This window comes from Myxococcus sp. MH1, assembly GCF_059738865.1.
Genome location: NZ_AP026947.1, coordinates 10,370,187 through 10,425,300 on the forward strand (window position 1 = coordinate 10,370,187; position 55,114 = coordinate 10,425,300).

Below are 55,114 nucleotides of genomic sequence, written 5' to 3' on the forward strand. Positions count from 1 at the left end.
AGCCGCGGCGCGGGGCCCCGAGCCCGAGGCACTCTCGGCCTGGGGCGGGAGCACCGAGGTGTTGCCCGAGAAGCGGGGGCCGGAGCCGGACGCCTTCTCGGCCCGGGGACCAGAGGCCGACGCCTCGGCGCCGGCAGGGCGCGGCGTGCTCCCCGTCGCCCCGTCGAAGACGGCCGTCCTCGCCGTGGCGGCGCCGGGGTCCGAGCCGGAGCGCAGGGTGGTGGCGTCGGTGGCCATCGACTCGCCGTGACCGGGCACGTCCGGGCGGGCCATGCCGGCCACCTGCTTCTCCCCCGACGGCGCGTCCTGCTTGCGCATCAGGGTCGGCTCGAAGCCCGCGGGCTCCACCTCCTGAGGCCCCGTGCCGTACGCGCCCGTGCCGCCGGCGACCAGGGGGATGGGCGCGGGGGTTCGGCGGTGGCTGGAGGACGAGGTCACCTTGGAGATGAGCTGCCGCTGCGCCGCGAAGGCCTCCGGGCACAGCGCGCGGACGAAGTGGCCCACCTCCTCCGCGCCCACCGCCGCGCCGGAGCGCACCAGCTCGCCGTTGAGCGCGCGCGCCAGCTCGTCCGAGCGCGAGTAGCGCTCATCCGGCTTCGTCGCCAGCGCGCGGCGCACCACCGCGTCCAGCGCCTCGTCCACGTCCCCGCGCAGCCCCGTCAGCGGCGGCACCGTGGGATGGGACATGGCCGCCATCATCTCCCCCACCGTCCCGTGGGGGATGAGCGAGCGGCCGGCGAGCATCTCCCAGAGCACCACGCCGCAGGAGTAGATGTCGCTGCGGTGGTCCAGCGCCTCGGCGCGCACCTGCTCCGGCGACATGTAGCCCAGCTTGCCCATCACCGTGGCGGGCAGCGTGTACTTGCTGCGCGCGGCGGACTTGGCCAGGCCGAAGTCGATGACCTTGACCTCGCCCTCGTACGACACCATGACGTTGTGGGGCGACACGTCGCGGTGGACGATGCCCAGCGGCACCCCGTCCGGCCCCACCTTGCGGTGCGCGTAGCCCAGGCCCTCCGCCATGCGCTGCCCCAGGAACAGCGCCACCGGCACGGGCACCTGCGCGCCCTGCACCCGCGCCTGCTCCAGGAGGTACGCCAGGTCCACGCCGGCCACGTACTCCAGCGCCATGTAGTACGTCCCGTCCGTCTCCCCCATGTCGTAGACCTGGGCGATGGACGAGTGCACCAGGTGCACCAGCACCTTGGCCTCATGGTGGAAGCGGTCCAGGAACTGCCGGTCCTTCAGCAGCGCCGGGAGGATGGTCTTCACGATGCACGGCTTCTCGAAGCCCGCCGCGCCGCTGATCTTCGCCAGGAACACCTCGCCCATGCCGCCCTGGCCCAGGGGGTGGACGAGCTCGTAGCGCCCGAGGAAACGGGAGGACTCTGTAGGTTCGGTGCTCATGGCTTCACGTGGCAGCGAAGCACCCGGACACACACGGAAGCAAGCTCCGGGGGCTCCCTCGCCTCTGTCGGACACCGCACGGGCCCGAAACAGAAAGCCGGCCGCTCCCCCTCCCGGTGTCAGACCGGTGGGGCAGAAAGGAGCGTGACGGCGCCCTCTGCCCCCGCCCCGGGGCTTGCGTCCGCCCGGCGCCACGGGGGTCCTCCCCTCCGCGTGGAGGTGGGCAAGGAGGGCGGGTTTCGGGACAGCCGCTCCCAGGGGCGGTCGGGGTCGGACGCCAGTTTGAGACACGCGGCGCGGTCCGGATGTGAACCCACGCACCTCCCGTCGGCGGCGGGCTTCGAGCGCCGTTGCCGCCCGGGGGAGGGATGCACTCCCTGGGGGCTGGTGGGGTCGTCCGGCTGGAAGCCCTCCGGCCGGGCCCCGCGAGGTCGCCTGGGATGGCGACGGAAGGAAGTGGCTCATGAAGCGCTGGGGATTCATCGGGCTGATGGTGCTGGCGGGGTGCATGCCGGACGACTCGGAGCAGCGGGACGCCCTGCGCAATGTCTGCCCCGGCATCAATGCCGGAGCGCTGCCCCAGGAGCCCCGGACGACCCAGAAGGTCGCCTCGGAGGACGACGGGCGGGAGCCGGTCATCATCCGCTACCGCCAGGCCCGGAGCGTGACGGCGGCGCGGGTGCACCAGCTGGGAGGCCGGGTGACGGCGAGCTTCCGCCACGCGCCCGCGCTGGCCGCGCGCGTGACGCCCGAGGAGCGGCTGGCGCTGGCTTTGGACCCGTCGGTGGAGAGCATCGAGCCGGACGCGGAGCTGCGCGCGACGGGGCTCGGCGCGCTGCCGCTGGGGGCGTTGACGCGCGTCGGGCTCGGCGCGAGCGGCACCGGCGACTACACCGGGAAGCTGCAGCGGGTGCAGGCGCTCGAGGTGTGGGACCGGGACGGGGACGGGGTACCGGACCCGGGCGCGGTGACGGGCGCGGGCGTGCGCGTGTGCGTCATCGACAGCGGCATGGACATGAACCACCCGGAGCTGCGCGACGCGGTGGTGGCGGCGCGGGACTTCCTGGACGGTGACGACGACGCGACGGACGGCGAGGAGGCCCGCTGGGGCACCGGCCACGGCACGCACGTGGCGGGCATCATCGCGGCCCGGGCGGGCATGGGGGGCCAGGGTGGACCGGTGCTCACCGAGAGCGGGCTGATGGGCGTGGCGCCGGGGGCCCAGCTGCTCGTGGCGCGGGTGCTGGACCTGAACGGCCGCACGAACATGAGCGTGGTGCTCGAGGCCGTCGAGTGGTGCATGAGCCAGGGCGCCCGGGTCGCCTCGCTGTCGCTGGCCGGAGGCCTGGCCACCTTCACGTCCGAGGACATCTTCAAGGCCGCGCTCGACGGCGGGATGCTGGTGGTGGCGGCGGCGGGCAACGAGGGCCAGTTCCTGGTGTCCTATCCGGCGTCGGACCCGTCCGTGCTCGCGGTGGGCGCGGTGGATGACCTGGACCGGCGCGTGTACTTCTCCTCCCATGGCGAGCGGCTGGCGCTGATGGCGCCGGGCGTGGACGTGCTGTCCACCTTCCCCCGGGGCCTGGGCTCGTTCGCGCAGCTGGAGCTGGGACGGGCCCGGCCCGCGTCGCGCTCCCTCTTGTACGCACCCACCGGGAACACCTGGGGCGCGCTGGTGGACTGCGGGCACGGCGGGACGCTGGACTCGTGCGGCGAGGACAGCAGCTGTGACGGCTTCATCGCCTATTTGCACCCGCACCCCTACGTGAGGCCGGAGCGGGCCATGGTCAACGTGATGAAGCAGGGCGCGCGCGCGGTCATCTTCGCCAGCGAGCTGGCGGAGGGCGGGGCGGAGATACTCTCCGTCCCGCAGCACGGCGCGTGGGTGCCCGCTGTCACCATCACCCAGGCGGCGAGCACGGTGATGGGCCGGCAGCTGGGCGCCACCACGCGGCTGACGCTGCGCCCGGTGGACTACGCGTACATGTCCGGCACCTCCATGGCCACGCCGTACGTCAGCGGCATCGCCGCGCTGCTGTTCAGCGCCCGCCCCGGCGCGACGCCCGCCCAGGTGCGCGCCGCGCTCCAGTCCAGCGCGAAGGACCTGGGCGCGCCGGGGTATGACACGGAGCACGGCCACGGCCTGGTGCAGGCGCGCGGCGCGATGGAGGCGCTCATCGGCGCCATGCCCTGAGGCGACGAGCCCGCCCGCCCCGCCCGCCCGGGTGGGACGCGGGGACGGCCGACGCGCCCGCCCTCCGCCCGCGCCTCCCCACGGGACCATGCCGGGGAGGAATGAGGACGTCACGTTGCCTTCCGGACGCTTGGAAAGGAGTCCGACATGAAGACCTTCGTGCGTATCGCGGGATGTGTGGGGGCGCTGTGGGGATGCGCCGTGGCGGCCCAGGAGGACTTCCGCCCCAGCGCGGAGCGGGCCCAGGGCTATGTGGAGCCTTCGCGGGAGGACGAGCCGCGCCGGCAGAAGGAGTCCCGGCGCGCCGACACCGGGCTGTACGCGCAGCTGGGCGGCGGCGCGGAGGGCTACACCGGGCAGCTGGCGCCCCGCATGGAGGCGGGGTTCGCCTACGGGGCCGCGGTGGGCTACCGGCCCATTCCCTTCATGGCGGTGGAGCTCGGCTACAACGGCAGCGTCAATGACGTGGACATCGACGGCAACGGCCGCGGCGGCAGCCTGGGCAGCGGCCCGGACGTGGTGCGCAGCGGAGGCCAGGCGCTCGTCGTCGGCAACTTCACCGAAACCCGGCTGCAGCCCTACGCGGTGACGGGCCTGGGCATCGACGACTACAACATCCGCCACGACGCGCAGGGCCGCCTCTTCGGCTTCGAGGACGACACCAGCGGCTACGTGCCCGCGGGCCTGGGCCTGCGCTACCAGGTCAACAAGCTCATCACCGCCGACGCGCGCGTCAGCTACAACTTCCTCTTCGACCAGGGCTTCGCCCCCACCTCCGCGACGCCCAACGCCCTGGACGGCCGCTACATGGGGACGCTGCAGATTGGCGGCACCTATTAGGGGACGCGCGCGAGGCGTCCGGGCCGCGAGGGTCCGGACGCCTCGGGGGGAGCACGAGCCCCGCCCCGTCAGTCCTCGCTCACGAGGGCCGGTCGATGCCCAGCTTCGCCGCGGCCCACGTGCCCTGGAGCCACCGGGGGAGCTGGCCCTCGACCTTGCCCGCCTCCTGCTCGGTGAGCTGGGCCCGCAGCGCCGCGAAGACGCCGTGCAGCACCAGCCTCACGTTCTCCGGCTCGGCGTTCAGGTGGTTGGCCACCTGCAGGTAGAAGTCATCCCGGTCCACCTTGCCGCCCTCCCGCGCATGACGCGGGCACGCATCCAGCATTCCCCGCACGTCCTCCGGGAGCTGCTCGCGCAGCTGCCGCATCAGCCCGTCGGACAAGAGCTCCGACAGGCCACAGAACACCGCCTCCGCCGCGCGCTCGGCCTCGAAGTCCGGCAGCTGCGCGGACACCGCCGCCAGGAAGGACTTCCGGTCCGTCCCCACGCCCAGCCCCGACCACGACTGCGTCGTCTCCTGCTTCTGCATCGACATGCGCGTCTCCTCTCTCGCGCCTTGAACCGTGGGGGCGCGAGCGCTGTCCGGCAGCAGACAAAGGGACTGCGTCCCGGCCGCACGCTCCGCGCGGGGCACGAGCGTTCGTGCATTCCCAAACATGGGAATCCTGTCCGCTCCTGGGACGTCCAACCATCCCAGGGACGGGTACCATGTCTGTCTTTGATTCGAGCGATGAAGAAGACTCATCGAACCGCACGCCCGGTCGCACCGCCCGTCGACGCCGCGTCCAGAACCGCACGGACTTCCGCGCGATTTGGAGAAAACCCGGCACCTCGCGTGCGAGCGAAATGGATGGAATGAAATGTCGTCGCAATTGTAATGGGCGCGCGACGTAGGTCGTCTGTGCGGCGACCGAGCCGCCTTCTCCTTCCCCCATGAATTGAGGAAAAAATGTATCGCATCGCCGTTGCCGCCTTGATGCTCGCCGCCACTGGTTGTGCCACCACGGGAGGCGGCGGGAGCCGCGAGGGCAACGCCAACGTCGCCGGGGTCATCAAGCTGCCGGAGACCGGGCTGGCCCAGGCGGGCAACCCGTGTGACCAGCTGCGCGTGGTGGTCGCTCACGCGAGCACGCCCACCGACGGCCTGGGTCACGGCATGGTGAAGTCCAGCCGCGGAAACCGCTGCTCCTTCACGGTGTCCGGCATCCCCAGCAACACCGAGCTGCAGATCAGCGCGGTGGCCGAGTCGGGCCTGAAGTGCGACAACGGCTCCGCGCCCAGCATCTCCCCGGAGCCGTCCGGGCTGAAGCTGAGCAACTACGCCACCGGCACGCGCGACTTCACCGTGAGCTGCGGCTCCTGAGCTCACCGTCGTTCGCCGTCCCCTGCCCTCTCCGCCCCGGTGTCGGGAGCGGAGCGGGCAGGTAGGCTCCAGGTCGTCCAGGAATTCCGGATTGATTCGCGCACCGAGGGGCGCGAAGCTTCCGGCAGACCGCCCGTGGAGCGGCGCGAGGTACCGGACCAGGCCGGGCCGCGACGGATGGTGAAGAAGGACGACCCGGTGATGATTTCGAGAAGCTGGCGCACCGCCCTGCTCGCCCTGAGCCTGGGTGGGATGGGGCTGGCGTGTGAGTCCGAGGAACCCTTCCCCACGCTGGACGAGCTGGACCAGCTGCGCAGCCTGCACTCGCTGTCGAGCCACCCGCGCCTGGACGCCACCAACCGCGTGGACGGGCTGGAGGCGGCGCGCACGCTGGGCAACGAGCTGTTCCGGGACCCGGGGCTGTCGCGCTGCGGCTCGGTGTCGTGCGAGAGCTGTCACACCGGCGAGGGCCGCACGGTGGAGACGCCGACGGCGGAGGGCTGCGGCGGCCAGCGCACGGAGCGAAACCCGCCCACCGTGCTGAACGTGCGGCACAACCGCTGGTTCATGTGGGACGGCCGGGCGGACTCGCTCTGGTCGCAGGCGATTCTGCCGCTGACGAACCCGGTGGAGATGGACTCGGACGCGGAGGTGGTGCGCGCCCGGCTGCAGGCCCAGGACTCGTACCGCTCGCGCTACGTGGAGCTGTTCGGCGCGGACCCGGGCGCGGAGCCCGGCCCGGAGCTGCTGGCCAACGTGGGCAAGGTGCTGGCGGCGTACGAGCGGGACCTGATGCGGGTGGAGGCGCCCTTCGACGTGGACGTGCGGCGCTTCCTGGCGGCGGTGGACGCGGGCACGGCGCAGAGCGACCCGGCGTACCTGGGCCTGAAGACCTTCGTGCGCAAGGGCCAGTGCATCGTGTGCCACAAGGGCCCGTCACTGACGGACGAGCTGTTCCACAACGTGGGCCTTCAGGACAAGGGGCCGGGCGCGGGGGGACAGTGGGCGGTGCTGCAGTCGCTGCTGGACTGGGAGTTCAACGCGGCGGGGCGCTACAGCGATGACCGCAGCGGCGCGGACGCGCGGCGGCTCGCCACGCTGCGCACGCAGGCGAAGCAGGAGGAGTTGGAGGGCGCGTTCCGCACGCCGTCGCTGCGCAACGTGGCGCTGACGGCGCCGTACATGCACACCGGCGCGCAGGCCACGCTGGAGGAGGTCGTCGACTTCTACAACGAGGGCGGCGACCCGGACGGCACCTTCACGGGCAAGCGCACGGTGTCCATCGTCGCGCTGGACCTGACGGACGAGGAGAAGCGCGCGCTGGTGGAGCTGCTCAAGTCGCTGACCGGCACGCCGCGCTGAAGAAGCCAGGGCTCTCGCGCGCGCGGTTCGCACGAGAGCCCGCCCCGGTGACGCGGGCCTTCAGCGCACCAGGTGGAAGTCCGTCTGACGCTTCCAGGCCCAGTGCACGCGGCCCTCGGCGTCGATGGTGATGTCCTCTTCCTGGGCGGAGCGCACGCGCTGGCCGTTCCACTCGGGGACGGCGCTCGTGGCCTGCAGCTCGATGGAGTACCACATGTTCGGCATGACCTTGTGGTCACCGTTGCCGGGCACGCCCTCCTGACGGTCCCACAGGCCCACCATCGCGCCGGCGCCGTGGCCGTGCAGACCGATGGGGTGCGAGTAGATGGTGCCGTCGATGCCCTCGCTCGTCATGCGCTGCCGGGCGCGCTGGAGGACCTCGTTGCCGGTGCGGCCGGGGACCAGCTCCTCGAAGACGATGTCCTGCAGGCGGTTGGACGTCTTGAGCGCGGCCTTGAGGCCCTGGGGCACGTCCGTCTCGCCCTCGCGCAGCACGTAGCCCATGTGCTGGGTGTCGGTGTTGAGGCGTAGGGCGGTGACGCCGTAGTCGCAGTGGAGCACGTCGCCGCGCTGGATGACGGGGTCATCGCCCAGCTGCTCGTCGGTGACGCCCTGGCGCTGCACGTCCACGGAGGGCTGGAACCAGGTCTCCAGGCCCAGGTCGGCCAGGCGCTGGCGCATCCACCACTCCACGTCCTTCACGCGGGTGGTGCCGGGGGTGATGACCTGGTTGGAGAAGGCGGTCTCGATGATGTTCCAGGCGAGCTTCGTCTGGTCCTCGTAGAAGCGCGCCTCGTCGGGGATGCGCCAGGCGAGCAGGTCCACGGGCAGGCCGCCGGCGGGCTTGAAGCGCTGGACCCAGTCGGGGCCGAGCGCCTCGGCCATGCCCTCGTACTCGCCATGGGAGAGGCCGTCCGCGAAGGCGAAGGTGCGCGAGATGTCGAGCGCGATGCTCTTGGGTTGCCGCTCCTCGAGCACCTGCTTGAGGACGAGCCACTGGTCGGGGCCCCACAGCTCCGCCTGGCGCAGGCCCTGGCCACCGTGGCTGACCTGCTGCTGCGCGCGGCGCGGCACGTAGACACCGCCCTGGGGTCCACCGCCGAGCGCCAGGCGCTCCACGCCCTTCTCGGGGCCGCGGTCATGGAACACGTAGATGGTGCGGCGGCGGGCGGCGAACGTCGTGGGGGACACGAGCGCCTTGAAGACGGGGTCCTCGTTGTACTCGCGCATGGGGACGACCCACATCTCGACGCCGTACTTGCGCATGAGCTGGGGCAGGGCCGTGTCCATGCGCTCGCGCAGCCAGGCCTGTTGCCGCTCGGCCTGCTCGCGCAGCGTGCCGAAGGGGCGCTCGGGCGTGGAGGGCTTCACCGTCGCGGCGGGGGCATCCGGGGACTGAGAGGAGACGGAGGCGCATGCGGTGGAGAGCATGAGCGGTGCGAGGAGGCGGAGGCGGGTTCGCATGGGCGCGCAGTGTGGCACGCACGGCCGGGGCCGTCTCGCGTCGGCGCGTCCAGGGCTTCGTGGGTTGCGAGGCTTTCCGTGCGGGAGTGCTCACGCAGTCGCACGCGGGCGCGGCTCAGGGTGTGAGCGATGGCGCACCGAGGCAGGCTTGACGCTCGGCGCCACAGGCCGCGTCGATGCGCGCGGTGTCGGGCGGGCGCTGGCAGTCGCTGTCGAGCGTGGCGGTGAGCTCCTCGGTGCGGATGCGCATGCACTGGACGCAGCCGGACCTGGCGCCCTCGGCGCCCTCCAGCGTGGGCTCCACTTGCTGGTAGCTGTCGAGGACCTGGGCGACACAGGGCTCCTGCTCCAGCGTGGAGCCCGCGCAGGTGCGCGCGTGGGAGCACTGCGCGGTGGCCGAACGTTCGGCCCACTCGTCGTAGGTGAGCGTGGGGACGCCGTCACCACCGCAGCCGAGCAGTCCCAGTCCCACGACGATTCCGACGAGCCACCCGCGCATGCGGCGCATTCCAGCCGGAATCGTCCACGGCTGTCATCTGCGCTCGCCCCGTGAGCACGCGGGACACGTCCGTGCCACCGTCCGTCACCGCCGCGTGAGGCCCTCCGCGTGACACGGAGGCGCGTCACAGCGGTCCACGAAGCAAGGCGCGCACTGCAGCTCCCCACCGCAGCCATCCGGCACCGCGCCACACGCGCCCACGCGCGCCTCACACGTCACCGGCACGCAGCCCCCGGGCAGATATCGCTCGCCCGAGCCGAGCATGCCCGTCATCTCGTTCGCGCCCCCCACGAGCAACACCGCGCCGTCCGACAGCAGCAGCGCGTGCGAGAACCGCCGAGGCTCATCGAGCGCCGGCGCCGAGGACCACTGGCCCGTCATCGGGTTGAAGCGCTCCACGGACGTGAGCGCGCCCGTGGTGAAGTGCTCGCCGCCGAGCACCAGCACCATCCCCTCCTTCGTCACCACCGCCGCGTGGTGCTCGCGAGGCACGGACGGCGCGGCCACCAGCGTCCACAGGCCCGTCATCGGGTCATACAGCTCCGCCGTGCTCGAGGCGCGCGCCGTGGCGCCGCCGACCACGAGCACCCGTCCATCCGGCAGCGCCGTCACGGAGTGCCCCACGCGATGGGTCCCCGCCGCGCCTCCCGTCAGGCCCGCCTTCTCCCAGCGCCCCGTGGCCACGTCGTAGAGCTCCGCCTGGAGCCCGCTCGCGAAGAGCACCTTGCCCTGCCCGAGCACCACCGCCGTCCCCGCGCCTCCTCGCACGAAGCCCGGGGGCGTCGCGGGCACCCACGTGCCCGTCTCCGGCTGGAACAACTCCGCCGAGCGCAGCGGCCGACGGTCCGCGTCCGTGCCGCCCGCGACCAGCACGCGGCCATCCGGCAGCAGCACCACGGTCGGGTCATTGCGCGGCTCGGACATCGGCGCCACCACCGTCCACTGTCCCGTGGTCGGCTCGTACACCTCCGCGTCCGCCAGCGCGCTCGGCGCGGCGACCTGGGCACCGCCCACCACCAGCACCCGCCCATCCAACAGGCGCACCGCCGCGTGGTTGCGACGCGACCTGTTCAGCGCGCCCGTCGCGCGCCACAGCCCCGTCTCCGGCTCGAACACCTCGCAGCTCGCGAGCGTGCGCTGACCATCATGCCCACCCGCGGCCAGCACGCGGCCATCCGCCAGCGTGACGAACGGCAACAGCTTGCGCGGCGTCAGCAGACGCAGCGGCACGGCGACGGCGTCCCGAGCGCCCTCGTCCGGACGCGGAGCGGCGCCGCACGAGAACACCAGCGCGCACAGCGCCACGCCCAGGAAGGATGTCGGAACACGTCGCATGGAGCCCACTCGCCTCGCAGGTCGAAGAGAGCCCGTGTAGCCTGACGGTCTGACATTCCAGGGATGTCCAACCTGAGTGATTCCGGACGCTTGACCCGCCTGAAGGGTCGGGCGTCAGACCCTCGCGGAGGAGGTCCCGCGAGCCGCTCAGTGGCGCACGGAGTCGTCGTCCCCGAGGGCTGGCGTGTTCACCGGCTCGGCGTCCATGCCGCGGGAGCTTCGGGGTGGGAGCGCGCCGCCGTCGTCATCCACCTCGAGCTTCAACAGCGGATGGTCCGCGTTGGCGAGGTACACGTCGTCGGCGCTGACGTAGTCCACGTCGCGGAACTCCACGAGGTAGTCGCGGCGAGGCACGGGCACCAGGCCCTGCTCGAGCTCGAAGTGGATGTCACCGACCGCGGCGACGCGCCCCAGCTTGCGCCCATCCGCGGTCCTCACCGTCATTCCCTCACGCACTTCGCCGGACTGAATCATCGGACCTCCTCGCGGCCACACCGTGCCCTCGTCAGGGAGAACCTGCGGGCACCGGGTGGCCGATGACAGTCCGAGGGAGCAGGCGAGGAGGCGCTCGCGCCAGGGCTCACGGACCGAGGAGCGGCGAGGCGCCCCACGTCAGCCCAGGGCCTCGGGCTGCTTCGAGCACGGAAGGGCGAGCGCGCCCCTCGGACATTTCAAGGGGCGGCCAGGAGCGCAGGAGCCCCTCCCCGCGGTCTGCCCTGTCCGGGGTCATGTCGGGAGGAAGGACAGCGGCCGAGAGGTCGCCGGGGTCCGCGGCGGGCGGGCGGGCCCTGCCCGCATGAAGCGCAGGTGCCTACTTTCCGTCACGGGAGGTGCGGCATGTTACTGGAGCTCTCCGAGGTAGAGGGACGCGAGCTGAAGCAGGCATTGGACACGGCGTTGCGTGAGCTGCTCGACGAGATTTCCCGGACGGACCAGCGGGCCTACCGCGACATGCTGCGCGAGCGGCATGACCGGCTGGAGCAGTTGAACCGTCGGTTGGAGATGTCGTTGGAGGGCAATCCCGTCTACGCCTGAGCGAGTGGAGCGCCAGGGCGGCGGCTCGCGGGCCATGCGCGCGAGTGACAGCGATTGGTCGTCGTGCGCGGAGGGGCGCACCTTCCTTGGGAAGGACCGAGGGAGGCCGCGCCATGATTCCGCAGAACATCCTCCAGTACCTGGAGCGTCACCAGATTCCCTTCGAGCGAAGACCGCACCTGCGAGCCATCACCGCGCAGGCGCTCGCACAGTCGCTGCACGTCAGCGGCTTCCAGGTGGCCAAGTCGGTCATCCTCCGCTCGGAGGACTCGTTCTGGATTTGTGTCGTGGGAGCACCGGACACGGTGGACGTGGACCGCGTCGCGGAGGTGACGGGCGCGAAGGGCTTGCGGCTCGCGGACGAGTCGGAGTTCGCCCACCTCTTCCCCGACTGCGAGGTGGGCGCGGAGCCACCGTTCGGCAGGCGGTATGGGTTGCCGGTGGTGGTGGACGGGCACCTGGGCGAGGCGGAGACGCTGCTGTTCCGCGCGGGCTCGCACGATGAAGCGCTGGAGCTGCGCTTCGCGGACTTCGTGGGCGTGGAGGCGCCGTACCTCGGCGCCATCGTCCATGACCGCCCGGGAGAGGCTCGGAGGCTCCCGTTCGACAGAGAAGCGCTCCAGCCCGACTATTGAGCGAGCGCGCGGCCCGTGCGCGCATCGAAGCGGCGCAGCCTGGACGCATCGAAGCGCAGCGCGACCTCCGCGCCTGACGCCGCGCGGAAGTCACCGGGTGCACGGGCCACCAGGTGCTCACCGCCCACGTCCACGGTCACCCAGCTCTCGGCGCCCATGGGTTCCACCAGGTACACGCGGCCCGTCAGCGCGCTGTCCGTCGATGGGGACGCCATCACTTCCAGGTGTTCCGGGCGCAGGCCCAGCACCACCTCCTCTCCGGCGAGTCCCAGGGTCCGGGGCTTGAGCTGGTTGATGCGAGGCGAGCCGAAGAAGCCCGCGACGAAGAGGTTCGCGGGGGCGTCATACAGCTCGCGCGGTGGAGCCACCTGCTGCACCTCGCCCTGGCTCATCACGACGACGCGGTCGGAGAGCGTCATGGCCTCGGCCTGGTCATGGGTGACGTAGATGAAGGTGGCCTGGAGTCGCTCGTGCAGCTTCTTGATTTCGCCGCGCATCTGGGTGCGCAGGGCGGCGTCGAGGTTGGAGAGGGGCTCGTCGAACAGGAACACCTTGGGGCGGCGCACGAGGGCGCGACCCAGGGCCACGCGTTGGCGCTGTCCACCGGACAGCTCCTTCGGGCGACGCGAGAGCAGGGCCTCCAGGCCGAGCACCGAGGCGACCTCGCGCACGCGAGCATCGATGTCCGAGCGAGGAAGGCCGGCGACCTCCAGCGGGAAGGCGAGGTTCCGGGCCACATCCAGGTGGGGATAGAGGGCGTAGCTCTGGAAGACCATGGCGATGTCCCGCTCCTTGGGGGACATGCCGTTCACGACAGTGCCATCGATGCGCAGCGTTCCGGAGGACAGCTCCTCCAGCCCGGCGATGAGGTTGAGGGTGGTGGACTTTCCGCAGCCGGACGGGCCGACGAGTGACACGAACTCGCCGTCTGCGATGTGGAGCGTCACACCCTTCACGGCGGCGACGCCGCCCCGGTACACCTTGCGTACATCCTCCAGGGACACCGTCGCCACGCTGCTAGGCCTCCCCGAGGCCCGAAGCCCGGGCCCATGTCGTCCAAGTCGAAGCTGTCGTCCGAGGGTGCATGACCCCGGAGCATCGCCACGACACCCCGCACGGCAAGCGCGATGTCACAGCGCCGTGCACCTGCTGACAGCCCGCCTCCACCCGCCCACCCCATCCCACACTCCCAGTCAAAGCCTCTCCCGCCAGGGACAGGCCCCCGTGCTAGCGTCCGGGAACATCTGACGCGAGGCCCGTTCCATGGGTCCGCACGTCCTGACGCTTGGGGGAAACAGGCATGTCATCCGACACCATCACACTCATCAAGGGCCAGGGGCCCCTCGTGCTCCCGCAGAAGCCGCACCTGCGCCTGGCCAGCGGCAACTTCTGGCCCGAGGAAGTGGACGGCCGCGAGAAGCAGCTCACCGCGGGCCTCTTCATCATCGACACCCGCACCTCCCCCTCCAAGCAGGACCACGTGCGCGTCCACGCGTCCCAGGTCGTCGAGGTCGACGGAGCGAAGCTGGAGATCCTCGAGGTCCGGGGCGAGAACGGCCAGGAAGCCGCCATCCACCTCAAGGTCCGCTAGCACCCCGCACCGCAAGTGCGGGCCCCACGCAACTCGGGGCAGTGCCGTTGAGATAATCCAGACATCCACCACCGTCCTTGGGGGACGGCGGTCCCAAGTTCAAAGTCAGTCGCATCGAGGGGGAGTACGTTCATGAGCTTCAAGATTGGGAATGAAGGGTCCCGCGTCACCCAGACCACCCGCAAGGAAACCGAGGCGGTGCGTCCGGAGGTGAAGAAGCAGGAGGTCCGCGAGACGAAGCCCGAGTGGGCCAGCGGACGCAGCCAGGACGGGATGCTGCCTCCCAGCCGCCGCGAGCAGTTCGCCGCCGCGCTCGGACAGACCTTCCAGGCCAGCGGCGCCGAGACGCCGAAGACCAAGGACCCCAAGGCGCTCGACACGAACGTCACCTACGGTCAGGTCAAGAACGGCAGCGTCTTCGAGGCCGGCACCGACGGCACCAAGGCCCACTGGAACGACGTGCAGCAGGGCCAGATTGGCGACTGCTACCTGATGACCTCCATGGGCGCCATCGCCCGCGCCAACCCGGCCCTCATCGAGAACATGGTCAAGGGCCCGGACGCGTCCGGCAACTACACCGTCACCTTCCAGGACAAGGGCAAGCCGGTGAACATCACCGTCACCCCCGACCTGCCCCTCAACTCCGGTGGCAACCCGGCCTACGCCGGCACCCCGCAGGAGAACGGCAAGGCGGAGCTGTGGCCGGCCCTGGTCGAGAAGGCCTATGCCCAGTGGAAGGGCGGCTACCCCGAAATCGTCCACGGTAACAGCGCCAAGGCGATGGAGGCCATCACCGGCAAGAAGAGCAGCAGCCTGGACGTCGACAGCACCACGCTGGCCGACCTGGACGCGCGCCTCAAGGCCGGCGAGGCCCTCACCGCGGGCACGCACGACGACATCAAGTTCCTCGGCATCGACCTGCCGGACGGCACCGACGGCGCGCGCTACAAGGACGGCACGCTGGTGGCGGACCACGAGTACTTCATCACCGGCGTGGACACCAAGGCCGGCACCGTCACGCTGCGCAATCCCTGGGGCGCCGGCACGCCGGACATCGTGCTGACCGAGAAGGAGTTCCAGGAGTCCTTCCAGTACGCCAACAGCAACCCCACCAAGTGAGTCCCCGGGCGTCGCGCGGATACACCGGTCTGGCGCTGGCCCTCGGGCTGGTGCTGACCGGGTGCGCCCGCGAGACGCCCACCGTGGCGCCGTCCTCCGAGGCGGCGCCCGGCGTCATCACCCTGACGAAGAACCACGGGCCCCTCCAGGTCACGCCCCGCCTGAGCCTGGCCACGGGCAACTTCTGGCCCGAGGACACCGACGCGGGCACTCGCGAGCCCACCGCCGCGCTGTTCATCTTCGACGCGAACCTCCAGCCTCCCTCGCAGCAGCACGTGCGCGTGCGCGCGGGGCAGACGGTGGAGGCCGCGGGCTCGGTGCTGGAAATCTCCGAGGTCATCGACCGGGGAGACGACCAGCGCCTGCGGCTCAAGCTCCGCGCGCCCTGAGTCTTCCGGAGACAGCGTGAATAACCCGGGGGCCCGCGCGTCGGACGCCCACCTTCATTCCCCCGTGGAGCCCTCATGCGTCTGGTCCTCGCCCCGCTCGCCCTCGCTGGTCTGCTGCTGCCCCTGCACGCGGACGCCGCCACGCTGCGCTGTGGCAACAACCTCATCTCCGATGGGGCCACCACCACCGACGCCGTCATCAAGTGCGGCGAGCCCCTGTCCAAGCAGCGCCGCACCGAGTCCACCTCCACCAAGGAGCGGGTGCGCGAGGGCAAGGAGGAGTCCTCGACCTCGAAGACCGTCACGGTCGAGGTCGAGGAGTGGACCTACAACTTCGGACCCAACCGCCTCATGCAGGTGGTGACCTTCACCGACGGCAAGCTGACCGACGTGCGCAGCACGGTCTACGGCAAGTAGCAGACCCTCACGCTACACCGTCGCCGCCAGCGCCCTGCCCGCCGCGCGTCCCGAGAAGATGCACCCGCCCAGGAAGGTGCCCTCGAGCGCGCGGTAGCCGTGCACGCCGCCGCCGCCGAACCCGGCCACCTCGCCCGCCGCGTAGAGCCCCGGCACCAGCTTACCCTCGGCGCCGAACACGCGGCTGGACAGGTCCGTCTCGAAGCCGCCCAGCGTCTTGCGCGTGAGGATGTTCAGCTTCACGCCGATGAGCGGCGCGGCCTTCGGGTCCAGCAGCCGGTGCAGCTTCGCGGTGCGCACCAGCTGGTCTCCCCGGTAGTTGCGTGCCTGGCGAATCGCGGCGATCTGCAGGTCCTTGCCGAACGGGTTGTCCAGTTGCCTGTCCCTCGCGAGCACCTCGCGCTCCACCGTGGCGAAGTCGAGCAGCTTCGTGTCGGTCTTCTCGTTCATCTTCGCCACCAGCGTGCGCAGGTCCTCGGCGACGACGAAGTCCGCGCCGTGCTCCTTGAACGCCTCCACCGGGCCCATGGCCTTCTTGCCCACGGCGCGGTTGAGCACGCCCTTCCAGTCCTTGCCCGTGAGGTCCGGGTTCTGCTCGGAGCCGGAGAGCGCGAACTCCTTCTTCAAGATGGACTGGTTCAGCACGAACCACGAGTAGTCGTGCCCCGTCTTCAGGATGTGCTCCAGCGTCCCCAGCGTGTCGAAGCCCGGGTACAGCGGCGGCGGCAGGCGCTTGCCCGTGGCGTCCAGCCACAGCGAGCTGGGCCCCGGCAGGATGCGGATGCCGTGGCGCGGCCAGATGGGGTTCCAGTTGCGCAAGCCCTCCGTGTAGTGCCACATGCGGTCGCGGTTGATGACCCGTCCGCCCGCGGACTCGGTGATGGCAATCATCCGTCCGTCCACATGGTCGGGCACGCCCTGCACCATGAACGCGGGCGCGGGGCCCAGGCGCGACGGCCAGCTCTTGCGCACCAGCTCGTGGTTGCCGCCGATGCCGCCCGAGGTGACGACGACGGCCGACGCGCGCACCTCGAAGTCGCCCACCGTGTCGCGCGAGCTCTTCACGCCGCGCTCCACGTCCGAGGGCACCAACGTCATGCCCCGCACGCCGACGACGGCGCCGCCCTCGGTGAGCAGCTCGTCCACGCGATGGCGGAACAGGAACGTGAGCGTCCCCTTCTTGCGCGCCTCCTCGGCGCGCCGGACGAAGGGCGCGAGCACGCCGGGCCCGGTGCCCCACGTGACGTGGAAGCGCGGCACGGAGTTGCCGTGGCCCACGGCGCCGTAGCCCCCGCGCTCGGCCCAGCCGACGACGGGGAACCAGCGCAGGCCCTGGTTGTAGAGCCACGGGCGCATCTCGCCGGCGGCGAAGTCCACGAAGGCCTCGGCCCACTTGCGGGGCCAGTGGTCCTCCTCGCGGTCGAAGCCCGCGGTGCCCAGCCAGTCCTCGAGCGCGAGCGCGTGCGAGTCATGGATGCCCATGCGCCGCTGCTCGGGCGAGTCCACCAGGAACAGACCGCCGAAGGACCAGAACGCCTGTCCTCCCAGGTTCTGCTCGCCCTCCTGGTCCACGACGATGACGCGCTTGCCCGCGTCGGCGAGCTCCGTCGCGGCGACGAGCCCCGCCAGCCCCGCGCCCACGACGATGACGTCCGCTTGCTGTCCCATCCGGAGCCTCCAACCCACGAGGAAGGCCCCGGATGATAGGGGAAGCGCGCGCGTCCGTCCGCGTCGGCATCACGCCTCAGCCGTCGAATCGCACCTGGACGTGCGCGGACGGCTCGAAGTGCAGCACCACACAGTCGCCCTCGCTCCCGTCTTCCCACGCCAGCATGGCCAGCTCCGCGGGCGCATCGAGCGCGACGATGGGGTGATGCCACACACCCCGGTGATAGTTCACACCCTCACCGGGACCGCAGATGAACGCCTCCAGGCGCTCCAGGTCCGGACCGCCCGAGGGCGCCGTCGGCGCGACGCACACCAGGTAGCGCTCGCAGCGCATGGGCAGGAACACCTGGCTGGAGTACGGGTGGTGCTCCAGCAGCTTCACGGTGAACGGCAGGGAGCGCGCCACCGAGCGGAACACCGCGAGGTTGGGCCTCGCGGACTCGCGAGCGTTCTCCAGCTTCGCGGACCAGTCGAAGCGCACCGCGGTGCCCTGGTTCGCGAGCGCGCCGGGTCCGAGCCCCGCGCTGACCACGTCGCCGTAGGGCGCGAAGCCCTCGGGGGTCAGCGGCCGCGCGACCAGGACCCGGGGCACGTCTGGATGCTCACGCATGGAATGAGCATACAGGCCGCGTCGCACGCATTGCCATGGAACGGTCATGGTCAACGGGCGCCGCCCGATGCATCACGTTGTCTGTCGCACCGAGGAGCACTTCCGGCTGCCTCGACCTCGCCATGACATGGTCTCTTCACCTCGTGAGCCATCATCCCGATGACTCCGACCACACCCCCCATGCGAATCCTCCTCACCGCCCTGGTCCTGCTGAGCACGCCCGTTCTCGCCCAGCCTCCCCCCGTGTCGGCGCCGAAGACGGAGAGCTTCATCCGTCAGCTCGTGGAGACGCGCTACTTCAACAGCGGCCGGCCCTCGTCCACGAGCTTCACGCCGGACGAGCAGACGCTCCTCTTCCTGCGCACCGCGGAGGGCTCGCGAGCCACCGCGCTCCACGCCTTCGACACCGCCACGGGACAGACGCGGGAGTACCTCACCGCGGAGAGCCTCCTCCAGCGCGCACAGGAGAGCCTCACCGCCCAGGCGAAGGCGAAGCTGGAGCCCGTGCGCGCCTCGCCGCGAGGCCTGGGCTCCTATGCGCTGTCCGAGGACGGTGAGAAGCTGCTCGTGGGGATGTCGGGCAAGCAGTACGTCGTCGCGCGCGCCTCCGGGAAGGTGACGGAGTTGAAGCTGGGCGCGGGCGCGATGGACGTGCGCTTCTCGCCGGACGCGACGCAGGTGGCCTACGTGCGGGGCCACGACGTGTATCGCCTGGACCTCGCGACCAACACCGAGCGGGCGGTGACGAAGGGAGGCACGGAGGACAAGAGCCACGGGACGCCGGAGTTCATCGCCACCGCGGAGATGATGCGCTTCTCCGGCTACTGGTGGAGCCCGGACGGCAAGTCCTTGGCCTATACGGAGTCCGACTCGAGCGGCGTGGAGAAGCTGGTCGTCCCGGACGCGCTGAATCCCGAGCGGGAGGGACAGCGGCTCGCCTATCCGCGCGCGGGCAAGCCCAACGCGCGGGTGCGGCTGGGCATCCTCCCCGTCACGGGTGGCAAGACGACGTGGGTGCAGTGGGATGCACAGAAGTATCCCTACCTCGCCACGGTGCGCTGGCCGGCGAAGGGGCCGCTGACGGTGCTGGTGCAGAACCGCGCGCAGACGGAGGAGCTGCTGCTCGCGGTGGACCCGAGGACGGGGAGCACGCGCACGCTGCTGGTGGAGAAGGACGACGCCTGGCTCACATTGCATCAGACGTTCCCCCACTGGCTCGCGGATGGGAGCGGGTTTCTCTGGTACACCGAGCGCAACGGGGCGGGTGAGCTGGAGCTGCGCGATGTCACGGGCAAGCTCGTGCGCTCGCTCGTGCCGCCCGACGCGGGCTTCTACGACCTGGTGGGCTACGTGGAGCAGGACGGCACGGTGTACTTCTCCGGCGGCACCGCGTCGGAGGAGCGCTACGTGTGGCGGCTGAGCCCGGGAGGCAAGCCGACGCGGGTCACGAGCGAGCGCCCCGCGCTGGAGCAGGCGAAGCTCTCCAAGCGGGGCGGGTTCCTGGCATTGAGCGCCGAGGGGCCGCGGCGGATGAAGAACACCACGGTGCTGAAGGCGGATGGCACGCGGGTGGGAGAGCTGCCCTCGCTGGCGAAGGTGCCGGCGCTGCAGCCGCGCATCGAGGTGCGGCACGTGGGCAAGGAGCGCTATCCCACGTCGCTGGTGCGGCCTCGCGACGCGAAGCCCGGGGTGAAGCTGCCGGTCATCGTGGACATCTACGGCGGGCCCGGCATGGCGATGGTGTACCAAAGCATGATGCAGCACCTCACGGACCAGTGGCTGGCGGACCAGGGGTTCATCGTGGTGAAGCTCGACGGGCGCGGCGTGGCGCCCACGGCGGACGCGAAGCTGCGCAAGCCGAAGTACGACTGGCCTCGCCTGGTGCTCGACGAGCAGGTGGCCGCGCTGCGCGCGCTCGCGGCCGAGGTGCCGGAGATGGACCTGGGCCGTGTGGGAATCACGGGCGCGAGCAACGGCGGCTATATGTCCGCGCTGGCGGTGCTCACGCGTCCGGATGTCTTCAAGGCCGCGGTGGCCGTGTCCTCGGTGACGGACTGGCGCGACTACGACTCACATTTGACGGAGCGCTTCTTCGGCCTGCCCGACGAGCAGCCGCAGGCCTACGAGCAGGCCTCGCTGCTCACGCACGTGAAGGCGGGCAAGCCCATGGGCAAGCTGCTGGTGGTCCACGGCACGGCGGACGACAACGTCCTCTTCTTCCAGGCGCTCAAGCTGTCGGACGCGCTGTTCCGCGCGGGCCAGCCCCATGAGCTGCTGCCCCTGAGCGGCATGGGGCACATGGTGTTCGACCCCGTGCTCGCCGAACGCCTGTGGGAGGAGACGGCGCGCTACTTCCACCAGCACCTGTAGCCGTCGGGACTGCTGGCATACTCCACGAGCAGCCAGCTTCTCCCCCACGGCGCACCACATCGACCAGAACGAAACCATGCGACTCCGCGCTTGCGCCGCACTCCTGCTCTTCAGCTCCGCCTGTGCCACGTCGACACCAAACCCAGGAGCGCGTACGTCCCGGAGCCCGAAGCTGGCCAACCTCCGGCGGGCCGCGACACTACCCTGGACTGACGGAGGACGGTGCGTCGTTCGCGAGGCCGCCCACCCCTGGCCCGTGCTCGCGGAGCGGTGCTTCGCGGCGCTCGACCATGACCGGGTCCGGCTGAATGACCGGACGGGACGATGTGCTGTCGCTTCTACGGCTGCGGCGGCGCTGGGCGTCGGCCTCTGCGTCCTCGCTGCGCCCGAAATCGTCGTGGGCGCGGTGATCGTCCTGGGCGCAGTGGTGGTGGGTGTCGCCATCAAGGAAGCGTTGGATGCGTATGCGCTGAGCGGGAATCGTCCGAACGAGGACGAGGCCACTCCCCGAACGAAGTCGGCTCCGCGAGACACCTCGGCGAATCGAAAGCCCACTCCAGACCCATCGGCACAGGACGCGTTTCCTCCTGTGCCAACAGGGCCTCGCGAACACGAGCGCCGCCCTGAGTGCAGACCCATCCCGGTTCCTCACGCAGGAGAGGACGCGCCGCACAATGCGTGCGCCGACAGGTTTCCACCCAACCGGTATCCAGGCATGGACGTCCTCGTGAACGGGGTTCGCTTCGATGCGCTGCAAGTTGGCGCGCGAGTGCTCTGGGAGATCAAGACCCACCGCTTCGATACCTATAACGGCTTCATCCAGAGTCAGGAGATAGAGAAGGAGATGGAGCAACTCGGCAGGGAGCGCAGAGCAGCCACGGCCTGCGGCTATGGCTTCGTCATAGGAGTGAGCACCACGGCCCATCGGGACATGCTGGAAGCACAGGACCCCACGCTCGATATCGTCGTCACGGGGTGCTCACGATGAACAAGAGCAGAACCCTCATCGTCATCGCCTACGCCCCAGCGCTCGCGAGGCACGATGACCGCGCGCTCGCCATCGTCCATGGCATGGAACAGTCGCTCCCTGGCTTGCGCCTGCAATGGAAGCTCGCCGGGGGCGGCCGCCCCATCGCATTGCCCGACCGTGATGCGTGGCTCACGGAGAACACCTTGGACGGGGCCTTCCCCCTCCTGTGCAACGGCGACGAGAGCTACCCCATCACGGTTTCGGGGAGGGACCGGTCCGGGCTCTTCAGCCCAGGCGGTCAGGACCAGGTCGAAGTCCATGCGCGACTGCCACTGGATGAAGGCGGAATCACCGCGGCGTCGGCCCTGCTCGAGGGCATGGCAGAGGGCGCGCGCGCGTTCTGGGGCCATGCGTCCCCGGACAGCTACGGCGCAGAGGTTGCGCGACAGTTTCGCCGCTCCCCCCAGGCCCCCGAGCGCTCTCCTCGCGGGCTTCCCATGCTCGACCTCCCGGAGAAACTCTCCGCGCCAGAGACACCCTGCTTCCTCGGGTGGCTGAACCACTGGTCCAGCGCCGCCGCCAAGCGCATCGGCTTCCCTGCCCCTACCCACGACACCGGACTGCTCTCACGAGCACGGCGCACGGCCTCGGGCGGGTGGGTTGTGCAGCTCACGGACGCGCCGCTCGACTACGACAACCCCTCCCACCTGGACGCGCTTCAGCGAGCCTATGAGCGCCTTCCCGCGATAGGTCGGCGCACGGCGTGAGTCGCGCCGGTCGGCAATTCCGGAAGCGGAAGACCCACGATGGCCTTCCGCCCCCGGGCGCTTCAAATCAGCGCAGCTTCGGCGGCAGCACCTTCAGCTGCGGCTTGACCACCTTCATGTCGCCGACGATGACGATGGTCATCGCGTCCTGCGCGAGCACCTTCGCCGCCACGGCGCGCACCTGCTCCGGCGTCACCGCCATCACCCGGCTCACGTAGTCCTTCAGGTACGTCTCCGGCAGGCCGTGCAGGTCCACGTAGCGCAGCTTGTAGATGAGCCCCGTGCGCGACGAGTTCTCCAGCAGGAACGCCCCCGCCAGGTAGTTCTGCACGTCGCGCAGCTCCTCCGCGGGCGGCGGCGTCTTCCTCAGCGTGTCCACCTCCTTGAGGATCTCCTTCAGCGAATCCCCCGTGTTCGCCGTCGTCACGTCCGCGTTCTGCACCCAGTACGCGTCCTCCACGTGCTCGGAGACCGCGCTGTACGGCGAGTACGCATAGCCCTTCTTCTCACGGATGTTCGACGTGACGCGCGAGCTGAAGTACCCACCCAGCATCGTGTTCAGCACATCCTGCGTGATGGCGTCCTCGCTCGTCGGCGGCAACGCCCTCGTCGCCACCCGCACCGTGGACTGCACCGAGCCCGGCCGGTCCAGGAACTGCACCGACTTCGCCACCTGCTGCTTCGGCACGTTCTTCACCCGCGCCGGGCCCGCGCGCCAGCCACCGAACGCCTCGCGCACCACCTTCTCCACCTCCGCGGGCTCGAAGCGCCCCACCACGTACAGCCGCGAGCGCGCCGCGCCCACGTTGGCCTCGTAGTGCTTGACCACCTGCTCCCGCGTGTACCGCTTGAGCTGCGCCTCCGTCGCCAGCCGGCGCCCGTACGGATGGTCCCCGTAGAGGGCCTTCGCCATCACCTCGTTGGCCAGCACCTGCGGCATCGTGCGGAACACCGCCAGCTCGCGAATCAGGTCCCCCTTCAGCCGCTCCACCTCCGACTCGGGGAAGGCCGGGTTCTGGACCACGTCCGCCACCAGCGTCACCGCCTTCGGCGCGAACTCGGAGAGCACCTCGAGGCCCACGTAGGACTGGTCCTGCTCCGTGCCGACGTCCAGCTCCCCGCCCAGCTCGGCCGCCGTCTGGGCCACCTGCGCCGCGGAGCGCGTCGTCGTGCCCTCCTTGAGCAGCTTGCCCGCCAGGTCGAACAGCCAGGTCTCGTCCGCCGTCTCATGGATGTTGCCCGTGTCCACCACCAGCTGGATGGCCACCTTCGGCATGTCGCCATACGGCAACAACGAGACCTCCAGCCCGTTGTCGAGCTTGAAGGACGTGCGCTGGGGCACATCGAAGGGCTTGGGCGCCGCCGGCGCCGGCGGAGCATCCTTCGCGGCGGGCGCGGCCAGCACCGGCGCCGCCACCAGCCCGAACACCAACAGCGAGGACGCGACGAGACGATTGCGAATGGAATGGAAGGTCATGTTCGCGTTCCTCAGTCAGCCAGGAGCGTCTGGGGGGAAGCCGACACCGTGAGCACCGTGCGGTTCGTCGGACGCAGGTACTCGCGGGCCGTGCGCTGAATCATCTCGGGCGTCACCTTCATCAGCTCGTCCTCGAGCCGGTTGATGCGCGCCGGGTCGTCGAAGAACAGCGCGGACGAGGCCAGCAGGTCCGCGCGGCCGAAGCCGAGCATGCCCTCCACGTGCGCGTACAACCGGGAGCGCGCCTTCACCCGCGCCCGCGCCAGCGTCTCGGCGTCCACCGGCTTCTCCACCAGCTTCGCCACCACCCCGTCGATCTCCCCGGCAATCGTCTCCGGCGAGATGACCGTGTCGTGGAACAGGTACACGGTCCACAGCATGGGCCCGTTGTAGTTCCACTGGTTGCCCAGCTCGTTCACCCCGCCGCTCAGCTCGCCGGCGATGCCCTTCTTCTGCACCAGCTGCTGGTAGAGCGCGCTGTCGCTGCCCTGCAGCAGGATTTCGTCGATGAGCGCCATCGCGTAGAACTCCGGCGTGCCCACCGCCGGCATGTGATAGCCCGCCGCGAACGCCGGCCGGGTGATGCGCGCGTCCTTCTTGTCGTGCCGCTTCTCCTTCTCCTGGCGGGGCTCGGAGATGTCCGGCAACTGCGGCACCGGCGCCTTGGGCAAGGGACCGAAGTACTGCTGCACCCAGCCCTTCACCTGCTCGGGCTCGAAGTCGCCCACCACCACCAGCGCCGCGTTGCTCGGCGCGTAGTACGTCTTGAAGAACGCCCGCACGTCCTCGAGCGTGGCGGCCTCCAGGTCCTTCAGGTCGCCGTAGAAGTTGTGCGCGTTGTACCAGTTGGTGTTCGCCACCTGCGGCAGGTCCAGCCACGGGAAGCCGCCATACGGCCGGTTGAGGACGTTGACCTTCACCTCGTTGGCCACCACGCCCTGCTGGTTCTTGAGGTTCTCCTCCGTCACCTCCAGGCCGCGCATGCGGTCGGCCTCGGCCCACAGCATGGTCTCCAGCGTGTTGGACGGGACGATTTCGAAGTAGTTCGTGAAGTCGAACCGGGTGGAGCCGTTGAACATGCCGCCGTTCTTCTGGATGAGGCGCGCCAGCTCCATCTTCCCCAGGTTCGTCGAGCCCTGGAACATCATGTGCTCGAACAGGTGGGCGAAGCCCGTGCGGTTCCTCGGCTCGATGCGGAAGCCGATGTTGTAATAGACGCCGACCACCGCCTTGGGCACGGTCGTGTCGCGCGAGAGCACCACCCGCAAGCCGTTGTCGAGCTTGTAGTACTCCACCGGCACCTGGAGCTTCGGCGGCTGGGCGGCGGCCTCCACCTTCGCCGGCTCGGGCGCGGGCGGCGGGGGTGTGGGCTGTGCTGCTTCTCGTGAAGCCGCGCACCCGAGGAACGCGGCGGCGGTAACCGCTCCGAGGACTCTCTTCATCGACCCTCCCTGGAACTTGGCCATGCGTCGAAACGACGAGGCCACTACGAGCCTGCGCGGGACGTGATTGCCCCGACAGGTGAAACGAGCCGTCACGCCACCAGGAAGGTGGTCTGACAGTAGGCACACTCCAACTTGTCCCCCGGCAGCACGCTCATGGCGCCCACCGGCGCGTCACACGTGGGGCAGTTGCGAGCCACGCCATGCGCCTGGACGAAGACGCCCCGGTGCACGTACTCGCGCGTCGCCCAGAGGAAGACGAGGTCCGCCTCGTGCCGGGCGACGATGGTCGCGAGCAGCTCCCGCGCCTCGGGCTCCGACACCTTGAGCAGGTCGGCCACGTCGCTCGTGCGGATGCGTGACTGTGCGCGGATGAGTCCAAACAGCAGCTCCCTGCGCCGCGCCTCGCGGAACGGCGCCATGCCCTTCTTCCACAAGAAGCGCCCCACCCCGATGAACACCCCCGCCATCAACAGAATCAACACGCCATCCGAGGCCTTCTTCCCCTCCTCCGGCGAAAAAATCCCCACCACGCCCACCATCAACCCCAGCAGCCCGAACACGATGAGCGGCGCGCCCGCCGCCACCCCCACCGCCCCCAACAGCCTCTTCAGCCCGCCCGCGGCGCCCTCGGGACGGGGGACCACCCGCGGCACGAAGGGCATGGGGGCGGAGGACGGCGGGGCATCGGACTCGAGTGGAGCGGTCATGGCGTCTCGGAGGGCCGGAGGACCCGGCCCGCCACATCCTAGAGTCGGCACCGCCCCTGCTGGCGCACGGAAATTCCACGCCCGCCCAGGCGACCTCCTCCCTGTCCGCATTCAATGACAGACGTGCAACCGCGTTGCGCGCGGCGTCACACGCCAGGCGCTCGGCCCGCACGGACGGGAAGTATCAATCCGCCCGAGGGTCCACGCTCACCCCGTCATTTTCCAAGCGGATTTCAGCCTCGGAGGGGTGACACATCCAGGAGCCCATGGTAACCGGAACCTCCACCTCGTTGGTGGTCAAAAGGCACGTCTGACCATCGACTCACCTCTCATCCCAGGGCCGATTCCGCGGAGCCTCGCGGAGGACCCTGTCATGCAAAGCGAGGAACCGCGTGAGCGCTTCATCCAACGCGGTGCGGTCTCTGTCCGTGGGACAGCGGTACCGTGCCTTCACCCACAGGAACCTGGACGAGCTGACCACCCGGGCGGGGCTCTCCGTGGAAGAGCGGCTGGCCGTGCAGGCGGTGGCCCAGGTGCTGCCCTTCCGGGTCAACAGCTACGTCGTCGAGGAGCTCATCGACTGGTCGGCCGCGCCGGACGACCCCCTCTACCGGCTGGTGTTCCCGCAGGCGGACATGCTGCCGGCCGAGGACGTGTCGCGCCTGGTCGACCTGATGCGCGAGGGCACGGGCAGCCTGGAGCTGGCGGCGTACGTGCGCGAGGTGCGCGCGCGGCTCAATCCGCATCCGGCGGGGCAGATGGAGCTGAACGTGCCCCGGCAGGCGAACGAGGAGGCCATCCCGGGGCTCCAGCACAAGTACCAGGAGACGGTGCTGTTCTTCCCGAAGCAAGGGCAGACGTGTCACGCCTACTGCACGTACTGCTTCCGCTGGGCGCAGTTCGTGGGGGACGCGGACCTGAAGTTCGCGTCGAAGGACATCGCGCCCATGGTGGACTACGTGCGCGAGCACGAGGAGGTCACCAACGTGCTCTTCACCGGGGGCGACCCCATGGTGATGGGCGAGGCGGTGCTGTCGCGCTACATCGAGCCGCTCCTGGGCATCGAGCACCTGGAGGCCATCCGCATCGGCACCAAGTCGCTGGCGTACTGGCCGCAGCGCTTCGTGACGGACCCGGACGCGGACGACACGCTGCGCCTGTTCGAGAAGGTGGTGGCGTCCGGCAAGAGCCTGGCCTTCATGGCGCACTTCTCCCATCCGCGGGAGATGGAGCCGGACATCGTCCAGGAGGCGGTGCGCCGCATCCGCTCCACCGGCGCGGTCATCCGCACCCAGGCGCCGCTCATCCGCGGCATCAACGACGACGCGGCCACGTGGGAGCGCATGTGGCGCACGCACCTGCGCCACGGCATGGTGCCGTATTACATGTTCGTCGAGCGGGACACGGGGCCGCAGGACTACTTCGCCGTGCCGCTCGCGTCCGCGTACGACATCTTCCAGCAGGCGTACCGCCGCGTGTCGGGGCTGGCGCGCACGGTGCGCGGGCCCTCCATGTCCGCCACGCCGGGCAAGGTGTGCGTGGACGGCGTGCTCGAGCTGGGCGGTGAGAAGGTGTTCCTGCTGCACTTCATCCAGGCGCGCGACGCGGAGCTGGTGGGCAAGCCCTTCTTCGCGCGCTACGACGAGCACGCCACGTGGCTGCATGACTTGAAGCCCGCGCTGGGTGCCTCGCGCTTCCCGTGGGAAGCGGACCTGTCCCTGGGGGAGGCCGCTAACCTCCCAGGATGAGGATGGCCATGCCCAGGATGAGCACGGCAATCATCCCGGACTTCAGCGCGATGTTGGCCTCGCGGAAGAAGAGCGCCGACAGCACGAAGCCGACGATGAGGCTCGTCCTGCGCAGCACGGACAGGTGCGTGACGAGCGCCTGGGGCTCGGAGATGGCGACGAAGTAGATGAGCTCCGCCGCCACCCAAGAGCACCCCACCAGGGGGATGCCCCAGCTCCATGTGAGCCCCAGGCCCCACGCGCCCCGTCGCCACATGTACGGCACGAAGACGAGCGCGGACAGCAGGCAGCGCTGGAACGCGGAGCTGGCCTGCAGCTCCAGCACGGGCAGGGCCAGCCGCGCGACGAGGAACTTGTCGTAGACGGTGGTCGCCGCCGACAGCGCGGTGGCGGCGAGCATCCACCAGAAGGAGCGGCTCTTCGACAGCGCGAGGCCCTCCTTCCGGCCCACGATGGACAGCACGTAGTACGAACAGACGGTGAGCATCAGCCCGAGGAACTGGAGGGGCGTGAGCAGCTCGCGGAACATCAGGAACCCGCCCGCGAGCGTCCACAGCGGGCCGGACGCTCGCACCGCTCCCGCGATGGAGATGGGCAGCTCGCGCACCGCGTAGTACGCGAGAATCCAAGAGGCCGTCATCGCCACGCCCTTGGGGAGCAGCCACGCCTGCTCGCGCCATGTCAGGCCGAAGGGGTCGATGGGCACGGGCAGCGCCCCCGGAATCAGCGCGGGCACCCAGCACAGCGCGCCGAAGAGGGAGGACCACATGACGACGGGGATGACGCTGTTGCCCGTCATCGCCTTCTTCGTCCAGACGTCATACAGGCCGAGCATCACGCCCGCGCCCAGGCCATACGCAATCCACATGGTGGGGCTTTCCGAGACAAGGGTGGGCCGCCCGGGCGCTCACGTCGCCCGGGTGGGGTGCTGGCCGTGGCCTTCCGGCCGCCAGCGAACAGGGGATGCGCCGTCAGCCCTGGAGCGAGCGGATGCCAGCGTGGGTCTCACGAGCGACGCGCGCTGTCGGGTGCGACAGCAGGGAGCCCTTCCGGCGCCCCGCCAGCGAGGTTCGAGCCGTGCCGTCAGCCCTGGAGTGAGCGGAAGACGGCGTGGGTTTCGAGCAGGTGCTTCGCGGACTTGGTGCCCGTGAGCACGTAGCCGGAGAAGCGCTGCCGGAGGATGTGCTGGAGCGACTCCCTCGCGGACCGCGTGGGCTCCCGCCCCTCCTCCTGGACGAGCTGCCCCATGGCGAAGGGACGGTTGACCAGGACCTGCAGCCCGTGGCGCGCGGCCAGCTCGAACGCGGGCGCGAGCGTGGTGTTCAGCGCGTTGAACGGGAACTGGAGGAACGAATACACGCCCACGTCACACGCGGCCTCGGCCGCGGCCACGTCGCTCACGCTGACGCCCACGTGACGCACCCCGAGCGTCCCCGCGTACTCGAGCACGCGCAGCACCTCGGGCGAGCTCACGTTGGCCGCCGTGGCCTTGTGCACCTGGAGCAGGTCGATGCGCCCGAGCAGCCGCACGCTCTCGTCCAGGCTCCTGCGAAGCGCGTCGTACGAGTGGTCCGTGAACGACGCCTGCTTCCCCGCGTCCCAGTGCTCCCCCAGCTTGGTGGCGACGAAGACGGAGCTGCGCTCGGCGCCGAGCCGCGACAGGAAGGCGCCGAAGCGCTGCTCGCTCGAGCCATACGCGGGCGCGGTGTCGTAGCAGCGCACCCCCAGCTCGAACGCGGTGTCGAGCAGGTGTTGTCCATCCGCCTCGGTCGGAGGTGGCTCGGAGCGATAGCCCCACGCGCGCCCGAGCGAGAGCAGCCCGAGCCCCAGTCCCACCCCGCTCATGACTTCACCTTCGGGTGATAGAAGGCCTGCGGCTTCACGTCCTCGGCGCGGAACACGCCGTTGCCCAGGATGACCTGCCCCACCTCGAGCACGAGCCCCCGCGCCGTCCCCGAGCCCTTCAGTACCGCCGCGCGCGCGTCCGGGTCCACGTCACTGAAGGGCGCGCCCGCCGCCAGCTTGCAGCTGTCCACCGTGATGGCCCCGAGCAGCTGTGTGCCAGAGCCGAGCGAGCACTCGCCGAACACCGACGCCCCGCCGAGATAGCGGCCCCCATCGCCGATGCGGATGCACGCGCCGGGACGGTTGGCCTTCGCGGTGAATCCGCCCTCGCCGAACTGGTTCCCATCGCCCACGAGGATGGCGCCCGTCTCCGCGGCCAGCAGCGTGCCGGTGTGCAACACATTGCGATTCCCCAGCCGCAGCTCCGCCGTGGGCGCGCAGGTGAGCGTGACACACGGGTAGAGGACGTTGCCCTCGCCCAGCTTCAGGTGCCGCGAGATGAGGACGGAGAACGGGTCGTAGATGACGTTGCCGGTGTCCGCGAGCGCGAGCACCTCCGTCACCGTCAACAACCCCGCGGAGCGCCGGGGCGCATCCAGGGCCGCGAGCAGCTCAAGCCGCATGGTGGGCCTCCCGCGCGACGGAGGCGAGGCTGGCGTGGAGCACGTCACACGGCCGCTTCGCGATGAGCCCGTCCTCCAGCCGCTCGTAGAGCCGCGCCGTGAGCACGTCGGTGAGGAACGGCGCCTCGGTCATCTTCCCCGGCAGGATGCAGATGTGGCCCGGCACCGGCTCGTGGATGGCGATGTTGAGCGAGCGCGCGGACGTGGCATCCGGCGCGAAGTCCACCTTGGTGCAGGCGACGTCGCTGTACGTGCCCGCGTTCTTCCAGCCCGGCACCAGGCGCTCCAGCGCGCGGTGCAGGTTGTCGGCGCGCTCGGGCACGACGAGGTAGTCGGGGTTCGCGCACAGGAGCGCGTCCTCGTTGAGCCCCACGACGCTGTAGTCCCCGTGGTGCATCATCGCCGCCTCGTGCGGGTCCACGTAGAACAGCCCGTGGCCGCCCAGCCGAGGCACCACCACCAGGTGGCTCTTCCAGTAGCGGATGGGCAGCTCCAGCTCGAAGAACTGGCGGAACAAGTCCCGCGCGCCGAAGCCCGTCGAGTAGACGAACAGCCGCGACTCCAGCTGCAGCGTCGAGCCGTCCGCCATGACGACGGTGGCCTCCGAGCCGCGCACGTGCTCCAGCCGGGCGCCGGTGAGCACCTCGGCGCCGCCCTGCTGCGCGGAGGTGAGCAGCTTGCGGTACAGCATCCGCGTGTTGATGCTCACGTCCGCCACCTCGAACACCTCCGAGGCCCGCGTCAGGTCCGCCGACGGGAAGCGCGCGGAGGCCTGCGCCTTCGTCAGCGGCCGATAGGACACGCCCGCTTCGTCCCAACGCGACACCAGCTCCTGGAGCCGGTCCGCGTCCCGCACCAGCACCATCGGCGGACGGTCCGCGTCCTCCACCGCCTCCGGCGCGAACGCGCGAATCTGCTCGTGGCCGTAGATGCAGCGCCGCGCCACCTGCACCGCCGCCTGCCGGTCCTTCACCGAGCCCGCGTGATAGCTGCCCCGGTGCAGCCAGCCCTCGTTGCGCGTGGACGGCCCGCTCGCCAACGTCGGCTGCTTCTCCAACAACAACAACCGCAGGCCGAGCCGCGCCAGCTTGTGGCTCGCCATCAATCCCGTCACCCCGCCCCCCACCAACACCACGTCATATCGCTGCAGGTTTCGCGTCACGGAGGTCTCCCCAAAAGGCTCGCGGCCCCCCCGTCAGACAGTGTTCATGACGGAGAGTTTTCATAATCGTGACTTGCACGATTAACTTGATTTGCAACTATTGACGGTTCGCGTCTGACTTCGGAAGGACGCGCCGGGTGCGGCGTCCGGCCCCATGTCAGACATCGTCCGGAGTCGGTGGCGCGAGGCAGCCTGGAGACAACGGGCTGTCACGCTCCGCTCGACGGCGCCGCTGGCATCGCCGCCAGGAGCCCTCCCGAAGCCCCGTGGCGCACGCCCTCCGTCATGGGAGGGGTCCACCCGCGTCCGTGGGAACGCCAAGCAACGGCGCTCGGACATCCGAGGTTCCACGCCCGAGCGGGCGAAGAGGGCCACGCCGCGCCCGAACGACCAGCGCCGCCGCGCTCACGCGGCGCTTGCCCACAAGTCCCCCACACGCCTGACGGGAGCGCGCACGGCGCGACGAGCCCCAGGCGGACCGAAGCAAACACACCGGCTGCGTTCACCTTGAAATCCTTCAGGAGGCGTGAGCGCGTGCGAGGTCTGTTCAAGTGGGCTGGCTGTGCGGCGATGCTGGTGGCGTGTGGCGGTCCGGAGACGGACGAGGCGCTGGAGGCCGGCGACGACCCGGGCACGCGGCTGGCGAGCGTGACGCTCCCCGAGGGCCAGTCCATCTCGTTCCACGAGGTGCCCGACTACGGCATCGTCACCGTGGTGAAGGGCCCGCGCGGCACGCCCATGCCGGACGCGGCGGCGTTCGACGGGATGCCCATCACGGAGGTCTACCGCAGGCTGTCCGGCGGGCAGGAGCCGCCCGCGAAGCTGGTGGAGGCCGCCAGCCGCGCGCCGTCCATGCTGCACCTGACGCCCACCCGCGAGGCCCTGGCGCCCGAGGGGCCGGCCCGCAGCTCCGCCGACGTGGGGCCCGGCGGCGTCAGCCAGCAGGCCCTGCCGGACACCGCGTGGTGGTCAGCCAACTTCTGCCAGGGGCTCAACCAGGAGTACGACGCCATCTGGTGCCCGACGAACGTGTACAGCTGGGCGCACTCCGGCTGGGGCCCGGTGCAGAAGTACTACCAGGCCTGCGCCACCACGGGTGAGGCCACGGGCACGCTGTGGCTGGAGCGCTGGGGCAGCGGCGCATGGCAGCGCCTGCAGACGGCCAGCCTGCCCAGGTGGTGGTGGACGTGCACGTGGGCGGTGGGCGCGGCGCAGTACCGCTCCGGCATCGACGCCACCGCGAACGCGCTCTTCGTGGAGCGCTACCGCTATGCCATCCCCAACATCGTCGCCAACCTGTCGGACTTCCCGAGCGACCGCAGCTACACGGGCTTCTCCGACAACCTCCAGGGCCTCACCCACGACGCCCACTACTGGTACCAGACGCGCAACGCGACGAACTTCTGGAAGGACGAGTCCACCGAGGGACTCATCGCCTGGTGGCCGATGGCGGGGCTGAACAACAACCCCGGCGGCACCTACCGCATGCCCTCGCCCTGGTACAACGCGGGCTTCCGGCACTACGGCGACCTGGTGCACGTCAACGGCTACCTCTACATCGCCATGGACGGCCCAGGGCGCAGCGGCGCGGTGGGCGTGTTCAACACGAGCATGCAGTACATCGGCTATGCGTCCCTGCCGCAGTGGGAGGGCGGCGTGGCCTTCATCGCGCACAACCCGCGTGACGGCCTGTTCTACGCGGTGACGAACCACCCGGGCTACACGGTGCTGCGCGGCTATCAAATCACGCTGTCCGGCACGACGGTGTCCATCACGCACAAGCGCACGCTGTCCTTCTCCAGCAACATCCCGCAGGGCACCTGGATTCAAGGCGGCAAGATCTCCGCGCGTGGCAACCTCTACGTGAGCGTGGGCGGCGGAGGCCAGACGTCCGGCATCTACATGGTGGACGTCGTCAACGGGTACGTGCAGGGCTACTACTACGTCCCCTACGGCTCCACCGACGAGTTCGAGGGCCTGGACCTCTGGGATTTGGACGCGGACCCGCGCATGGGCGCGCGCGGCCAGATTCACATGCAGAAGATCAACATCGACCTGCCCGGCTTCGACGACGACTACTGGCTGGGCCACTACCGCGTGGACGACCCGAGCCGGCTGTAGGCGCGCAGGGGCCAATCACATCAGCGCCAACACACTCCTGCCGTGGCGCTGGAACAAAGCCTGACATATGGGCCTGGAAGACAATCCAGATTCCGGGCGCCGTCTGTCGATGACATGATTGCGGGCACACCTCGCCGTCCCATCGGAGCCTGCAATGACTCTCCCCGGTCGAGCGCTGTTCCTCGCATGTGCCGCCATCGCCTCGCTGCTCACGGGCTGTTCCGGGCCCGACGAGGCCTCCGTCGGCGCTGACCCCGTCTCCGAGGCGACGTCGTCCGAGTCCGCCCTGGCCTCCTGCACCAGCACCACCCAGACGGCGTGCCGGATGGAGGCCGGGTGCTCGTGGAACGCCGGCTGCTGCGGCGGCCTGTGCCTGCCCACCAGCCAGACCTGCCCCATCACCTGCCCGCCGCCCGAGTCCTGAGCGACGCGCGCACCGCCCCAAAAAACAACCGCGCGGTCAGCCGTCACCTCGGGAGGACTCCCGGGAGTGACAGCCGCCGCGCGGTGAAGGACTCGGAACGCCCCCCCTTCCCGCTCAGGAACCCGCTGAGGCTCCCGGAGCGTCCCGAATCACAGGGCCCGACGGGCGAAGGCCACCCCGTCACGTCGAGCCCCGGGCACCTTCCAGCGTGCCCGGGTCCTGCAACGACAGTCGCGAGCTAGTTCACGCCGACGGCGGTCCAGCTCTCCTTCACCTTCGCCACCTCGGCCGAGTCCGCGCCGTACAGGTCCGTGGCCGCCTTGATGGTGGCCGTGCGCGCCTGGGCGAACGTGGTGCTGGGCGTCATGTAGTGGGCCAGGGCGCGGTAGTAGATCTTCAGGCCCTTCTCCATCCCGATGCCGTCCTTGACCTCGATCTTGGACGTGCGGTTCGTGCCACCGTTGGCCAGCAGATAGAACGCGTTGTTCGCGATGCCGCTGGAGCCGTGGACCTCCGTCTGCTTCGGGTAGTCCTTGTAGTTGTCGATGGAGTAGTTGTCCTTCTTCGGGTCGTCCATGTACCGCAGGCCGTCCGTGTCATCGCCGTTGGTCGGCGTCCACGCCGTCTCGCCGATGGTCCAGTTGAACTTCACGGCCGGGTTCTGCGTGGACGCGTACCACTCCACGCCCGCGCCCATGATGTCGCTGAAGGCCTCGTTCAGGCCGCCCGACTCGCCGCGGTAGATGAGGCCGGCGGTGCGCTCCGTCAGGCCGTGGGCGATTTCGTGGCCCGCGATGTCCAGCGCGGTGAGCGGACCGGAGTCCACGCCGTCGCCGTCGCCGTAGCTCATCTTCTCGCCGTCCCAGTACGCGTTGACGAAGTTCTCGCTGACGTGGACGTAGGAGACGAGCTTCTCACCCTTGCCGTCGATGGAGTCGCGGCCGAGGATGTTCTTCAGGAAGTCGTACGTCATCGCCGCGCCGTAGTGCGCGTCGACGGCGGCGCGGTTGCGCTCCGGGTCCGTGGCCTCGCCCCAGACGTTGTTGTCGTCCTTGATCTGCGTCTGGCCGCTGGCCTCTTCCTGGTTGCGCGCGTCGTACGTGGCCACGCCCTTGCCGCGCGTGCCGTCCTCGAGCGTGTACGTGCCGTCCGCCTGCTTCTTCGTCTCCAGGGCCACCTTGCCGCTGTAGATGGACGTGTCGTCCGCGGCGCCAGGGGTCGTGGGGGTGGTCGGGTCCGTGGGCGGCTGCTGCGTCGCCTTGGGGGTGATGGACAGGCCCCACTTGACCAGCTTGCCCTTGTCGCCCGCGGCGTGGTCGCTGACCTTCAGCGTCCACTCACCCTTGGCGGACTCGCCCGCGAAGGCGCTCAGGTCGAAGTCCTGCTTGATGTTGTCCGCGCTGCCGCCCGTGCGGTTGTGCACGTCGAACGTCTTGCCCGAGGGGCTGGTCAGCGTGACCTTCAGGTCCCCCTTGTACGAGTGGGTGATGTCCAGGGACAGCTTGAGCTTGTCCACCGTGACGTCGTCGGCGACCGTCACCTTGGAGGTGACCGAGCCCTTGTCCTTGATCTGCGCGTTGGGCGTCGTGGAGACCTTCACGTCCGCGGGGGCCGCGGCAGCGCCCTTCGTCCCGGCGGCGCCCTTGGTGGCGGCCGCGTCACCCGTGCCGTGCGTGGCGCAGGGGCAGTTCTTGAAGCCGTCGATGGTGTTGAACTTCTCGTAGACCTTCCCGCTGTTCGCGTCGATGAAGTAGTTCATCTTGCGCGGGTTCTCGGTGGCCGTGGTGTCGGCGACCTCCACGCGGTACGCGGAGCGGTACTCGCCCGAGGGGTCCTTGTAGATGATGCGCTCGGAGTGCGGCTGGCGGTCCGGCGTGCCGTTGAACTCCTTGAGCGCGATGTCCAGCACCTGCGCGTTGGACAGCGCGGGCTTCTGCGTGCCCAGGCCCGAGGGAATCTTGGACTGGTCACCCGTGACGCTGTCGACCTTGCCGTCCTTGGCCAGGTGCGCGACGACCTGCTCGCCGTAGACCTTCACGCCCTCGTGCTGCCGGTCCAGGCGCACGTGCGTCATGCCCAGCTCGTCCCGCTCCACGTTCTTGGGGACGAAGGAGGGGTACTGGATGCCGCCGCGCAGGCCCTGCGAGGGGAGCTTGGTGCCCACGTCCAGGTGCTGCAGCGCGGTCTGGATGGCGCTCTGCGCCTCCTTGCTGTCCAGCGCCAGGCGGCCAACGGGGGGCGGCAGCGGCTTGAGCGTGCTCTCCGCGCGGGCCAGGTCGGACGTCTTCGCGGCCGGGCCGAACCCGTCCTTGATGACGTTCGCGGCCGTCGGGGTCTTCGCCGCGCTCTTGGGCCGAGCCTCGGAGGAGATGGTGGGGAGGACCGTCGGCTTCGAACCTTCAGTGCGGCGAATGCTCATGGGGGTCTCAGGACTCCATACGAGGTGGCTGAAGAGTTATCGCGAGAATGTATCAAGAAGTTGCGCTCATCGCGAAACGAAGGCCCGCACGCACCGGGAGCCGCCGGTGCGCACGAGCCTTCTTGCTTTTCGAGAAGCCGCCTCGGGCGCGCTTCAGCTCACATGAAGTTGAAGGGCGTGGAGACGGAGAGTGTGTGGATGAGCTGGTCCGTCTCGGCGGTGGGGCGGCGGGTGAAGACGTTGAGGTAGCCGACCTCCACGGCGGAGTGGTCGCCCAGCTTCCAGCCGACGCCCACGAAGGCGCGGTTCATGTCGAAGCCCCGGCGGGGGCCGCTGTCCACGGAGTTGAGGTGGACGAAGGCCTCGTCCCAGACGATGAGCGACAGCCGCCCCTCGGCGGCCACGGGCAGCGCGCCGCGCAGCATCACGCGGGCGCGATCGGACACCTCCGTGGTGCCCGGCAGGAACCGCTGCTCCAGGCGCGCCCGCACCACCGTCCGCACCTCGCCCAGCCTCGGAGTGAACAGGAGTTGCTGGTACAGGCGGCTCTCGTTCTGGCGGAGGGCGGGGTCTCCATCCCAGACCCAGACGGGAATCCAGCCGTAGCCCAGCCACAGGGAGAGGTCCTGGGTGACACGGGTGCCGCCGGCGGCGCGGAGGATGGCGCGGGCGTCGTCCTCGCCGAAGCGGGGCTGGGCCTCCAGGTAATAGAGGAACGGCTCGGCGATGGGGCCCTGCGCGCTGACGGTGTACCAGAACTGCGCCTCGGAGCTGATGGGTCGGGCGAGGGCGGCCGGGGAAGCGACGACGCAGAGCAGGAGGACGAGGAGGCGGGGGAGGTGCGAACGCATGGTGTGTGCCTAGAGCATGAACAGCACCCGCTCAATCCGTCCGTGCCAGCGAACGTGGCCCGGACAACGAAGGGCGGACGCGGGGGGTGTCAGGCCTCTCAAAGAGGCCCGGGCCCGGGCGAAAGCAACTCCGTGCGTGTGAGGGGCGGACGCGCGGGGCGCGTGGCTTGACCCGAGGGCGCGGAGGCGTGCGACGCTTCGGGTTGCTCGCGTCGTCCCCCCACGCGCGTCTGGCCCGTCCCCCTCCTGGAGTCCCCCTCATGGCCACGAGTGCTTTCTCAGCCCTCATGAATGTCTCGCAGCTGCTGTTGGAGAAGGGCTTCGAGCCCGGCAACGTCACGTCCGCGCTCGGCCAGGTGGGCGCGGCGTTGGATGTGGACCGGGTCTACATCTTCGAGAACAGCAGCGCGCCCGACGGGAAGCTGTTGTGCAGCCAGCGCTACGAGTGGACCGCGGCGAGCGCCTCCGCGCAGCAGGACAACCCCGAGTTGCAGAACGTGCCCTATGACGCGGTGATGCCGTCGTGGGTGGAGCCCCTGTCCTCGGGGCGGGTGCTCAAGGGCGCGCCGCGCGACTTCCCCTCGCCCGCGAGGGAGCTGTTGGAGAGCCAGGACATCCGCTCGCTGCTCGTCTGTCCCATCGTGCTGGGCGGCGAGTGGTGGGGCTTCGTGGGCTTCGATGACTGTCGCACCGAGCGCACCTGGCCGGGCGAGGAGAGCCACGTGCTCCAGGCCCTGTCCAACGCGCTGGCGGGCTCGCTGCGCCACGCGCGCCTGCGCAACACACTCCACAGCGTGCAGACGCAGTTGCGCTCCATCATCGAGCGCTGCGCCTCCACCGCGTCCTGAGACGCCGTCACTCCGTCCGGGCGAGGCCGAGCCCGTCGAAGACCGCCTGCAGCACGAGCAGCACGCCGGCGATGAGCCACGGATAGGGGCCCTTCCGGGCCCCGTCCGGCAGTGAGCCCCGGTACAGCCAGATGCCCGCGAGGATGACGGCGGCCTCGACGGTGAAGTCCAACACGCGGTCGTCATAGAGACGCAGGCCCACGCGAGGGCCTCCGGGCCACAGCCACAGGTGGCTGGTGAGCCAGTCCGTGAGCAGATGGGAGAGCACCAGCGAGGCCAGGACGAGGCCCGCGGTGACACCTCGCCAGCGCCACCCCAGCAGGCCCACGAGCACGGCCCACCCGCTCGCCGACAGGAGCGTGTGACTCCAGGCGGTGTGGGTGTTGTCGAGGCCAGCGACGTCGACGAGCACATCCACGACATCGAGGAACACGGCGGCCCCGCATAACGCGGCGAGAGGAACCCCCGAGGGGACACGGCGCGCGGCGAGCGCGAGCCCCACGTGGCCCAGGTACATCAGCGTCCTCGTCGCGCGAGGAAGTCGAGCAGCACCACCACGCCGATGGGGACGCCGAAGCCGACCAGCAGGAGCCACGAGGCCATGGCCAGAAGCCTACCGCGCCAGGCGAACCCGAACAGCTCCACGCTGGCACACCACCGCACCACGTCCAACGGCAACTGGACGGAGCCGCTCGCCAGCGTCAACCGTGACTTCACGCGCGGGGTCTGGAACTCCAACTGGGGCAGCGCACGGACGTGGACACGTACACGGTCGAGCTTCCCTCGAGCGCTGCCTTGGCCCCGGGTGACGGGCCCGGCGGGGCTGTTCGCCGCCGGGTCCTCGTCACGGACTACCACTGGGCGGGGTCGGCGTCGGCGAAGGTGGTGCCTACGCCAATCTCGTCGAACCAGATGCTGCGGTTGGGCTGGCTGCCCTGCATGTAGCCGTCGTCGTACCAGCCATTGGCATACAGGCCGACGCGGAACTGGAAGTAGCGGTCGTCGGCGATGGTGGTGTTGAGGTTGTACTGCTCGAGCACCTTCACGCCGTCGAACCACAGCTTGTAGAAGCCCGTGCCGTCGCTCGCCCACTTCGCCTGGATGACAATCTTGTGCCACACCCCGGCCGACACCGTGGCCAGGTTGCCGAAGGTCACCGTCTTCTGGTTGCAGATGGTGCCCTGCTTCACCCGCGTGAAGAGCTGGTTGCCCGAAATCCACACCATGCTGGACGGCATGTAGTCGTCACAGCCGGTGTCGGAGAAGTCCGCGATGAATTGCGCGATGTTGTAGGACTGCGGCTGGAACTGCCAGTCCTGCTGCAGCCGGAAGGCGAAGCCGTAGAAGCCGGTGTCACCCCGGCGGTACACGTTGGTGCGCATCACCTCCGAGTGGTAGCGCCCGCCGTACGACGCGTCGTGAATCTGCGTCATCTTGAGGGCGGTGCCGCCTTCGTAGGTGACGTTCGTCACCTCGTTGACCGAGCCCTGGTGCTCCCGGTTCACCGAGCTCCACCCGGCCAACGTCCCCGTGTTGCGGAACAGCGGCGCGGCGTGGGCGACCAGCGCGAACGACACCAGCGCTGCACCTGCGATGATTCCCAGCGTTCTCGTCTTCATGGCTCTCGGAAGGGTGAGGGGTTGGGCCTGTGCGGCCTCCAGACCTCATATTCTGAATTAACCGACTAAACAGACTTGACTGTCCGAGGCGTCGACTATCGAGCGAAGGGTGGTTCCGGGGGACGGAGGGGCGGTGGGGCACTAAGGTGGGGTGCGATGAGTGACTCGGGCGGACAGGCGTCGGCGAAGCTGGTCATCGAGGTGAAGGACCTGCACAAGACCTTCGGGGACAACGCCGCGCTGAGGGGCGTGAACCTGGAGGTGCCCGAGGGCACGACGTGCGTGCTGATGGGGGTGTCGGGCTCCGGCAAGTCGGTGCTGATGAAGCACATCATGGGGCTGATGAAGCCGGACCGGGGCTTCGTGAAGGTGTACGGGGACGAGGTCGCGAAGATGGACGAGGCGACGCTGAACCAGATGCGTCGCCAGCAGGGGGTCCTCTTCCAGGCGAATGCCCTGTTCGACTCGCTGAACGTCTACGACAACGTGGCGTTCCCGTTGCGGGAGCGCACGAAGATGTCGGAGGAGGAGATCCGGCAGACGGTGGACAAGACGTTGGCGATGGTGGGGCTGTCGCATGCCACCACGCGGTTCCCGGGGGAGCTGTCGGGCGGCATGCAGAAGCGCGTGGGCTTCGCGCGCGCGGCCATCCTGCAGCCGAAGATCCTGCTCTACGACGACCCCACCGCCGGTCTGGACCCGCTCACGACGGCGTCGGTGAATGAGATCATCTTCACGGGCAAGCAGCAGCTGGGCGCCACGTCATTGGTGATTACGCCGGACGTGGCGTCGGCGTTCGGCATGGCGGACCACCTGGCGCTGATGCACGAGGGGAGAATTGTCGAGCACGGGCCGCCGGACTCCTTCCGTGAGTCCCAGCACCCCGCGGTGCAGGCATTCCTCAAGAACTACCTGCGGCGACGCGCACAGCGGGGGCGGACGACGTAGGGCCCCGTCAGGACAGGACGGGCCCGAGCTCTCACGGCGTGCAGTAGCGGACCGCGTCCAGGAACTGCCCGTCGTCCGTGGTCGCCGTGTACATCGTCGCCATGCGACGGGGTGCCACCTTCTCCATCAGCACCCACATCGCGTGCTCATTCAGGGGCATCAGCGCCAATCCTGGTGTCCGCTCCACCGGTGCGTCGCCCGGGTCTTGCGTCCACAGCCGCCCCCAATAGAGCGGCGTGTTGTTCTCCCCCGGCTCAAAGAATCTCGACAGCCAGGACAGCCGCAGCACACCGTCGTCGACGAAGGCTCCGAACCAGGGAATATAGCCGGGGGTGTCCTTCAGCCAGGTCACCGGCTGGCCGCCCTCGAACAGGTGGCCCGCCACGCGAATCCAGCGGAGGGACTCCGGCGCCTCACGGCTGCGCCACACCAACACCGGCGAGGCGAGCGGAGCCCCCGCCGACTCACCCAGGTCGACCAACTGCGGGACTGGCTCCTCAGACGTCGTAAAGGCTCGCTCCTCGCCCACCTGCTCCAACCCCGCGTCGAGTCGGCGTACCCGGACGGTGCCTTGACCCGCCCCCGACTCCTCCGTCAGCGCCACGAGGAGCTCACCATTGCGCAACCACAGCGCATTCGCCGGAGCGGGCGTCCATCCGGACGGGCTCTCGAAGAGCGCCTTGGGCGCCACGAGCACCTGCCCCTTCGAATCCACCATGGTGCCCATCACCTGGATGGGAGGAGTCAGGGGCCCTCCCGTCGTCCAGAGCACCACCAATCGGTCATGCTCGGTTGACGCGGCCACCACCGTGGGCCCGTCATCCGCGGGCCGGTCGAGCAGCCGATACTCCAGCACCTCACCGTCCGGCCCTCGCTTGGGTGCCCCATTCGCCTCGAGCGGGACGAGGTAGGCATTGAGCGGGGGCACCAGGAAGTTCTCGGTGGAGTAGAACAGCGCGGGCCCTTCCGAGGTCCGCACCAGCTTCGAGGAGCGCACGTACTGTCGAGCCGTCCCCGTGCGCACCCAGGCCATCGGCACGCTCGACGTCTCCTGGACCTCCAGGTCGTCGTCCAGCCGGAGGACGCGCGCCTCTTCAGCCCCATCGAATACCGGCACCAACACCCCCGCCTCCGTCCGGAGGCTGGAGATCTTCCCTCTCTCGTACCCTCCACGAAGGGCCGTGACGCGTGACTCCTTCGGCGGGTCCGTCACCCCATCACAGTCATTGTCCAACCCATCACACCGCGTCTCCGAGCTCTCGTAGTCCGCGCCATAGGAGAGCGCCGTGCACTCCGGCTCATACGCCCCATCCACCAGCGCGCGCCTGGCTCCCGCGCAGACACCGTGTTGCTTCTCGCAGGCCAGCGGGTCCGTGCCTGCATCACCGGGCCCCGCGTCTCCCGAACCTCCGTCTCCACGCGTGCCACCGCCGTCCTCCACCACCGTGCCCGCGTCCTCCTTCCCACCCGAAGATTCGCACCCCGCCATCGCCAGACACGACAGGACCACGCCAGACCACCAGAGCCGTGCATTCATTCACCGAAGCCTCGCACGGCATCGTGTGAACAAGCCAATCATCGTTGCGGCACGACGCCCTCGGCAAAGCGCCCGTACAGCCCAGCCCACACGCATGGAGGAATCGCAACCAGACGGGTCGAGTTCCATCGACTCGTACCGCCAGCAGCCTGGCGCTATCTCGGTGTGCCATGAATGCACATGACGCCCCCATGAATGCGGCAGGAATCCTCGCCCTGCTGCTTGGGACGGCTTGCGGCTCCGCCACCGTGGGCGGCGTCGGTAGTGGCCCAGCCACCGCGAAATGGGTGGGCCCGTCCGTTCCCTCCCCGGAAGGGGGAATGGTACAGACGGTCATCTACTACGGCCCGTGGCAATGCAACGCCACGTACATGGCTCAGTGCGAGAGCCGCTGCGCCAGGGAGGGGCATGCGCTGTTGGGTTGCATCTGGCTTGCCGACATCAAAGGAGACTGGACGGGTCGCTTCCTCGGTCTTCCCGCCAAGGCAGGCACTCGCTACGCCGTGAAGCACTGTTGCTGCAGCTATCCCGAAGTGAGCAGCGCAGAGGAGCTGCGCAGGTTCTGGGACAATGCGCGCAGGACGTTCCGGCGCGATTGGGCGGAGGAGTTCGGGGCATGGCCTCAGTCAGGCGGAAGGAACTGGCCGGGCCACCATATCCACGACCTGCTGCATGGGGGCGCTCCCGTCGCGAGGTCCAACGTCCTGCCTGTTCCGGAGGACGTGCACAAACTCCTCAATGACGCGTACCCTGCCTGCTACTCCAGAGACCCGCGGTGGCTCTCCATCGGCCCCGAGAAACCCTACGTGGACTGACGATGACGCTGGATGAACTCCTCGCCGAAATCTCTCGAGCCCATCACCCACACCCACCAGCCACCCGCGCGGCGATTGCCGACTTCGAAGCACGCGTCGGATGGAAGCTCGACGACGAGCTGCGCGCATTCTATCTGCACAGCAACGGCGCCGAGCTCTTCGAGCCCTTGCCCGACGCGCGCTACAGCATCCTCTCCCTCGCGGAAATCCGCCGTGCACGCGTCGCGATTCGCGGCAGGGACGAGGACTCGGCCGGCCCTCCCGACTGGTGGACACTCGTCGATGTCCAGGACAGCGACTATGCCCTCCTGGACGTCGCTTCCGTGCCCTCCCCCTATCCGCTCCTGGATGGCTGGCACGAGGGCTATCCACAGCGCTGTCGGCGCATTGCCTCCTCGTTCCGTGAGTTCCTGGAACGCGCACTCACGGGAGGAGACCGCATCTACTGGCTCAACGAGTAGGGCCCGTCAGGACAGGACGGGCCCGCGTCTCACGACTTCACTGCGTGCAGTAGCGGACCGCGTCCAGGAACAGCCCCTCGTCCGTGGACACCATGTACATCGCCGCCATGCGCCGGGGCGCCACCTTCTCCATCAGCACCCACTGCGCCTCCGCCGTCAGCCGCATCGGCTCCAGCCCCGGCGTCCGCTCCACCGCCGCCACTCCCGGCTCCTGCGCCCACAGCCGACCCCAGAATCTCGACGCGCCGCCCTCGCCCTGGTCGTACACCTTCGACAACCAGGACAACTGAACCACCCCATCGCCACCGTGCGCGCCGTACCACGGCACGAACCCCTCGGGCTCCTCCGTCCACGTCGCGGGCATCCCGCCCTCGAACAGGCTGCTCGTCACCTGAATCCGGGCACGGAAGTCCGGCGCCTCCCGCGCCCGCATCACCAACACCGGCGACACCAGCGGCTCTCCCGCCGCCTCGCCCCGATCCACCAACAACGGCATCGGTGACTCGGAGGCCGTGAACACCCGCTCCTCCCCCACCTGCTCCAACGCCTCATCGAGCCGGCGCACCCTCACCACCTCCTGCGTCACCCCCGACTGCGACTCCCCCATCGCCACCAATACCTCCCCATTGCGCAGCCACAGCACACTCGCCGGATACGGCGTCCCTCCCGACGTGCTCTCGAACAGCACCTTCGGCGCCACCAGCACCTGCCCCCGCGCGTCCGTCACCTTCCCCATCACCTGCAGCGGCGGCGCCTGCTCCGAACCGGCTCGCCACAACACCACCACCCGCTCCCCCGTCGGCGACGCCGCCACGAACGACTCCGAGCTGTCGAACTCCCGGTCCAACATCGGATACTCCACCAGCGCGCCCCCTCCCTCCGTCCTTGGCGCCCCCTCCCCGTCCAGCGGAACCAGATACCCCCGCAGCGGCGGCGAAGCCCCGTCCGTCGTCGCGTAGTACAGCGCGGGCCCCTCCGCCGTGCGCACCAACCTCGCGCTCCGCGGCAGCGCCGCCGCCCCTCCCGTGCGCGTCCACGGATACGGCACACCCGAGCTCCCCTGGAGCACCAGGTTCGAATCCAATCGCAGGATGCGCGCCTCGCTCGCCGAATCCAGCACCGCCACCCATACCCCCGTCTCCGTCCGGAGGCTCGACACCAACCCACCGTGCACGGACCCACCCAGCGCCACCACCCGAGACGTGCTCGACGGGTCCGTCACCCCATCACAGTCATTGTCCAACCCGTCACAGCGCGTCTCCGACCCCTCGTAATCCCCGCCATAGGAGAGCGCCGTGCACACCGACTCATACACGCCATCCACCTTCGCGCGCTTCGCCCCGGCACAGACTCCGTGCGTCTTCTCACACGGCGGCCCCGCCTCCACCACGCCCCCGTCCGGCGTGCCCGCATCCGGCGTGCCCGAGTCCGGCGCCCCCGCATCCGGCGCTCCCGCATCCGGCACCACCCCGCCCCCGTCCTCCTGCTGCACCGCGCCCGGCCCGCCCTTCGACTCCGACGAACCACAGGCCGTCATCACACACATCAACAACAACCCCATCCCCACCTGAATACACTTGGCTTGCATGCGACCCAGGTTGCACGCGACCCACCTCGAAAGCCACGACAACCCGAGTCTCGCGAAACATTGCATTCTCGGAATGCAACGCCACGACAATCCAACCACTGTCACGGAAACACCGTGCACCCCGACTGCAGACATGAACTCCGGCTGATACAAACACGAACGCCCGCGAGGGCACGGGGCTCTCGCGGGCGTCCGAAGTGTTGACTCCTCAGCGATTGAGGCCGATGCGCGGACCCGAGCCCGGCGGCACGCAGGTGTAGGTGACCTCCTGGCCCGCCGTCTTCGCGTAGTTGCGCAGCGCCGCGTCGGACACGCTCGCCGTGGTGCCGTCATCCGGGATGAAGCCGTTGCCCGACGGGCTGAAGAGGAAGCCCTTCACCCGCCCGCCCAGCGCCACCTTCGCGATGAGGTCGCACTCCGTCACGCCCGTGCCCAATATCTTCGAGGCGAACGGCGTGCGCGCGCGCTGCAACAACAAGTCGATGCGCGGCCCCACCGCCGAGGCGTTGGTGCTCGACAAGGTCACCTGCTGCCCGACGATGGGCGCCAGGTCCGTGTCGAACGCGAGCAACAGCTGCTCCACGTCCCGCCGCGTGGCGTCCGGGTTGTTCAGCGGGAAGCCCACGCCGATGCTCGGGATGAACACGATGGCCGACAGGAAGCGCGCCATGGTGTCCACCGCGCCGTCGTGCACGAAGCCAAACCCACGCACCTGGTCGCCCTGCCAGCCGCTGTCCGGCGCCAGGAAGAAGGGCGTCGTCGGGTTACCGAACATGCCGACCTTCTGATACATGTTGCGCAGGTGCGGAATCTTCACAATCTGCGGGATGTTCTCGAAGCTCGCCATGCCATCCGTGCCGTAGAAGCCCTGCGCCGGGCTCAGCCGGTGACACCCCTCACACGTGAAGCCCAGCCCCTCTCCGAACGGGATGCCATCCGAGCGGCGTGAGCCCGCGTAGAAGTCCAGGCCCCGCTGCTGCGCCGCCGTGAGCGAGTTGTCCAGGTTGCGCACCGGGTTGGGCGGCAGCTGCACCTGCAGCTGGAAGTCGGTGAAGCGTTGCATCTCCGCCTGCGTGGGCGCGGTGGAGCGGCCCAGGAGCCCCTCGAACGCGACGATGAAGTTCATGAACGACAGGTTGGGGTCCGTGCCCGACGTGCCGAAGAAGCCCGTGGAGCGGTCACCGCGCCAGTGCATCGGGCCCGACACCACCATGCCGCGCAACGTCTGCGTCGTCATGGGGCCCTTCATCGGGTGGAAGTCCTCCACGTTGCCGGAGCCGTTGATGTGCGGCTTGAGCAGCTCCGCCGCGCCCAACAGGCGCCCCGGAATCGGGTTCTGCGTCACGTCGTCATCCGGGTTGCCCAGGTCCCACGCCAGGTCGTCCATGTCGCCGAAGATGTGGCAGCTGGCGCACGAGGCCTCGCCGTTCGCGGAGAACGTCGCCGCGTCGTAGAGGATGGGGCGGCCCTGCACCACGGAGGCGGGCTCCGGGTTGGGCAGCACCTGCTTGCCCAGCTCCGCGCGCGTGGCCAGGTCGATGACCTTCACCGCGTTGTCGAAGCGGGTCAGCACGTAGAGACGATTGCGCGCCTCGTCCAGGATGAGGCCGCTGGGGCCACCGCCGCTGACGGGGATGTAGGCCGCGCTGTTGAGCCGCGGATTGAAGCTGTCCGCCTCCAGCGCCTGCGTGTCGAACACGCCCACCTTGCTGGAGCTGTACGCGGCGACATACAGCGTGCGCCCGTCCGAGCTCACCGCCATGTCCACCGGCGTGGCCAGGCTGTGGTTCTTCGCCGTCCGGTCGAAGGCCGGGTCCGTGGCCAGCTTCGAGTAGTCCAGGTGTTTGTTGAGGTGCCGGGGCAGCACGCTGCCGCCGAGGATGGCGGTGATGCGCGTCTCCGCCAGGTGGCCCTGCACCGTGGTGCCGCCGTAGTTGCCGGGGCCCTCGAAGCGCACGTGGTTGAAGGCCTCCGTGTTGGACACGTACACCGTGCCCGTCACCGGGTTGGTCACCATGTTGAACAGCGTGGTGCCCACCTGCGAGTACGCCGCCTTCTGCCCCAGCGAGTTCGCGTCCACCGCGAAGACGTCCTGGTCCGGCAGCCGGAAGCGCACCGCGTTGTTCCAGTTGCGCCCCAGCTCGTCCTGCCACTTGCCGGCCTGGTTGTTGTACTTCACGATGAGCGCCACCTCGGGCGCGCGGATGCCCTCGTGGTTGGTGGCGGGGCCGGGGCTGCCGCCCGGATAGATGGAGCCGTTCACCAGACAGGGCAGGTAGGGATTGAAGCCCTCACAGACGGTCTCCTCCAGGATGGACGTCGTCTGGTTGCCCGACTTGAAGACGGCCGCGTACACCGTCTGCTTGTCCGGGCTCACCGTCAGCGCGCGCGGGGTGTCACCGAAGAAGTTGAGGATGCGCACGGGCGTGCCGCCCAGCGAGGTGCCCAGGTTGGCCGGGTCGAACACCCAGACGTCCGCGCGGCCCACGCCCGGCGTGGTCAGCTTCGGGTCTCCGGCGCCCGGCACCGCCGCGATGGACGCGTGCGTGCGGTGCTGCCCGCGGTGCGCCGTGGTGATGAAGGCCCGGCCCCCCGTGCCCGCGAAGACGATGTCGCGCGGCTCGTCCCCCACCAGCAGCGTGCGCACCACGCGCGGCGTGCCCGTGAGCGACACCACGCTCACGCTGTCCGACAGGTGGTTGACCACCCAGACCTCATTGTCATTGCGCGCGGCGACGGCGATGGGCTCCAGGCCCACCTGCACGCGCGACTGGAGCGTCAGGCCATTGGCGCCCACGGTGAAGATGGACAGGCTGTTGTCCGGCGTGTTCACCGCGAACAGCCGCGTGCGGTCCGGCGACAACGCCAGCGGGCGCACCTGGCCACTCTCGAAGGCGATGAACGACGGCGCCGCGCTCGCGGGGGTGAAGCCGGGCGACATGACGGCGAGCAGCGCCGCCGCCGCCAGCAAGGACTTCTGGATGCCTCTGAGTCTCGTGGGAGTCATGGGGATGCCAGACCTCGGGGGATGACAGGGGGACGACCACGGCGAGAGCCCATCCCACGCCGCGAACCGCGGGGCCCCACGCACACGCCGACCCGACGCGGCGGGGACCTCCGCCGACGGAAAAAGGGCTGACGGAATGTGAGCGGGGTGGAAAAGCGTGGAGCCCTTGAACGGCTACGCTCGGACTGGTCTACAGACAGACATGATGCAATGCGTTACCAAGAGGACACACTGATGCGGGATTGAGCATCCTCACCTCCGACATGGCAGGATTCCGAGGAAGCCAAGGTATCGCTGAGCGGCCCTGGACCGCTTGCCCCATTGCGCCAATTCCCTTGGCCGAAGGCGACAACATGAGCTCTCCGGCGACCATGTTGACGAGCTGGGCCCTCGCGCTCCATCGCACGCTGGAGCTGCGTGGCCTGGACTCCCACGGGTTGTTCGTGAAGGCCGGGTTGAATCCGGGGCTGCTCGGTGACGCCAACGCGCGCTATCCGCAGGAGGGGCTGACGCGGCTGTGGCGGCTGGCGGTGGAGAGCTCGGGGGACCCGGCCATCGGGCTGGAGATGGCGCGGCAGGTGAGCCCGACGACGTTCCACGCGGTGGGCTACCGGCTCAACGCGTCCAGCACGCTGCGCGAGGCGTTCGAGCGGCTGGTGCACGCGGTGGCGCTGGTGTCGGACGCGCTGCGGCCGGCCTTCACGCGGGATGGGGACTGCTATCAGGTGATCCTCTTCGACGGCGGCGACGGGCCGCACCTGTGCGAGGAGGAGACGGACGCGGTGGCGTACCTGCTGGTGCGCTTCTGCCGGGTCGTCTACACGCGGGAGCTGTCGCCGCGCGAGGTGCTGCTGCGCCGGCAGGCGCCCTCGGACCTGCGGCCGTACGAGAAGCTGTTCCGGTGCAAGGTGACGTTCGGAGCCAACGCGGACGTGCTGGTGTACGAGCGGGCGCCGTTCGAGGTGACGCTTCCGGGGGCGAACCCGGAGCTGGCGCGCATCAACGACGAGCTCATCACCCGGCACCTGGCGAGGCACGCGGGGCAGGACCTGGTGACGCGGGTGCGCGCGATGCTGCTGGAGCTGATGCCCCAGGGCGAGCCGTCCCAGGAGAAGGTGGCGGAGCGGCTGCACATGAGCTCGCGCAGCCTGCAGCGCAAGCTGGTGGAATCGGGCTCGGGCTTTCGCGAGCTGCTCGCGGAGACGCGCCGCACGCTGGCCCTGTCCTATCTCTCCGAGCCCGGGCGCTCGGTGAGCGAAATCGCGTACCTGCTCGGCTTCTCCGACGTGAGCACGTTCACCCGCGCCTTCCGTCGGTGGACGGGACAGCCGCCCAGCCGCTTCGGCGCGCGCTCGGGGACGTGAGCCAGTTTGCGTGATGCGTGCCAATGGTGCCCCGGCCCCGGCGCCACCTCCGGGCATGGACTGCACTGCAGCCCCCCAATACAGTCCCCGCCATGACAAGGTGGACTGGAGGGTTCCTCCTCTCGTTCTCGGGCGTAGCCCTCGCTGGGTGCGCGACTGGAGCCCACACGGGAGCCGCCTCTGCGAGTCCTCGCGACCTGTACGCCCAGGCAACGTGCATGGACTCCGAGACGTGCTGCATCCAGCGCCGGGGCCCGGAAGCTTGTGGATTCACGGCCTCGGAAGCCGCCGCCCTCATGGCCGCCGCCGCGGAAGCAGCCGGTACTGCCACCAGCTCCGGAACCAAGGTGAACGACTACGTCGAGGACTCGCGCCTGCCCGAGTGGAAGAACCGGTGTATCCGGCTGTATGGGGACTGTGAGAATCAAAACTGGGCAGACCAGAAGGGGAGCTGCTTTGCATGCTTCGAGCGTTGCACTGGGGACCACGAATGGCCCTTCGACCTCTGTCGCCCCAAGAAGGGGCGATGACCATGGAAACACAGCTCGACTGGACCCCTTTTCGCGCGCTTGCACGGCGCGTTCTTCGCGACGGCGAAATACTTCCGCTCACCGAGGAGGTACGCGACCTGCTGCGACGCACGGCGCATGAAGTCGCACTCGCCGAAGCCGAGGTGGAGACCCAGGAAGGCGCGCTAGCGGTCCTGCGCGAATGCTCACGGCGCATTACCGAAGGGTCCAACCGGCTGGGCGATGCGCTCCATCGGATGTACCGCCACCAGGAGACAGGCGACTACGACAGCGCCCGCCAGGAAATGCGAGACGTGCTCGCCGTCGAAGTCGTGCCGCTCTACCGAGAAATAGCGCAAGGCCAACTCGACGACATGTGAATGCCCGCCGTGCCGCGCCCCGGTGCGAGTGCGGTGCAGTTGCTCGACCCACCGAACCCTCCGACCCTTGCCGCTTCGAAAAGCACCACCCAAGAAGCACATGCCGAACGAGACAAGGCTCGGTGCCCCCTGAGCCAATCAAGTGACTGGGTGTTCAGGGAAGAGAACCGCGAGCCCGCATCAGGTCCGCGCCATCACCGGGAAGCGGTCCGGTCCCTCGGGCAAGGACAGCCCTCGCACGAACAGGTCCGCGTCGTCGTCCTCGCCGAGCACGCGCGCGTCCGGCCACCAGCGCTCCGGCGTGAAGCCGAACCGGACCTGCTTCACGGGCTCCGCCACCAGCCGGCCCAGGTAGGGACGCAGGTCGAACACCTCGGTCGCGAAGACGTCGTCGAGGTGGAGCACGCCGTCCTCCACGCTCGCGAAGACCCACGCGTCCTCGCGCAGTTGGCGCAGCGGCCTCGCGAAGTTCGCCGCCGCGTACCAGCTCGCGATGCGCGCGTGGCGCCGCGCGCCGAAGCGCTCCGTCAGCGGCGTGCCCTCCCTCGCGAGCGTCCTCAATCCCTGACGGACCGTGGGGTCCGCCAGCTCCAGCGTCGGCGCGGGCTCGGCCGACGGTGTCACCTGGAGGTCCACGCCGAACAGGCTTTGTGCTCGTGGCGCGAAGCCGAAGCGTGGATAGAAATCGAGCACCGTCTTGTTCGCGAACAGAATCACCGGCGCGTCGCCGCAGGACTCCAGCGCCGCCTCCATCGCCACGCGCGCGAGGCCGTGCCCCCGGCGCTCGGGGACACAGCCCACCGCGCCCAGTTGATAGCCGGTGACGTCGCGGCCCTCCACGCGCAGGCACATGCGCATCACCGACGCGTTCGCCACCACGCGCCCGTCCTCGAGGATGCTGAACGCGCGGTAGTCGTCGGTCCACTCGCCCCATTCGCACCAGCGCCTGAAGTCCACGGTGCGGAAGACCCGGGGCACGTAGTCGCAGAAGGCGGTCTGCAGCGAGGGAGCATGCTGGTCGATGACCACGACTCGGGAGGTCGACATGGCGGGCACCACAGCACGAATGTCCAGGTGTCCGAAACCGCCCGTTCACGTGCCTCGCGTCCTCGCTGGACGCGCACGGTTCCCGCATGAACGCGGCTCGCGTGCAGTAGCCGACACGTGGAGCCGGGACGCGACCGGGGCGCGATTTCAACCGCGCGGATTCGCTGACAGGAGCGTGCGTGGCGCGAGCGGTGCACAAGGGCCGCCCGCGTCACCCCTGTTTCCCCCACCTCACGCAAGGAGCCTGGCATGTGCACCGACTTCCTCGTCGTCGCCTCGGATAAGAGCGTGGTCAATGGACGCAGCATGGAGTTCGGCGTCGACCTCGACTCCAAGCTGCTCGTCAGGGCCCCGGGCTCGAGGTTCGCCTCGCCCTCGCCCTCGGGACTCACCAATGGCCTGTCATGGACGTCCAAGTACGGCTACGTGGGCCTCACCGGAAAGGGTGACGTGCCCTTCATCGTCGATGGCCTGAACACGGAGGGGCTCTCCACCGGGTGCCTGTGGCTGCCGGACTCGCGCTACCCGAAGGTCACCGAGAACTCGAAGGCGCTGTCGCTGGCGTTCTTCGCCGGCTGGGTGCTGGGAAACTTCTCCACCGTCGCGGAGGTGCGCGGGGCGCTCGAGAAGGGCGAGGCCCAGGTCTGGGAGTCGGACTGGCTGGCGCAGTACCTGCCGCTGCACTTCCCCATCCATGACGCCCAGGGCAACAGCCTGGTGGTGGAGTTCCTCGACGGCGTGATGCACCTGCACGACAACCCCGTCGCCGTGCTCACCAACGCGCCGCCCTTCCCGTTCCAGCTGAAGAACCTGCGCGAGTACGTGGGCCTGTCCCCGTGGGACGCGAAGAAGGTGGAGCTGGGCAGCCAGAGCTTCGCGCAGCCCGGCCACGGCAGCGGCCTGCGCGGGCTGCCCGGAGACCCGATGCCTCCGTCCCGCTTCGTGCGCACCACGTACCTCAAGAACTTCGCGCGCCCCGTCGCCAACGCCGCCGAGGCCACCACGCTCGCCTTCCACCTGCTCAACACGGTGGACATCCCGCGAGGCACCGTGCGCGCCCTCAACGAGAACACCCAGAAGGAAGAGGACGACTACACCCAGTGGACCGTGGTGAAGGACCTCACCCACAACGTGCTCAACGTGCGGTTCTACCAGGACCCGCTCGTCTACTCGGTGAACTTGAAGTCGCTCGACTTCCAGGCCGCCAACGGGAAGACCTTCGCCGTGCCCTCGAGCCCCACGTCCATCGACATCACGGACAAGCTGACGCGCTGACGTCGCGTCCCGTGTGACGGAATCAGGCCCCGCTTCCCGCGCGTGGAAGCGGGGCCCGGGTGTGGCGCGTCAGTGGATGCGCAGCGCGAGCTTGCCCAGGTGGTGCTTGCCCACGGCCTCGTGCGCGTCGCGGGCCTCGTCCAGGCGGAAGACCTGGGAGACCTCGACGTGGAAGGGGCCGGACTCGATGAGGCTGTTGAGCCGCGCGAGCACCTGGGAGTTGGCCTCGCCGTTGTAGCTGGAGACCTTGACGCCGTCGTTGCCCTTGGGCTCGGGCTCGACGCCGTTGGGGTAGGCGATGTGGCCTCCGGGCTTCACGCAGGAGAGCGCCTGGTTCGTCTTGTCGCCGCCCGCGAGCACCAGCGCCGCGTCGATGCCGTCCGGCGCGAACTCGCGCGCGGCCTTCACGACGTCATCGGCGCGGCCGTCCACGACCTTGTCCGCGCCGAGCTTCTTCAAGAGCTCCACGCCGTCGGAGCCGGAGGCCACCGCGAGCACGCGCGCGCCGAGCCGCTTCGCCAGCTGCACCGCGAGGTGTCCCACGCCGCCGCTCGCGCCGTAGACGAGGAGCGTGGTGCCCTTGCCGACCTTCAGCGTGTCCTCCACGCCTTGCAGGGCGGTGATGCCATCCGCCGCCAGGACGCCCGCCTGCTCCGCGCTCAATCCCTTGGGGATGGGCGCGGTGTCGCTGGCCTTCACCGCGGTGTATTCGGCGTAGAAGCCGCCCTTGTCGTTGAGGAAGCCGAAGGCGTAGACCTTGTCGCCGACCTTCAGGTTCTTCACGCCGTCCCCCACGGCGGCGACGGTGCCGCAGCCATCCGTGCCGAGGACGTGGGGGAAGGACGTCTTGCCCGGCTTGTAGCCCTCCATCTCGCCCGCGCGCTCGGAGGGGTCCCACTGGCCGATGCCCGCGGTCTCGACCTGGATGAGCACTTCACCGGGACCGACCTGGGGAACGGGGATGGTGCGCGTGTCGAGCACCTCGGGACCGCCGAAACGGTCGATGGCGGCGGCCTTCATCTGGGAGGGGATGGAGGGGTTCATGGGCGTCTCCAGGGATGGGGTTTCTTTCGCAGGCTGGGCACGGCCTTGTGGGAATGCAGAGCGAGCGACGAAGCGACGGGCCAGGGCATGTCCACACGGCCGCCGACCGGGCGCGAGAGGGGGCGGGCTGACGTACAGTGGCCGGACACGCTGTCGTGAGCCTGGGAGGCGAGGATGTCGCCGCGAACGAAGCTGCGCGCGTTGTTGCTGGGGGGAGTCCTGTGGGTGCCGTCCATGGCGGGGAGCGCGAGCGCGCCGGCGGTGACGCTGGAGGGCGTGGAGCTGCGCGTGTTCGACCGGGCGAAGGGGGCCCTCGTCGCGGTGGACGAGGCCTCCGACCCGTATGGGATGAACGTGGACGCGGTGCTGCTGGTGAAGGTGAAGGGCACGTACGAGGGCGACAAGCCGCTGCGGCTGAAGCTCACGGCGAGCGCGCCGAAGGAGGAGTCGGAGGCCGGTTCGCGCCGCGCGTGGAAGACGGCGCAGACGCGCGAGCTTCACGTGCTCGCGGAGGGCGGCGTCACGGTGGTGCCGTTCCTGCTGACGTATCAGTGCGCGTCCACCGTGAAGGTGGTGGCCACGCTGACGGGCCCCGGGGTGCAGGGGACTCGCACGCTGGACACCGCGTTCCCCTGCGCGGAGTGAGGGGCTGTCGACCTCACCACCCGAGCGCTTCGGGGACCTGGGCGAACAGGAGCAGCAAGTCCGGAAGCTTCTCGTGCTGCCGCTTCATCTCGAGCCACACCGAGGGGTGCTGCCGCGTGCGGACCTGCCCCGCCAGCATGTCGAGGTGCTCCTGGGGCAGCCCCTGTGACTTCGCGCGGAGGTAGCCACTCAAGTGCGCCATGTAGTCCCAGTAGGCGGCGCGACGCGCTTGAGGAAGCAGCTCCCGCTGGTTCAGTTGCAGGGTGCCAATCGTGTACTCGGCGCGAACGTACTCCTCCGTTCCTGGAGGCGCCTTGGGCCGAAAGAAGAAGGTGTCACGCAGGTCGAGTTCGAGGAAGTCCATGGGCTCCTCGACACGTGGATCGATGAACACGGGCCTGCCGGGAGCAGGCGGCGTCACGGGTGCCGACCGGGCCCTCGCCACTTTCGTCAGCGCCTTCGAGCCTCCGTCGAACACCGCGAAGTGGTCATTCTTGCGGCCATTGCAGGGGCCGCACGCATAGAGGTAGTTCATCCACGCGAAGACGACCTCCGGATAGAGCGTCTTGGGGCGGATGTGCTCCACCTCGTCGGCAGCGGAGTCCTCGCAGTAGGCGCAGCGCCTCGCCCCCGAGCACATCTGCGTCAGCGTCGCCTTGACGTGGTCGAAGGTCTGATTGCCAATCTTGTTGAGCGACGAGAACCGCTTCTTCGCCTGCGCCACTCGCTCCGCGTAGTCAGGCAGTGCGTCGATGGACTGTTGATATCCCTCGAGCCCCTGGCGAGCAGCTTCTGGCAACAGCCCCTGCGGCAGGCGAATCACTTGAGCAGGTCCTCCACGGCAGGCGAGGGAAGCGCGCTCGCGGCCGTCGGAGTCCTTGCCCGCAGGCGCTCCTGCTCCTGCCGCTCCTCGGCACTCAGGCCCTCGGAGAGTTCCTTCTGGTTGAGCATCGCCAGTCGCTCGAGCTGCGCGATGGCCTCGACCGAGCGGGTGAGGACATCTCCGAAGACCCCGGTCCCATAAGCATCCAGGACGTTGCCGTACAGCAACCGGTCCCTCGCGATACCGGTAACCATTCCACCCGACTCGTCACTCCCTGGGCGCGGCAGCCGGAAGATGCTGCCCACCGTCGCGGCCTGACAGATGAGCGGGCTGTGCGTGGTGACGAT

The 55,114-nt window shown here is 69.4% G+C and carries 52 protein-coding genes (2 of these 52 only partly in view); 24 read left to right on the forward strand and 28 right to left on the reverse strand.

Going from position 1 to position 55,114, the window contains the following annotated elements; genetic code table 11:
- Nucleotides 1–1,407, reverse strand: partial view of a serine/threonine protein kinase gene (locus AC6JA9_RS41090; RefSeq protein WP_305070700.1) — the 5' portion only. The gene continues 1,074 nt to the left of window position 1, outside the view; only the first 1,407 of its 2,481 coding nucleotides appear in the window; its start codon is at nt 1,405–1,407; its stop codon lies off the left edge, out of view.
- 463 nt (nt 1,408–1,870) lie between these two features.
- Between AC6JA9_RS41090 and AC6JA9_RS41095 the strand changes: the two genes are divergently transcribed.
- Together AC6JA9_RS41095 and AC6JA9_RS41100 are read left to right on the forward strand one after the other, a co-directional pair.
- The gene (locus tag AC6JA9_RS41095) at nt 1,871–3,601 is read left to right on the forward strand and encodes a S8 family serine peptidase (protein WP_223750490.1); all 1,731 of its coding nucleotides are present in this window, start codon (nt 1,871–1,873) and stop codon (nt 3,599–3,601) included.
- 147 nt (nt 3,602–3,748) lie between these two features.
- Nucleotides 3,749–4,441, forward strand: coding sequence for a hypothetical protein (locus tag AC6JA9_RS41100; RefSeq protein ID WP_223750491.1), 693 nt, complete (start codon nt 3,749–3,751; stop codon nt 4,439–4,441).
- Between the two features lie 79 nt (nt 4,442–4,520).
- On the opposite strand, the gene AC6JA9_RS41105 is transcribed toward AC6JA9_RS41100, so the two are convergent.
- On the reverse strand, nt 4,521–4,976 hold the full coding sequence (locus AC6JA9_RS41105) for a DUF2267 domain-containing protein (protein ID WP_223750492.1): 456 nt from the start codon (nt 4,974–4,976) through the stop codon (nt 4,521–4,523).
- A gap of 414 nt (nt 4,977–5,390) precedes the next feature.
- Here AC6JA9_RS41105 and AC6JA9_RS41110 point away from each other — a divergent pair, with 414 nt between their 5' ends.
- Nucleotides 5,391–5,804, forward strand: a complete 414-nt coding sequence (locus AC6JA9_RS41110) for a hypothetical protein (protein ID WP_223750493.1) — start codon at nt 5,391–5,393, stop codon at nt 5,802–5,804.
- A gap of 177 nt (nt 5,805–5,981) precedes the next feature.
- The gene (locus AC6JA9_RS41115) at nt 5,982–7,166 is read left to right on the forward strand and encodes a cytochrome-c peroxidase (protein ID WP_497958787.1); all 1,185 of its coding nucleotides are present in this window, start codon (nt 5,982–5,984) and stop codon (nt 7,164–7,166) included.
- A gap of 60 nt (nt 7,167–7,226) precedes the next feature.
- Here AC6JA9_RS41115 and AC6JA9_RS41120 read toward each other — a convergent pair whose 3' ends face one another.
- The 4 genes from AC6JA9_RS41120 to AC6JA9_RS41135 form a co-directional block, all read right to left on the reverse strand.
- On the reverse strand, nt 7,227–8,630 hold the full coding sequence (locus AC6JA9_RS41120; RefSeq protein WP_370640418.1) for a M24 family metallopeptidase: 1,404 nt from the start codon (nt 8,628–8,630) through the stop codon (nt 7,227–7,229).
- Between the two features lie 115 nt (nt 8,631–8,745).
- A complete protein-coding gene (locus tag AC6JA9_RS41125; protein ID WP_497958788.1) occupies nt 8,746–9,129 on the reverse strand; it encodes a hypothetical protein in 384 nt (127 codons plus the stop codon).
- A gap of 84 nt (nt 9,130–9,213) precedes the next feature.
- Complete coding sequence (locus AC6JA9_RS41130; RefSeq protein ID WP_223783769.1) at nt 9,214–10,464, reverse strand: Kelch repeat-containing protein; 1,251 nt, start codon at nt 10,462–10,464, stop codon at nt 9,214–9,216.
- A 147-nt stretch (nt 10,465–10,611) separates the two neighbouring features.
- A complete protein-coding gene (locus AC6JA9_RS41135; RefSeq protein ID WP_141332421.1) occupies nt 10,612–10,938 on the reverse strand; it encodes a DUF2171 domain-containing protein in 327 nt (108 codons plus the stop codon).
- Nucleotides 10,939–11,301: 363 nt separating this feature from the next.
- Here AC6JA9_RS41135 and AC6JA9_RS41140 point away from each other — a divergent pair, with 363 nt between their 5' ends.
- Both AC6JA9_RS41140 and AC6JA9_RS41145 read left to right on the forward strand, forming a co-directional pair.
- Complete coding sequence (locus tag AC6JA9_RS41140; protein ID WP_223750497.1) at nt 11,302–11,499, forward strand: hypothetical protein; 198 nt, start codon at nt 11,302–11,304, stop codon at nt 11,497–11,499.
- A gap of 113 nt (nt 11,500–11,612) precedes the next feature.
- Entirely contained in the window at nt 11,613–12,134 is a 522-nt protein-coding gene (locus tag AC6JA9_RS41145; protein ID WP_223750498.1) for an aminoacyl-tRNA deacylase, read from the forward strand.
- Here AC6JA9_RS41145 and AC6JA9_RS41150 read toward each other — a convergent pair.
- Nucleotides 12,128–13,147, reverse strand: coding sequence for an ABC transporter ATP-binding protein (locus AC6JA9_RS41150; RefSeq protein WP_223750499.1), 1,020 nt, complete (start codon nt 13,145–13,147; stop codon nt 12,128–12,130). The genes AC6JA9_RS41145 and AC6JA9_RS41150 overlap by 7 nt on opposite strands.
- 287 nt (nt 13,148–13,434) lie before the next feature.
- Here AC6JA9_RS41150 and AC6JA9_RS41155 point away from each other — a divergent pair, with 287 nt between their 5' ends.
- From AC6JA9_RS41155 to AC6JA9_RS41170, 4 genes are all read left to right on the forward strand, one after another.
- Complete coding sequence (locus AC6JA9_RS41155) at nt 13,435–13,725, forward strand: hypothetical protein (protein WP_046717013.1); 291 nt, start codon at nt 13,435–13,437, stop codon at nt 13,723–13,725.
- Nucleotides 13,726–13,857: 132 nt separating this feature from the next.
- Entirely contained in the window at nt 13,858–14,844 is a 987-nt protein-coding gene (locus tag AC6JA9_RS41160; protein WP_408888691.1) for a C2 family cysteine protease, read from the forward strand.
- Nucleotides 14,841–15,233, forward strand: a complete 393-nt coding sequence (locus AC6JA9_RS41165; RefSeq protein ID WP_483579142.1) for a hypothetical protein — start codon at nt 14,841–14,843, stop codon at nt 15,231–15,233. The genes AC6JA9_RS41160 and AC6JA9_RS41165 overlap by 4 nt, the downstream gene beginning before the upstream one ends.
- A gap of 75 nt (nt 15,234–15,308) precedes the next feature.
- Nucleotides 15,309–15,650 carry a DUF2845 domain-containing protein gene (locus AC6JA9_RS41170; protein ID WP_223750504.1) on the forward strand — a complete coding sequence of 114 codons (342 nt, stop codon included), beginning with the start codon at nt 15,309–15,311 and terminating at the stop codon, nt 15,648–15,650.
- Between the two features lie 12 nt (nt 15,651–15,662).
- On the opposite strand, the gene AC6JA9_RS41175 is transcribed toward AC6JA9_RS41170, so the two are convergent.
- Complete coding sequence (locus AC6JA9_RS41175; RefSeq protein WP_223750505.1) at nt 15,663–17,318, reverse strand: FAD-binding dehydrogenase; 1,656 nt, start codon at nt 17,316–17,318, stop codon at nt 15,663–15,665.
- A gap of 76 nt (nt 17,319–17,394) precedes the next feature.
- Nucleotides 17,395–17,928, reverse strand: coding sequence for an ureidoglycolate lyase (locus AC6JA9_RS41180; RefSeq protein WP_408888689.1), 534 nt, complete (start codon nt 17,926–17,928; stop codon nt 17,395–17,397).
- Between the two features lie 180 nt (nt 17,929–18,108).
- On the opposite strand from AC6JA9_RS41180, the gene AC6JA9_RS41185 reads away from it, so the two are divergent.
- From AC6JA9_RS41185 to AC6JA9_RS41195, 3 genes are all read left to right on the forward strand, one after another.
- Nucleotides 18,109–20,298 (forward strand): DPP IV N-terminal domain-containing protein, encoded by a 2,190-nt coding sequence (locus AC6JA9_RS41185; RefSeq protein ID WP_497958789.1) that lies wholly within the window; start codon nt 18,109–18,111, stop codon nt 20,296–20,298.
- 76 nt (nt 20,299–20,374) lie between these two features.
- Nucleotides 20,375–21,286, forward strand: coding sequence for a DUF6310 domain-containing protein (locus AC6JA9_RS41190; RefSeq protein WP_223750910.1), 912 nt, complete (start codon nt 20,375–20,377; stop codon nt 21,284–21,286).
- A complete protein-coding gene (locus tag AC6JA9_RS41195) occupies nt 21,283–22,035 on the forward strand; it encodes a DUF5953 family protein (protein ID WP_223750909.1) in 753 nt (250 codons plus the stop codon). The genes AC6JA9_RS41190 and AC6JA9_RS41195 overlap by 4 nt, the downstream gene beginning before the upstream one ends.
- Before the next feature lie 67 nt (nt 22,036–22,102).
- Here AC6JA9_RS41195 and AC6JA9_RS41200 read toward each other — a convergent pair whose 3' ends face one another.
- From AC6JA9_RS41200 to AC6JA9_RS41210, 3 genes are all read right to left on the reverse strand, one after another.
- Nucleotides 22,103–23,512 (reverse strand): M16 family metallopeptidase, encoded by a 1,410-nt coding sequence (locus AC6JA9_RS41200; protein WP_497958790.1) that lies wholly within the window; start codon nt 23,510–23,512, stop codon nt 22,103–22,105.
- A gap of 11 nt (nt 23,513–23,523) precedes the next feature.
- Nucleotides 23,524–24,954 (reverse strand): M16 family metallopeptidase, encoded by a 1,431-nt coding sequence (locus tag AC6JA9_RS41205; protein ID WP_497958791.1) that lies wholly within the window; start codon nt 24,952–24,954, stop codon nt 23,524–23,526.
- Between the two features lie 92 nt (nt 24,955–25,046).
- Entirely contained in the window at nt 25,047–25,664 is a 618-nt protein-coding gene (locus AC6JA9_RS41210; RefSeq protein WP_483579146.1) for a hypothetical protein, read from the reverse strand.
- 392 nt (nt 25,665–26,056) lie between these two features.
- Between AC6JA9_RS41210 and AC6JA9_RS41215 the strand changes: the two genes are divergently transcribed.
- On the forward strand, nt 26,057–27,412 hold the full coding sequence (locus AC6JA9_RS41215; RefSeq protein ID WP_497958792.1) for a KamA family radical SAM protein: 1,356 nt from the start codon (nt 26,057–26,059) through the stop codon (nt 27,410–27,412).
- On the opposite strand, the gene AC6JA9_RS41220 is transcribed toward AC6JA9_RS41215, so the two are convergent.
- The 4 genes from AC6JA9_RS41220 to AC6JA9_RS41235 all read right to left on the reverse strand — a co-directional run bounded on the left by AC6JA9_RS41220 (nt 27,396) and on the right by AC6JA9_RS41235 (nt 31,042).
- Entirely contained in the window at nt 27,396–28,280 is an 885-nt protein-coding gene (locus AC6JA9_RS41220; protein WP_074959133.1) for a DMT family transporter, read from the reverse strand. The genes AC6JA9_RS41215 and AC6JA9_RS41220 overlap by 17 nt on opposite strands.
- Before the next feature lie 215 nt (nt 28,281–28,495).
- A complete protein-coding gene (locus tag AC6JA9_RS41225; RefSeq protein ID WP_497958793.1) occupies nt 28,496–29,257 on the reverse strand; it encodes an aldo/keto reductase in 762 nt (253 codons plus the stop codon).
- Nucleotides 29,254–29,880, reverse strand: coding sequence for a hypothetical protein (locus AC6JA9_RS41230; RefSeq protein WP_426748826.1), 627 nt, complete (start codon nt 29,878–29,880; stop codon nt 29,254–29,256). Before AC6JA9_RS41230 ends, AC6JA9_RS41225 begins: the two co-directional genes overlap by 4 nt.
- Nucleotides 29,870–31,042, reverse strand: coding sequence for an NAD(P)/FAD-dependent oxidoreductase (locus tag AC6JA9_RS41235; RefSeq protein ID WP_223750902.1), 1,173 nt, complete (start codon nt 31,040–31,042; stop codon nt 29,870–29,872). The genes AC6JA9_RS41230 and AC6JA9_RS41235 overlap by 11 nt, the downstream gene beginning before the upstream one ends.
- A gap of 534 nt (nt 31,043–31,576) precedes the next feature.
- On the opposite strand from AC6JA9_RS41235, the gene AC6JA9_RS41240 reads away from it, so the two are divergent.
- Both AC6JA9_RS41240 and AC6JA9_RS41245 read left to right on the forward strand, forming a co-directional pair.
- Nucleotides 31,577–33,163, forward strand: coding sequence for a hypothetical protein (locus AC6JA9_RS41240; RefSeq protein ID WP_483579148.1), 1,587 nt, complete (start codon nt 31,577–31,579; stop codon nt 33,161–33,163).
- A 154-nt stretch (nt 33,164–33,317) separates the two neighbouring features.
- Nucleotides 33,318–33,587, forward strand: a complete 270-nt coding sequence (locus tag AC6JA9_RS41245) for a hypothetical protein (protein ID WP_223750900.1) — start codon at nt 33,318–33,320, stop codon at nt 33,585–33,587.
- A 238-nt stretch (nt 33,588–33,825) separates the two neighbouring features.
- Here AC6JA9_RS41245 and AC6JA9_RS41250 read toward each other — a convergent pair whose 3' ends face one another.
- Both AC6JA9_RS41250 and AC6JA9_RS41255 read right to left on the reverse strand, forming a co-directional pair.
- Entirely contained in the window at nt 33,826–36,006 is a 2,181-nt protein-coding gene (locus AC6JA9_RS41250) for a M4 family metallopeptidase (protein WP_267698833.1), read from the reverse strand.
- 158 nt (nt 36,007–36,164) lie between these two features.
- Nucleotides 36,165–36,857: a DUF2490 domain-containing protein gene (locus tag AC6JA9_RS41255; protein ID WP_497958794.1), complete on the reverse strand. Its 693-nt coding sequence runs from the start codon at nt 36,855–36,857 to the stop codon at nt 36,165–36,167.
- A gap of 260 nt (nt 36,858–37,117) precedes the next feature.
- Between AC6JA9_RS41255 and AC6JA9_RS41260 the strand changes: the two genes are divergently transcribed.
- Nucleotides 37,118–37,705: a GAF domain-containing protein gene (locus AC6JA9_RS41260; protein WP_223783755.1), complete on the forward strand. Its 588-nt coding sequence runs from the start codon at nt 37,118–37,120 to the stop codon at nt 37,703–37,705.
- A gap of 7 nt (nt 37,706–37,712) precedes the next feature.
- On the opposite strand, the gene AC6JA9_RS41265 is transcribed toward AC6JA9_RS41260, so the two are convergent.
- The 3 genes from AC6JA9_RS41265 to AC6JA9_RS41275 all read right to left on the reverse strand — a co-directional run bounded on the left by AC6JA9_RS41265 (nt 37,713) and on the right by AC6JA9_RS41275 (nt 39,324).
- Complete coding sequence (locus tag AC6JA9_RS41265) at nt 37,713–38,222, reverse strand: metal-dependent hydrolase (protein WP_497958795.1); 510 nt, start codon at nt 38,220–38,222, stop codon at nt 37,713–37,715.
- Nucleotides 38,222–38,422 (reverse strand): hypothetical protein, encoded by a 201-nt coding sequence (locus AC6JA9_RS41270; RefSeq protein ID WP_426748820.1) that lies wholly within the window; start codon nt 38,420–38,422, stop codon nt 38,222–38,224. The genes AC6JA9_RS41265 and AC6JA9_RS41270 overlap by 1 nt, the downstream gene beginning before the upstream one ends.
- 134 nt (nt 38,423–38,556) lie before the next feature.
- Nucleotides 38,557–39,324 carry a polysaccharide lyase family 20 protein gene (locus tag AC6JA9_RS41275; protein ID WP_426748819.1) on the reverse strand — a complete coding sequence of 256 codons (768 nt, stop codon included), beginning with the start codon at nt 39,322–39,324 and terminating at the stop codon, nt 38,557–38,559.
- A gap of 156 nt (nt 39,325–39,480) precedes the next feature.
- On the opposite strand from AC6JA9_RS41275, the gene AC6JA9_RS41280 reads away from it, so the two are divergent.
- On the forward strand, nt 39,481–40,272 hold the full coding sequence (locus tag AC6JA9_RS41280; protein WP_141325976.1) for an ABC transporter ATP-binding protein: 792 nt from the start codon (nt 39,481–39,483) through the stop codon (nt 40,270–40,272).
- Nucleotides 40,273–40,303: 31 nt separating this feature from the next.
- On the opposite strand, the gene AC6JA9_RS41285 is transcribed toward AC6JA9_RS41280, so the two are convergent.
- Complete coding sequence (locus AC6JA9_RS41285) at nt 40,304–41,395, reverse strand: hypothetical protein (RefSeq protein ID WP_426748818.1); 1,092 nt, start codon at nt 41,393–41,395, stop codon at nt 40,304–40,306.
- 734 nt (nt 41,396–42,129) lie between these two features.
- Between AC6JA9_RS41285 and AC6JA9_RS41290 the strand changes: the two genes are divergently transcribed.
- Nucleotides 42,130–42,624 (forward strand): hypothetical protein, encoded by a 495-nt coding sequence (locus tag AC6JA9_RS41290; RefSeq protein ID WP_426734736.1) that lies wholly within the window; start codon nt 42,130–42,132, stop codon nt 42,622–42,624.
- Between the two features lie 2 nt (nt 42,625–42,626).
- A complete protein-coding gene (locus AC6JA9_RS41295) occupies nt 42,627–43,085 on the forward strand; it encodes an SMI1/KNR4 family protein (RefSeq protein ID WP_426748817.1) in 459 nt (152 codons plus the stop codon).
- A 37-nt stretch (nt 43,086–43,122) separates the two neighbouring features.
- On the opposite strand, the gene AC6JA9_RS41300 is transcribed toward AC6JA9_RS41295, so the two are convergent.
- Both AC6JA9_RS41300 and AC6JA9_RS41305 read right to left on the reverse strand, forming a co-directional pair.
- Nucleotides 43,123–44,673 (reverse strand): putative metal-binding motif-containing protein, encoded by a 1,551-nt coding sequence (locus AC6JA9_RS41300; RefSeq protein WP_483579150.1) that lies wholly within the window; start codon nt 44,671–44,673, stop codon nt 43,123–43,125.
- A gap of 208 nt (nt 44,674–44,881) precedes the next feature.
- The gene (locus AC6JA9_RS41305) at nt 44,882–47,680 is read right to left on the reverse strand and encodes a YncE family protein (protein WP_483579151.1); all 2,799 of its coding nucleotides are present in this window, start codon (nt 47,678–47,680) and stop codon (nt 44,882–44,884) included.
- 353 nt (nt 47,681–48,033) lie between these two features.
- Between AC6JA9_RS41305 and AC6JA9_RS41310 the strand changes: the two genes are divergently transcribed.
- Entirely contained in the window at nt 48,034–49,044 is a 1,011-nt protein-coding gene (locus AC6JA9_RS41310) for an AraC family transcriptional regulator (protein ID WP_223750890.1), read from the forward strand.
- Nucleotides 49,045–49,576: 532 nt separating this feature from the next.
- Nucleotides 49,577–49,933: a DUSAM domain-containing protein gene (locus AC6JA9_RS41315; RefSeq protein WP_408888678.1), complete on the forward strand. Its 357-nt coding sequence runs from the start codon at nt 49,577–49,579 to the stop codon at nt 49,931–49,933.
- A gap of 180 nt (nt 49,934–50,113) precedes the next feature.
- Here the strand turns inward: AC6JA9_RS41315 and AC6JA9_RS41320 are convergent, their stop codons facing one another.
- Nucleotides 50,114–50,980, reverse strand: coding sequence for a GNAT family N-acetyltransferase (locus tag AC6JA9_RS41320; protein ID WP_408888677.1), 867 nt, complete (start codon nt 50,978–50,980; stop codon nt 50,114–50,116).
- A gap of 249 nt (nt 50,981–51,229) precedes the next feature.
- On the opposite strand from AC6JA9_RS41320, the gene AC6JA9_RS41325 reads away from it, so the two are divergent.
- A complete protein-coding gene (locus tag AC6JA9_RS41325; RefSeq protein WP_497958796.1) occupies nt 51,230–52,255 on the forward strand; it encodes a linear amide C-N hydrolase in 1,026 nt (341 codons plus the stop codon).
- Nucleotides 52,256–52,324: 69 nt separating this feature from the next.
- Here AC6JA9_RS41325 and AC6JA9_RS41330 read toward each other — a convergent pair whose 3' ends face one another.
- Nucleotides 52,325–53,299, reverse strand: coding sequence for an NADP-dependent oxidoreductase (locus AC6JA9_RS41330; RefSeq protein ID WP_223785896.1), 975 nt, complete (start codon nt 53,297–53,299; stop codon nt 52,325–52,327).
- Nucleotides 53,300–53,473: 174 nt separating this feature from the next.
- On the opposite strand from AC6JA9_RS41330, the gene AC6JA9_RS41335 reads away from it, so the two are divergent.
- Complete coding sequence (locus AC6JA9_RS41335) at nt 53,474–53,944, forward strand: hypothetical protein (protein ID WP_223750885.1); 471 nt, start codon at nt 53,474–53,476, stop codon at nt 53,942–53,944.
- A 13-nt stretch (nt 53,945–53,957) separates the two neighbouring features.
- Here AC6JA9_RS41335 and AC6JA9_RS41340 read toward each other — a convergent pair whose 3' ends face one another.
- Both AC6JA9_RS41340 and AC6JA9_RS41345 read right to left on the reverse strand, forming a co-directional pair.
- A complete protein-coding gene (locus tag AC6JA9_RS41340) occupies nt 53,958–54,767 on the reverse strand; it encodes an HNH endonuclease family protein (RefSeq protein ID WP_248545370.1) in 810 nt (269 codons plus the stop codon).
- On the reverse strand, nt 54,764–55,114 hold the 3' end of the coding sequence (locus AC6JA9_RS41345) for an AAA family ATPase (RefSeq protein ID WP_497958797.1). Its footprint extends 963 nt past the window's final position; the window shows 351 of its 1,314 coding nt (coding positions 964–1,314); the start codon falls outside the window, past its right edge; its stop codon occupies nt 54,764–54,766. The genes AC6JA9_RS41340 and AC6JA9_RS41345 overlap by 4 nt, the downstream gene beginning before the upstream one ends.

Excerpts from the sequence above, each read along its gene's own strand:
- AC6JA9_RS41095 (WP_223750490.1), top strand. The coding sequence starts at position 1,871 with ATGAAGCGCTGGGGATTCATCGGGCTGATGGTGCTGGCGGGGTGCATG.
- AC6JA9_RS41100 (WP_223750491.1), top strand. The coding sequence starts at position 3,749 with ATGAAGACCTTCGTGCGTATCGCGGGATGTGTGGGGGCGCTGTGGGGA.
- AC6JA9_RS41105 (WP_223750492.1), bottom strand. The coding sequence starts at position 4,976 with ATGTCGATGCAGAAGCAGGAGACGACGCAGTCGTGGTCGGGGCTGGGC.
- AC6JA9_RS41110 (WP_223750493.1), top strand. The coding sequence starts at position 5,391 with ATGTATCGCATCGCCGTTGCCGCCTTGATGCTCGCCGCCACTGGTTGT.
- AC6JA9_RS41115 (WP_497958787.1), top strand. The coding sequence starts at position 5,982 with ATGGTGAAGAAGGACGACCCGGTGATGATTTCGAGAAGCTGGCGCACC.
- AC6JA9_RS41120 (WP_370640418.1), bottom strand. The coding sequence starts at position 8,630 with ATGCGAACCCGCCTCCGCCTCCTCGCACCGCTCATGCTCTCCACCGCA.
- AC6JA9_RS41125 (WP_497958788.1), bottom strand. The coding sequence starts at position 9,129 with ATGCGCGGGTGGCTCGTCGGAATCGTCGTGGGACTGGGACTGCTCGGC.
- AC6JA9_RS41130 (WP_223783769.1), bottom strand. The coding sequence starts at position 10,464 with ATGCGACGTGTTCCGACATCCTTCCTGGGCGTGGCGCTGTGCGCGCTG.
- AC6JA9_RS41135 (WP_141332421.1), bottom strand. The coding sequence starts at position 10,938 with ATGATTCAGTCCGGCGAAGTGCGTGAGGGAATGACGGTGAGGACCGCG.
- AC6JA9_RS41140 (WP_223750497.1), top strand. The coding sequence starts at position 11,302 with ATGTTACTGGAGCTCTCCGAGGTAGAGGGACGCGAGCTGAAGCAGGCA.
- AC6JA9_RS41145 (WP_223750498.1), top strand. The coding sequence starts at position 11,613 with ATGATTCCGCAGAACATCCTCCAGTACCTGGAGCGTCACCAGATTCCC.
- AC6JA9_RS41155 (WP_046717013.1), top strand. The coding sequence starts at position 13,435 with ATGTCATCCGACACCATCACACTCATCAAGGGCCAGGGGCCCCTCGTG.
- AC6JA9_RS41160 (WP_408888691.1), top strand. The coding sequence starts at position 13,858 with ATGAGCTTCAAGATTGGGAATGAAGGGTCCCGCGTCACCCAGACCACC.
- AC6JA9_RS41170 (WP_223750504.1), top strand. The coding sequence starts at position 15,309 with ATGCGTCTGGTCCTCGCCCCGCTCGCCCTCGCTGGTCTGCTGCTGCCC.
- AC6JA9_RS41175 (WP_223750505.1), bottom strand. The coding sequence starts at position 17,318 with ATGGGACAGCAAGCGGACGTCATCGTCGTGGGCGCGGGGCTGGCGGGG.
- AC6JA9_RS41180 (WP_408888689.1), bottom strand. The coding sequence starts at position 17,928 with ATGCGTGAGCATCCAGACGTGCCCCGGGTCCTGGTCGCGCGGCCGCTG.
- AC6JA9_RS41185 (WP_497958789.1), top strand. The coding sequence starts at position 18,109 with ATGCGAATCCTCCTCACCGCCCTGGTCCTGCTGAGCACGCCCGTTCTC.
- AC6JA9_RS41190 (WP_223750910.1), top strand. The coding sequence starts at position 20,375 with ATGCGACTCCGCGCTTGCGCCGCACTCCTGCTCTTCAGCTCCGCCTGT.
- AC6JA9_RS41195 (WP_223750909.1), top strand. The coding sequence starts at position 21,283 with ATGAACAAGAGCAGAACCCTCATCGTCATCGCCTACGCCCCAGCGCTC.
- AC6JA9_RS41200 (WP_497958790.1), bottom strand. The coding sequence starts at position 23,512 with ATGACCTTCCATTCCATTCGCAATCGTCTCGTCGCGTCCTCGCTGTTG.
- AC6JA9_RS41205 (WP_497958791.1), bottom strand. The coding sequence starts at position 24,954 with ATGAAGAGAGTCCTCGGAGCGGTTACCGCCGCCGCGTTCCTCGGGTGC.
- AC6JA9_RS41210 (WP_483579146.1), bottom strand. The coding sequence starts at position 25,664 with ATGACCGCTCCACTCGAGTCCGATGCCCCGCCGTCCTCCGCCCCCATG.
- AC6JA9_RS41220 (WP_074959133.1), bottom strand. The coding sequence starts at position 28,280 with ATGTGGATTGCGTATGGCCTGGGCGCGGGCGTGATGCTCGGCCTGTAT.
- AC6JA9_RS41225 (WP_497958793.1), bottom strand. The coding sequence starts at position 29,257 with ATGAGCGGGGTGGGACTGGGGCTCGGGCTGCTCTCGCTCGGGCGCGCG.
- AC6JA9_RS41230 (WP_426748826.1), bottom strand. The coding sequence starts at position 29,880 with ATGCGGCTTGAGCTGCTCGCGGCCCTGGATGCGCCCCGGCGCTCCGCG.
- AC6JA9_RS41245 (WP_223750900.1), top strand. The coding sequence starts at position 33,318 with ATGACTCTCCCCGGTCGAGCGCTGTTCCTCGCATGTGCCGCCATCGCC.
- AC6JA9_RS41250 (WP_267698833.1), bottom strand. The coding sequence starts at position 36,006 with ATGAGCATTCGCCGCACTGAAGGTTCGAAGCCGACGGTCCTCCCCACC.
- AC6JA9_RS41255 (WP_497958794.1), bottom strand. The coding sequence starts at position 36,857 with ATGCGTTCGCACCTCCCCCGCCTCCTCGTCCTCCTGCTCTGCGTCGTC.
- AC6JA9_RS41260 (WP_223783755.1), top strand. The coding sequence starts at position 37,118 with ATGGCCACGAGTGCTTTCTCAGCCCTCATGAATGTCTCGCAGCTGCTG.
- AC6JA9_RS41265 (WP_497958795.1), bottom strand. The coding sequence starts at position 38,222 with ATGTACCTGGGCCACGTGGGGCTCGCGCTCGCCGCGCGCCGTGTCCCC.
- AC6JA9_RS41275 (WP_426748819.1), bottom strand. The coding sequence starts at position 39,324 with ATGAAGACGAGAACGCTGGGAATCATCGCAGGTGCAGCGCTGGTGTCG.
- AC6JA9_RS41280 (WP_141325976.1), top strand. The coding sequence starts at position 39,481 with ATGAGTGACTCGGGCGGACAGGCGTCGGCGAAGCTGGTCATCGAGGTG.
- AC6JA9_RS41290 (WP_426734736.1), top strand. The coding sequence starts at position 42,130 with ATGGTACAGACGGTCATCTACTACGGCCCGTGGCAATGCAACGCCACG.
- AC6JA9_RS41295 (WP_426748817.1), top strand. The coding sequence starts at position 42,627 with ATGACGCTGGATGAACTCCTCGCCGAAATCTCTCGAGCCCATCACCCA.
- AC6JA9_RS41300 (WP_483579150.1), bottom strand. The coding sequence starts at position 44,673 with ATGCAAGCCAAGTGTATTCAGGTGGGGATGGGGTTGTTGTTGATGTGT.
- AC6JA9_RS41305 (WP_483579151.1), bottom strand. The coding sequence starts at position 47,680 with ATGACTCCCACGAGACTCAGAGGCATCCAGAAGTCCTTGCTGGCGGCG.
- AC6JA9_RS41310 (WP_223750890.1), top strand. The coding sequence starts at position 48,034 with ATGAGCTCTCCGGCGACCATGTTGACGAGCTGGGCCCTCGCGCTCCAT.
- AC6JA9_RS41315 (WP_408888678.1), top strand. The coding sequence starts at position 49,577 with ATGGAAACACAGCTCGACTGGACCCCTTTTCGCGCGCTTGCACGGCGC.
- AC6JA9_RS41320 (WP_408888677.1), bottom strand. The coding sequence starts at position 50,980 with ATGTCGACCTCCCGAGTCGTGGTCATCGACCAGCATGCTCCCTCGCTG.
- AC6JA9_RS41325 (WP_497958796.1), top strand. The coding sequence starts at position 51,230 with ATGTGCACCGACTTCCTCGTCGTCGCCTCGGATAAGAGCGTGGTCAAT.
- AC6JA9_RS41330 (WP_223785896.1), bottom strand. The coding sequence starts at position 53,299 with ATGAACCCCTCCATCCCCTCCCAGATGAAGGCCGCCGCCATCGACCGT.
- AC6JA9_RS41335 (WP_223750885.1), top strand. The coding sequence starts at position 53,474 with ATGTCGCCGCGAACGAAGCTGCGCGCGTTGTTGCTGGGGGGAGTCCTG.